Source organism: Amycolatopsis sp. (assembly GCF_036008905.1).
Classification (GTDB): domain Bacteria; phylum Actinomycetota; class Actinomycetes; order Mycobacteriales; family Pseudonocardiaceae; genus Amycolatopsis.
The window spans coordinates 1-57,671 of the sequence record NZ_DASYMU010000142.1 but is presented as its reverse complement, the minus strand read 5'-3'; the positions used below and the strand labels follow the sequence as shown (position 1 = coordinate 57,671).

At 67.7% G+C, this 57,671-nt stretch carries 52 protein-coding genes and 1 pseudogene (1 of these 53 running past the window's edge); 13 read left to right on the top strand and 40 right to left on the bottom strand.

What is annotated here, in order from left to right; all coding sequences use genetic code 11:
• Positions 1-970 carry the 3' portion of a DHA2 family efflux MFS transporter permease subunit gene (locus VGP60_RS24740; RefSeq protein WP_327550467.1) on the top strand. It extends 494 nt beyond the left edge of the window, so the window shows 970 of its 1,464 coding nt (coding positions 495-1,464); its start codon lies off the left edge, out of view; it ends in the stop codon at positions 968-970.
• Positions 971-1,371: 401 nt separating this feature from the next.
• Here VGP60_RS24740 and VGP60_RS24735 read toward each other — a convergent pair whose 3' ends face one another.
• Positions 1,372-1,935, bottom strand: coding sequence for a phosphodiester glycosidase family protein (locus VGP60_RS24735; RefSeq protein ID WP_327550466.1), 564 nt, complete (start codon positions 1,933-1,935; stop codon positions 1,372-1,374).
• A gap of 296 nt (positions 1,936-2,231) precedes the next feature.
• Here VGP60_RS24735 and VGP60_RS24730 point away from each other — a divergent pair, with 296 nt between their 5' ends.
• Positions 2,232-2,537 carry a hypothetical protein gene (locus VGP60_RS24730; RefSeq protein ID WP_327550465.1) on the top strand — a complete coding sequence of 102 codons (306 nt, stop codon included), beginning with the start codon at positions 2,232-2,234 and terminating at the stop codon, positions 2,535-2,537.
• Between the two features lie 132 nt (positions 2,538-2,669).
• Positions 2,670-3,347, top strand: coding sequence for a response regulator transcription factor (locus tag VGP60_RS24725; RefSeq protein WP_327550464.1), 678 nt, complete (start codon positions 2,670-2,672; stop codon positions 3,345-3,347).
• Between the two features lie 21 nt (positions 3,348-3,368).
• On the opposite strand, the gene VGP60_RS24720 is transcribed toward VGP60_RS24725, so the two are convergent.
• Positions 3,369-4,754: a HAMP domain-containing sensor histidine kinase gene (locus VGP60_RS24720; RefSeq protein ID WP_327550463.1), complete on the bottom strand. Its 1,386-nt coding sequence runs from the start codon at positions 4,752-4,754 to the stop codon at positions 3,369-3,371.
• Between the two features lie 413 nt (positions 4,755-5,167).
• Here VGP60_RS24720 and VGP60_RS24715 point away from each other — a divergent pair, with 413 nt between their 5' ends.
• Positions 5,168-6,826: a DolP-mannose mannosyltransferase gene (locus VGP60_RS24715; protein ID WP_327550462.1), complete on the top strand. Its 1,659-nt coding sequence runs from the start codon at positions 5,168-5,170 to the stop codon at positions 6,824-6,826.
• A gap of 529 nt (positions 6,827-7,355) precedes the next feature.
• Here the strand turns inward: VGP60_RS24715 and VGP60_RS24710 are convergent.
• From VGP60_RS24710 to VGP60_RS24645, 14 genes are all read right to left on the bottom strand, one after another.
• Positions 7,356-7,997 carry a sigma-70 family RNA polymerase sigma factor gene (locus tag VGP60_RS24710; protein ID WP_327550461.1) on the bottom strand — a complete coding sequence of 214 codons (642 nt, stop codon included), beginning with the start codon at positions 7,995-7,997 and terminating at the stop codon, positions 7,356-7,358.
• A 30-nt stretch (positions 7,998-8,027) separates the two neighbouring features.
• A complete protein-coding gene (locus VGP60_RS24705) occupies positions 8,028-8,195 on the bottom strand; it encodes a hypothetical protein (RefSeq protein ID WP_327550460.1) in 168 nt (55 codons plus the stop codon).
• Positions 8,196-8,223: 28 nt separating this feature from the next.
• Entirely contained in the window at positions 8,224-8,430 is a 207-nt protein-coding gene (locus tag VGP60_RS24700; RefSeq protein WP_327550459.1) for a hypothetical protein, read from the bottom strand.
• The gene (locus VGP60_RS24695) at positions 8,427-9,494 is read right to left on the bottom strand and encodes a peptidylprolyl isomerase (RefSeq protein WP_327550458.1); all 1,068 of its coding nucleotides are present in this window, start codon (positions 9,492-9,494) and stop codon (positions 8,427-8,429) included. Before VGP60_RS24695 ends, VGP60_RS24700 begins: the two co-directional genes overlap by 4 nt.
• The gene (locus VGP60_RS24690) at positions 9,491-11,845 is read right to left on the bottom strand and encodes an RND transporter (protein ID WP_327550457.1); all 2,355 of its coding nucleotides are present in this window, start codon (positions 11,843-11,845) and stop codon (positions 9,491-9,493) included. Before VGP60_RS24690 ends, VGP60_RS24695 begins: the two co-directional genes overlap by 4 nt.
• Before the next feature lie 7 nt (positions 11,846-11,852).
• Complete coding sequence (locus VGP60_RS24685) at positions 11,853-13,160, bottom strand: MlaD family protein (RefSeq protein ID WP_327550456.1); 1,308 nt, start codon at positions 13,158-13,160, stop codon at positions 11,853-11,855.
• Positions 13,157-14,446 (bottom strand): MlaD family protein, encoded by a 1,290-nt coding sequence (locus tag VGP60_RS24680; RefSeq protein WP_327550455.1) that lies wholly within the window; start codon positions 14,444-14,446, stop codon positions 13,157-13,159. Before VGP60_RS24680 ends, VGP60_RS24685 begins: the two co-directional genes overlap by 4 nt.
• Positions 14,443-15,759 (bottom strand): MlaD family protein, encoded by a 1,317-nt coding sequence (locus VGP60_RS24675; protein WP_327550454.1) that lies wholly within the window; start codon positions 15,757-15,759, stop codon positions 14,443-14,445. The genes VGP60_RS24680 and VGP60_RS24675 overlap by 4 nt, the downstream gene beginning before the upstream one ends.
• On the bottom strand, positions 15,756-17,027 hold the full coding sequence (locus tag VGP60_RS24670) for an MlaD family protein (RefSeq protein ID WP_327550453.1): 1,272 nt from the start codon (positions 17,025-17,027) through the stop codon (positions 15,756-15,758). Before VGP60_RS24670 ends, VGP60_RS24675 begins: the two co-directional genes overlap by 4 nt.
• A complete protein-coding gene (locus VGP60_RS24665; protein ID WP_327550452.1) occupies positions 17,027-18,448 on the bottom strand; it encodes an MlaD family protein in 1,422 nt (473 codons plus the stop codon). The genes VGP60_RS24670 and VGP60_RS24665 overlap by 1 nt, the downstream gene beginning before the upstream one ends.
• Positions 18,445-19,683, bottom strand: coding sequence for an MlaD family protein (locus tag VGP60_RS24660; protein WP_327550451.1), 1,239 nt, complete (start codon positions 19,681-19,683; stop codon positions 18,445-18,447). The genes VGP60_RS24665 and VGP60_RS24660 overlap by 4 nt, the downstream gene beginning before the upstream one ends.
• 3 nt (positions 19,684-19,686) lie before the next feature.
• A complete protein-coding gene (locus tag VGP60_RS24655) occupies positions 19,687-20,460 on the bottom strand; it encodes an ABC transporter ATP-binding protein (RefSeq protein WP_327550474.1) in 774 nt (257 codons plus the stop codon).
• A 100-nt stretch (positions 20,461-20,560) separates the two neighbouring features.
• Positions 20,561-21,397, bottom strand: a complete 837-nt coding sequence (locus tag VGP60_RS24650; RefSeq protein ID WP_327550450.1) for an ABC transporter permease — start codon at positions 21,395-21,397, stop codon at positions 20,561-20,563.
• A gap of 12 nt (positions 21,398-21,409) precedes the next feature.
• Positions 21,410-22,306: an MlaE family ABC transporter permease gene (locus tag VGP60_RS24645; protein ID WP_327550449.1), complete on the bottom strand. Its 897-nt coding sequence runs from the start codon at positions 22,304-22,306 to the stop codon at positions 21,410-21,412.
• Between the two features lie 280 nt (positions 22,307-22,586).
• On the opposite strand from VGP60_RS24645, the gene VGP60_RS24640 reads away from it, so the two are divergent.
• On the top strand, positions 22,587-23,099 hold the full coding sequence (locus tag VGP60_RS24640; RefSeq protein WP_327550448.1) for a hypothetical protein: 513 nt from the start codon (positions 22,587-22,589) through the stop codon (positions 23,097-23,099).
• A 67-nt stretch (positions 23,100-23,166) separates the two neighbouring features.
• Here VGP60_RS24640 and VGP60_RS24635 read toward each other — a convergent pair whose 3' ends face one another.
• The 5 genes from VGP60_RS24635 to VGP60_RS24615 are packed head-to-tail and all read right to left on the bottom strand — an operon-like array spanning position 23,167 to position 28,483.
• Positions 23,167-24,324, bottom strand: coding sequence for an acyl-CoA dehydrogenase family protein (locus tag VGP60_RS24635; RefSeq protein ID WP_327550447.1), 1,158 nt, complete (start codon positions 24,322-24,324; stop codon positions 23,167-23,169).
• A 30-nt stretch (positions 24,325-24,354) separates the two neighbouring features.
• Positions 24,355-25,122 (bottom strand): crotonase/enoyl-CoA hydratase family protein, encoded by a 768-nt coding sequence (locus tag VGP60_RS24630; protein WP_327550446.1) that lies wholly within the window; start codon positions 25,120-25,122, stop codon positions 24,355-24,357.
• Positions 25,119-25,886 (bottom strand): SDR family NAD(P)-dependent oxidoreductase, encoded by a 768-nt coding sequence (locus VGP60_RS24625; protein ID WP_327550445.1) that lies wholly within the window; start codon positions 25,884-25,886, stop codon positions 25,119-25,121. Before VGP60_RS24625 ends, VGP60_RS24630 begins: the two co-directional genes overlap by 4 nt.
• 12 nt (positions 25,887-25,898) lie before the next feature.
• Entirely contained in the window at positions 25,899-27,089 is a 1,191-nt protein-coding gene (locus VGP60_RS24620; RefSeq protein WP_327550444.1) for a thiolase family protein, read from the bottom strand.
• Between the two features lie 47 nt (positions 27,090-27,136).
• On the bottom strand, positions 27,137-28,483 hold the full coding sequence (locus VGP60_RS24615) for an FAD-dependent oxidoreductase (protein ID WP_327550443.1): 1,347 nt from the start codon (positions 28,481-28,483) through the stop codon (positions 27,137-27,139).
• Between the two features lie 211 nt (positions 28,484-28,694).
• On the opposite strand from VGP60_RS24615, the gene VGP60_RS24610 reads away from it, so the two are divergent.
• Positions 28,695-30,353 carry a class I adenylate-forming enzyme family protein gene (locus VGP60_RS24610; RefSeq protein ID WP_327550442.1) on the top strand — a complete coding sequence of 553 codons (1,659 nt, stop codon included), beginning with the start codon at positions 28,695-28,697 and terminating at the stop codon, positions 30,351-30,353.
• A 53-nt stretch (positions 30,354-30,406) separates the two neighbouring features.
• Here the strand turns inward: VGP60_RS24610 and VGP60_RS24605 are convergent, their stop codons facing one another.
• Positions 30,407-30,841 (bottom strand): organic hydroperoxide resistance protein, encoded by a 435-nt coding sequence (locus VGP60_RS24605; RefSeq protein WP_327550441.1) that lies wholly within the window; start codon positions 30,839-30,841, stop codon positions 30,407-30,409.
• 147 nt (positions 30,842-30,988) lie between these two features.
• Here VGP60_RS24605 and VGP60_RS24600 point away from each other — a divergent pair, with 147 nt between their 5' ends.
• Positions 30,989-31,435, top strand: a complete 447-nt coding sequence (locus tag VGP60_RS24600; RefSeq protein WP_327550440.1) for a hotdog fold thioesterase — start codon at positions 30,989-30,991, stop codon at positions 31,433-31,435.
• Positions 31,436-31,560: 125 nt separating this feature from the next.
• On the opposite strand, the gene VGP60_RS24595 is transcribed toward VGP60_RS24600, so the two are convergent.
• From VGP60_RS24595 to VGP60_RS24555, 9 genes are all read right to left on the bottom strand, one after another.
• Positions 31,561-33,060 carry a GMC family oxidoreductase gene (locus VGP60_RS24595; RefSeq protein ID WP_327550439.1) on the bottom strand — a complete coding sequence of 500 codons (1,500 nt, stop codon included), beginning with the start codon at positions 33,058-33,060 and terminating at the stop codon, positions 31,561-31,563.
• A complete protein-coding gene (locus VGP60_RS24590) occupies positions 33,057-34,259 on the bottom strand; it encodes an acyl-CoA dehydrogenase family protein (RefSeq protein ID WP_327550438.1) in 1,203 nt (400 codons plus the stop codon). The genes VGP60_RS24595 and VGP60_RS24590 overlap by 4 nt, the downstream gene beginning before the upstream one ends.
• A 24-nt stretch (positions 34,260-34,283) precedes the next feature.
• Positions 34,284-35,411, bottom strand: a complete 1,128-nt coding sequence (locus VGP60_RS24585) for an acyl-CoA dehydrogenase family protein (protein WP_327550437.1) — start codon at positions 35,409-35,411, stop codon at positions 34,284-34,286.
• A gap of 117 nt (positions 35,412-35,528) precedes the next feature.
• Entirely contained in the window at positions 35,529-36,311 is a 783-nt protein-coding gene (locus tag VGP60_RS24580; protein ID WP_327550436.1) for an SDR family NAD(P)-dependent oxidoreductase, read from the bottom strand.
• 8 nt (positions 36,312-36,319) lie between these two features.
• Positions 36,320-36,835: an aromatic-ring-hydroxylating dioxygenase subunit beta gene (locus VGP60_RS24575; RefSeq protein ID WP_327550435.1), complete on the bottom strand. Its 516-nt coding sequence runs from the start codon at positions 36,833-36,835 to the stop codon at positions 36,320-36,322.
• Positions 36,832-38,115 (bottom strand): aromatic ring-hydroxylating dioxygenase subunit alpha, encoded by a 1,284-nt coding sequence (locus VGP60_RS24570; protein ID WP_327550434.1) that lies wholly within the window; start codon positions 38,113-38,115, stop codon positions 36,832-36,834. The genes VGP60_RS24575 and VGP60_RS24570 overlap by 4 nt, the downstream gene beginning before the upstream one ends.
• A gap of 8 nt (positions 38,116-38,123) precedes the next feature.
• Positions 38,124-38,969 carry an alpha/beta hydrolase gene (locus VGP60_RS24565; protein ID WP_327550433.1) on the bottom strand — a complete coding sequence of 282 codons (846 nt, stop codon included), beginning with the start codon at positions 38,967-38,969 and terminating at the stop codon, positions 38,124-38,126.
• Entirely contained in the window at positions 38,969-40,045 is a 1,077-nt protein-coding gene (locus VGP60_RS24560) for an extradiol ring-cleavage dioxygenase (RefSeq protein WP_327550432.1), read from the bottom strand. The genes VGP60_RS24565 and VGP60_RS24560 overlap by 1 nt, the downstream gene beginning before the upstream one ends.
• Positions 40,046-40,056: 11 nt before the next feature.
• A complete protein-coding gene (locus VGP60_RS24555; protein ID WP_327550431.1) occupies positions 40,057-41,127 on the bottom strand; it encodes an amidohydrolase family protein in 1,071 nt (356 codons plus the stop codon).
• Between the two features lie 200 nt (positions 41,128-41,327).
• On the opposite strand from VGP60_RS24555, the gene VGP60_RS24550 reads away from it, so the two are divergent.
• Complete coding sequence (locus tag VGP60_RS24550; RefSeq protein ID WP_327550430.1) at positions 41,328-42,053, top strand: FadR/GntR family transcriptional regulator; 726 nt, start codon at positions 41,328-41,330, stop codon at positions 42,051-42,053.
• Between the two features lie 62 nt (positions 42,054-42,115).
• On the opposite strand, the gene VGP60_RS24545 is transcribed toward VGP60_RS24550, so the two are convergent.
• From VGP60_RS24545 to VGP60_RS24525, 5 genes are all read right to left on the bottom strand, one after another.
• Positions 42,116-43,558: an aldehyde dehydrogenase family protein gene (locus tag VGP60_RS24545; RefSeq protein WP_327550429.1), complete on the bottom strand. Its 1,443-nt coding sequence runs from the start codon at positions 43,556-43,558 to the stop codon at positions 42,116-42,118.
• Positions 43,558-44,658 carry a zinc-binding dehydrogenase gene (locus VGP60_RS24540; protein WP_327550428.1) on the bottom strand — a complete coding sequence of 367 codons (1,101 nt, stop codon included), beginning with the start codon at positions 44,656-44,658 and terminating at the stop codon, positions 43,558-43,560. Before VGP60_RS24540 ends, VGP60_RS24545 begins: the two co-directional genes overlap by 1 nt.
• Positions 44,659-44,664: 6 nt before the next feature.
• Positions 44,665-45,084, bottom strand: coding sequence for an SCP2 sterol-binding domain-containing protein (locus tag VGP60_RS24535; RefSeq protein WP_327550427.1), 420 nt, complete (start codon positions 45,082-45,084; stop codon positions 44,665-44,667).
• A gap of 37 nt (positions 45,085-45,121) precedes the next feature.
• On the bottom strand, positions 45,122-46,330 hold the full coding sequence (locus VGP60_RS24530) for a cytochrome P450 (RefSeq protein WP_327550426.1): 1,209 nt from the start codon (positions 46,328-46,330) through the stop codon (positions 45,122-45,124).
• A 160-nt stretch (positions 46,331-46,490) separates the two neighbouring features.
• Positions 46,491-48,071, bottom strand: a complete 1,581-nt coding sequence (locus tag VGP60_RS24525; RefSeq protein WP_327550473.1) for an AMP-binding protein — start codon at positions 48,069-48,071, stop codon at positions 46,491-46,493.
• A gap of 372 nt (positions 48,072-48,443) precedes the next feature.
• On the opposite strand from VGP60_RS24525, the gene VGP60_RS24520 reads away from it, so the two are divergent.
• Complete coding sequence (locus tag VGP60_RS24520) at positions 48,444-49,307, top strand: IclR family transcriptional regulator (RefSeq protein ID WP_327550425.1); 864 nt, start codon at positions 48,444-48,446, stop codon at positions 49,305-49,307.
• A 40-nt stretch (positions 49,308-49,347) separates the two neighbouring features.
• Positions 49,348-50,457, top strand: coding sequence for an NAD(P)-dependent alcohol dehydrogenase (locus VGP60_RS24515; protein ID WP_327550424.1), 1,110 nt, complete (start codon positions 49,348-49,350; stop codon positions 50,455-50,457).
• A 115-nt stretch (positions 50,458-50,572) separates the two neighbouring features.
• On the opposite strand, the gene VGP60_RS24510 is transcribed toward VGP60_RS24515, so the two are convergent.
• On the bottom strand, positions 50,573-52,015 hold the full coding sequence (locus VGP60_RS24510) for an aldehyde dehydrogenase (protein WP_327550423.1): 1,443 nt from the start codon (positions 52,013-52,015) through the stop codon (positions 50,573-50,575).
• Positions 52,016-52,061: 46 nt separating this feature from the next.
• Positions 52,062-53,150, bottom strand: a complete 1,089-nt coding sequence (locus tag VGP60_RS24505) for an MBL fold metallo-hydrolase (protein ID WP_327550422.1) — start codon at positions 53,148-53,150, stop codon at positions 52,062-52,064.
• 116 nt (positions 53,151-53,266) lie between these two features.
• Here VGP60_RS24505 and fdxA point away from each other — a divergent pair, with 116 nt between their 5' ends.
• Complete coding sequence (gene fdxA, locus VGP60_RS24500) at positions 53,267-53,584, top strand: ferredoxin (protein WP_327550421.1); 318 nt, start codon at positions 53,267-53,269, stop codon at positions 53,582-53,584.
• 777 nt (positions 53,585-54,361) lie between these two features.
• Complete coding sequence (locus tag VGP60_RS24495; RefSeq protein ID WP_327550420.1) at positions 54,362-54,670, top strand: hypothetical protein; 309 nt, start codon at positions 54,362-54,364, stop codon at positions 54,668-54,670.
• 179 nt (positions 54,671-54,849) lie between these two features.
• Here the strand turns inward: VGP60_RS24495 and VGP60_RS24490 are convergent.
• A pseudogene (locus tag VGP60_RS24490) lies at positions 54,850-55,231 on the bottom strand (VOC family protein).
• 938 nt (positions 55,232-56,169) lie between these two features.
• Between VGP60_RS24490 and VGP60_RS24485 the strand changes: the two are divergent.
• Positions 56,170-56,916 (top strand): aminoglycoside phosphotransferase family protein, encoded by a 747-nt coding sequence (locus VGP60_RS24485; RefSeq protein WP_327550419.1) that lies wholly within the window; start codon positions 56,170-56,172, stop codon positions 56,914-56,916.
• A 342-nt stretch (positions 56,917-57,258) separates the two neighbouring features.
• Here VGP60_RS24485 and VGP60_RS24480 read toward each other — a convergent pair whose 3' ends face one another.
• The gene (locus tag VGP60_RS24480) at positions 57,259-57,405 is read right to left on the bottom strand and encodes a hypothetical protein (protein ID WP_327550418.1); all 147 of its coding nucleotides are present in this window, start codon (positions 57,403-57,405) and stop codon (positions 57,259-57,261) included.
• Positions 57,406-57,671: the final 266 nt, after the last annotated feature.

The window sequence follows — 57,671 nt, the reverse complement described above, 5'->3', positions numbered from 1 at the left end:
CGGCGGGGCAGTGCTCTCCTCCCTGGACTGGCGCTGGATGTTCTGGATCGTCCTGCCACTGTCGGTGGCCGCGCTCATCGTCGGAGCTGTCTGGCTGCGCCTCGACAGCACGGTGCGGAAGGTACGACTGGACCTGATGTCGGTATTGCTTTCGGCCGTGGGATTCGGCGGACTGCTCTACGGCCTGTCCGCCTTCGGGGAGTCCGGGGCCGCGCAGACATCCTTGCCGGCGTGGGTTCCCGTGGCCGTCGGCGCCGCCGCGCTGGTGGTCTTCGTGTGGCGCCAAACCCGACTGCAGCGCCAGGACCGCGCGCTGCTGGACCTGCGCCCGTTCGGGTACCGCAGCTTCGTGGTCGCCCTCATCCTGACCGCCCTGCTGTTCGTGTGCCTGCTGGGCATCTCGGCGATTCTGCTGCCGCTCTACCTGCAGACCGTCCTGCACACCAGCACCTTCGTCAGCGGTCTGGCGGTCCTGCCCGGAGGCCTGGCTCTCGGCCTGCTCGGACGCCCCGTCGGCGTGCTGTTCGACCGCGTCGGTGCGCGACCGCTGGTGATCCCCGGCGCACTCGCCATGGCCCTGTCGCTGTGGCTGTTCGCCATTCTGGGCGCAGGTTCGTCGCTGTTGGCGGTCATCGGCATCCACGTCCTGCTCATGGTGGGATTCGGTCTGATGATGACCCCCTTGATGACGGAGTCACTCGGCGTCCTGCCCGACCACCTTCATTCGCACGGCAGCGCCATCCTCTCCACCCTCCAGCAGGTCGCCGGCGCGTTCGGCACCGCCGTGTTCGTCACCGTCACCGCACTGGCCAGCTCCGCCCCATCCGGCGCCCCCGACGTCACGGGACTGCGTGCCGCGTTCGTCGTCTCAGGGTGCATCGGGGTGCTCGCCGTTATCACGGCCTTCTTCGTCCGCCGCACCGAGCCCACACCATCGTCACGTACCGACGCGCGACCATCACTTCACTGAACAAGGAAAGGAGTCGACGTGGTTCTGACCCGGATGGAAACCGGGCGGCTGATCTTCATCGGCGAAAACCAGACAGCCACGTCCACCGGGCTCCGGACCACAGCCCCCATAATCAGCTCAGCACCCGCTCTCCGCGATAAAGCCATCTCCGCTGTGGCCAACGAAAGTACAAGCGCCGCAACGTCATCGTGAAGAAGCTGAGCAGCGGCCGGCCGCGAAACCGCCTTGTTCAGCAGTCTCCTAGAGCCCCGCCAGCTGCGGCACGGCCGGGGCCATTCCCTCGATCCAGGAGGCCGGCGAACCCCGTGGTCGGCGTGATGATAGCCGTCTGGACACCGAGCCGCGGGCGATGGCGTGTAGGAGTATGTCCAGGGAACGGGCGGCAGCGGCCGTTTCCCGCGTCAGCCTTCAAGAATGGCGGCCTTTGCTTCACACCACTGCGCGAATGCGCCGAGCTCGCGTATCCCTAAGGTGCCGACGTGACTCCTGACCGAAGTGGGCGTCAAAGCGACCACGCCGGTGTGGACGTCGAGTTCCATCCCGCGCACGATCCCGGCTCGCGCCATCACGTCGGCGAGCGTGGTGAGCGTCAACTGTGCGCCACCCACGTAGATCAGGTGCCCTGCCGAGTCGGTGCCGATACCGGATCGCCAGGTGAACTGGAACTGGTTGCTGGCACTGCCCCACTGCCCGGCTGGGTTGCCCGCCAGGCCCGGCACCGGCTTTCCGTTGTCGACCACCAGTCCGAGGTTCTGCCGGGACGCGGCGATGTTCGGACCCATCGTCGCGTCCCGGCCCCACTGTGCCATCGAGACCGTTCCGTTGCGGCCGATCACGAGAGACGCGATCCCGTCCTGCAACGGCCTCGCCACGCGCCCGCCGAGGTAGAACCCGCCACTGGTGTCGGCGAGCTTGAAGCCGGAGTTGAAGGTCGCGAGCAGGCTCGACCGCAGCGATTGCGGCACGTGGGCGCTTCCCGGCCACCCCGTCCGCGCGCCCGGAACCCAGACCCCCTCGCCCGGCAACGCGGTCCCCGGCGAACTCCGGTTTGCTCGTCATATCCGACGGTAAAGCCCGCGAGGTGGGCGGCCGGGAAATCGAAAGTTAGCGGCTGGCCAATGTTCGACGGGCTACCGCGACAAGCCTATGTCACATCGGTTTTCTCAGCGTGCTCTCATCTGTTCTCACGATCTTGCCAGTGCTGCGGAGGCAACCTCGGTCCTACCGGTGACCGACACCGGGATTGTGATCAGGAGGATTTGTGCAAGCCAAGAAGAAGCTCGTCGTAGCCGCTCTCGCCGCGCTCGCCATCGGCGGTGTCGGCACCGGCACGGCTCTCGCCAGCACGAACCAGGCCGCCCCCGCGGCCCCCGCCCCGGTCGCGGTTCAGCCCGCCGTGGCAGCCGTGCCGGATGCGCCGGAGCCCGGTGACACCGCCGACGCCCCCGGTGCCGCCGCCGAGGTTCCCGATGCCGCGGAAGCTCCCGGCGCGCCGGAGACCGACAACATCCAGCACGAGGCCACCGGCGACGAAGGCAACCACGCAGACACCCCGACCGGTAAGTAGGTACCGGTTCTGCTCTTGACCGGTCGTCCCTGAGACCGGGTGCGGGCCCGCCTTCCTGGCGGGCCCGCACTCAGCGCGCTCTCAGGCACCACGAGGACCCTGGAGTCGGACACGGTAAGGAGGACGGGGGCGATGCGCGTATTGCTCGTGGAGGACCAGCCGCTGCTGGCCGACGCGGTACGCCGCGGGCTGCTCGCCGAGCATGTCGCGGTCGACGTCGAGGCGGACGGGATTTCGGGGCTGCGCATGGCTTCCGGCGGACGCTACGACGTTGTGCTGCTGGACATCATGCTGCCCGGGCTTTCGGGCTACCGTGTGCTGGAGGAATTACGCCGCAGGCAAGTGTGGACGCCGGTGCTCATGCTGACCGCGAAGGACGGCGAGTACGACGAGGCGGATGCGTTCGAACTCGGCGCGGACGACTACCTGACCAAGCCGTTCTCCATGGTGGTGCTGCTCGCCCGGATGCGGGCGCTCGTCCGCCGTGCCACCCCGCAGCGACCGCCGGTGCTCACCGCCGGTGATCTCCTGCTCGACCCGGCGACCCGCCGCGTCAGGCGCGGCGACGTCACGATCGAACTGACACCACGGGAGTTCGGCCTGCTGGAGTTCCTGTTGCGCCGCGCCGGGGACGTGCTGACTCGTACCGAGATCCTGCACGGGGTTTGGGACGCTCACTACGACGGTGACTCCAATGTCGTCGAGGTCTACGTGCGCTATCTGCGGCACAAGATCGACAAGCCGTTCGGGCGGCACGGCATCGAAACCGTCCGCGGTGTCGGCTACCGGCTGGCCGGCGACGGCGGCTAGGGCGGATACCGCGAACAAGACCTAGCTCTCCGCTGTCTCAGCGATGATCACCGCGGGGAGTTCGACCACCAGCAGGGCACCGGTCCCGTCCGGTCCCTCGCCCACCCGGACCGATCCCCCGTACGCGGCGGCGATCTCGGTGACGATGGCCAGGCCGAGGCCGCCGCTTCCGCTCGAGCGAGCGTCGTCCAGCCGTACGAACCTGTGGAACACCCGCTCCCGCTCTTGCTCCGGTATTCCGGGGCCGTCGTCCGACACCTCGAGGATCGCCTTGGCGCCGTCGACCCTGAGCACGAGCCGCACGGAGCTTTTCGCGTACCGCGCCGCGTTGTCGGTCAGGTTGCGTACCATCCGCGTCAGCTGGGCACGATCGCCCATGACCTTGACCGGAGCGATGCTCGCCGGCACCTGAAGATCCGTGGTCTGCCCAAGCCTCACCCGCTCCGCGTCCAGCACGTCGTCAAGATCCACCTCTCGCAGTGAGAAGGAGAGCCCGCGCTCGTCGGCCCTGGCGAGCAGCAACATGTCGTCGACCAGCCCGGAGAGCCTGGTGAGCTCACTCGACATCGCGCCGGAAGCGACATCGTCGAGCCGGCCGCCGGTCACGGACGCGAGATCCAGGTGCGTACGCAGGGTGGCGAGTGGGCTTCGGAGCTCGTGGCTGGCATCGGCGACAAATTGGCGCTGGGACCGCTGAGCGCGTTGCAGGCGTTCGAGCATGGCGTTCATGGTCCTGGCCAACCGGGCGATCTCGTCCTGGCCACGCGGCTCCGGGACGCGGTGCGACAGGTCGGCCTGCTGGACCGCGGAGACCTCCGCCCGGATCGCTTCGACCGGCGCCAGTGCGCGGCCGACCAGGCGGTAGACCGTCACGCCGACCACCAGCAACAGCAACGGAAAGCCCACGCCGAGCACAATCGACACGACCTCGATGGTGTCGCGTACCGAACCCAGTGTCTGTGCCGCGAGCACGACGTAGTCCTGCCCCGACACCCGCACGCCGATCGCGGCCACCGACGCCGCGTCGTTCTCGCCCGAGAGCACGGTGTCACGCAACTCGGCCTGCTGGCCAGGTGGGGGCCGCAACGAACTCATCGGTGTGAAGCCTGCGCTCACGCTATGGGCGACCACCGTCCCATCAGGACCGATCACCTGCGTGACGCCGGATGCGTCCGGAGCCACATCCAGTACGCCGGCCAATTCGGCCGGTCCCTCCTTCGTGAGCTGTGCCGCGACCTCGGACGCGCGCTGGTGCACCTGCTGCAGCACCGTCGTGGTCGCCGTGGCGCGCAAGGACAAGAGCAAGACCAGGGCGGCGCCACCCAGCGCGACCGCGGTGACGACGACGGCCGCGAAGGTGGAACGCCACCGCACGCTGCCCGTAAAGCGGGCGATGGCTGATCTCACCGGTCTTCACCCCATCGTCGATTGAAACGCTACTTCCCTGATCATCCCCCGACCGGCCCCGGCACCCGGGTAGCGGGTGGCGGCGTTCATGGTCAGATCACTGGCGAGCACCGCGGCGCAAGCTACGGACGGGGCCCCGACCCATCGTGGGCATCATCGCTGCGACAGCAGCACGACGTTACGTATGTGGCCCGCCACAATCTGCGACACACCTCACACCGACCACACATTGCCTTTGCCTCCCGCAAGTCGGACAACCACCGACCTTCGGCGCGCATCGCAGGGGATGCGACTGGCGTCGAAGGCGTCCGCGACGACGGTTACTCTGCGCTGGGGCGCAGCCAAAGATCACTCTTCAACCAATCCGGTAGAGCCTGTCAGCATCGAGCGGGAAGTGATCCACGGTGGGACTCATGCGCGTTGCCGACGAAACCCAGTCCGGCACCCTGGACTTCGATCCCGCTCCCCCTCGGCGAGTGACGTGGCGGGCTTGGCTGCTGGCAGCCACGGCGATCATCCCGGTCGCCTTGGCCGGTATGGCCGCCGCACGCGCGCCGCGGGTCCACGTCCTGCTGGACTACTGGCACGTTCTCGCGAAGATCACCGACGACGACGGCTCGCTGATTCCCGGTCAGCTGTTCACCTATCACCTGGATCAGCCGTTCGTCGTGCCGTCGCTGCTGTTCTGGGCCGACGCCGCGTGGTTCGGCGGCGACAACCGGGTGCTGACCCTGCTGACCGTTCTCCTGGCTGTCGCCGTGGTGGCACTGCTCGTCAGCATGCTTCCGACCACCCTCACGCCGATCAAGAAAGCCGCACTGGGCGCGGGGTTCTCCTTTCTGGTCCTGTCCTCGCACGCGATGGAGCTCTGGGTTCAGGCCACCAACGGGATCAGCTGGTTACCCGCGGTGTTCTTCAGCGTGCTGGCCATCGCCCTCGCCCACCGCGGGCAACCCGTGTTGTCCTACCTCGCCGCGGCACTGGGTTGCTTGTGCTTCGGAGCAGCGTTCCCGGTCTGGTTCGCTCTCGCCGTCGTCCTGTGGTTACGCCGCGCACCACGTCTCACCGTCGCGATGCCTGCCGCGATCGGGGTGCTGGTGCTCGGATTCTGGTTCGCGACCAAGCCATCCGGAGAGCACTCCCTCGCCAGCACCGCGTTCGACCCCGACGGCCGACTGTCCACCATGGCCGCGGCGGTCGGCGGACTCTGGTCGGCCGAACTCGCCCTCCCCGCCGTCATCGCCGGCGGACTGACCATCACCGCCCTCGCGCTGCTCGCCACGACGACCATCCAACGCAGTACCGCACAAGGAACAGCTGCCTCCGCCGAAGCAGGCTGGATCGGACTCGGCACCTACGCCCTCGCCCTGGCCGTCATGCTCGCCCTCGGGCGCACCTCCAGCAGCGTCCCCGGCGGCAACGTCGGCCTCATCAGCCGCTACGTCATCGTCGCCGCACTCGCCACCTGCGCGGTACTCGTCCTGATCACCCTGCACCGACCCGCGTGGCCCACCCGGTACATCGTCGCCATGACCATGACCCTCGCACTCGTGACCCACGCCATCGGCGGCGCGAAAGCCGCCGCCGTCCAACGCGACTACGCCCCGCTGCGACTCGCCGCGATCGCCCTGCGCGTCAACGCACCCAACGCGCTGAACACACTCCACATCCAGCCCTCCGCCATCCCCGCCGCCACCGCGCTGCGCGCCTACCCGTTCACCGACGACTTCACCCTCGGCTGCGACGGACACGAACTCGGCGGGCAACTCCCCCTCGCCACCACCCCACTCCCCGCACCATCCACACCCGGCACCGACCACGGCGCCATCGACACCCCACTCGCGCCCGACACCATTCTCTCCGGCTGGGCATCGATATCAGGCACCGCGGCCGACTGCGTCCTCGTCACCGACGGAACCGGCACCATCGTCGGCGGCGGGATCACCGGCCTCGACCACCCCAGCGCCGCCGCCACCGGATGGCACGCCGTCGCACCCCCAGGCACCACCGACCTCCACATCATCGTCACAGCACACGGACAGACCTACCACCTACCGCCGACAACGAAATAGACGAGCAGGCCAACACCCACCGACTCCCGGTCTCCGGAGCGTTCCCCGCACCGAATGATTCGAAATCCGGCGCATGCGCGATAGGACGAAGAACCAGCGCGGAACCAATAGAGTAATCGATAACCAAACGCAGAACATTGCAGGCTCCGGTTCGCGCGTAAATAGACGCCACTATCGAGGCATCTGGTCCGAACAGGAACCGTCAGACAATACGATCGTCACAGTGCAGCTGCCTCCGCCATATGACCCCCAGTCGGCAAACCCGGGTCGTGGACGGCCCCGTTTTGACCAATACGGTCACGCCCCAGAAGCGCCCCTGATGACCATCCATATAGGACTTTCCCGGGCTCCGTTGCCGAAACATTGCCCGACACACCATGACACTCGACGACACGAGAATACGAGCTAGGATACAGAAACATCAGTCAGATCGCGACATAAACCCGTGTCCATACACTCCAATCCAAAACTCCTGACTTTAATCCGCGGGTCAGCGCATGACCGACAGAGCAATCAACGTTGGCGTTGATCACTGGCGTGCCAGCCGTTTGGAGCCGCCCGAATCCGCGCAGTAGAGATCACGAAGGCGGCGGACCGCACGCATCTGCAGCACGCGGACGGCCACGTCTCGTCGCCGCATGATCCGTGCCACCTCCTCGACCGGCAAGTGCTCGAAGAAGCGCAAGTGGAGGCACTCCCGCTGGTCGGGGGTGAGCCACTGCATGCAGTCACGAATCGCAGCCGCCTCGGCACGTGCGCAGAGTTGCGCGGCCGGGTCGGCGGTGTCCGAAGGCGCGTCGAAGCCTTCGGGCAAGAAGACTTCGTAGCGTCGGCGGGCCGACTTGGCGTCGTCGATGACGAGATTTCTGGCGATGGTCATCACCCAAGCCCGGAACGAGGTGCCGTGGTAGCTCAGTGAGTCGAGCCGCCGGAATGCCTTGAGGAAGGTTTCACTCGTGATCTCCTCGGTGAGACTCCTGTCCTTGGTGCGCACCAGCACGTAGCCGAACACCGAATCGAAGTGTTGCTCGTACAACATCGAGAAAGCGAACTGGTCGCCTTGGCGCGCACGATCGACCAGGCACCACACATCCTCTGTGGACATACCGTCCGTCGCCCGCTGCGCTGGAACGAATGCCGCTCTCGGGCAAGCCTCGATGGCGATGGTCATCTGTGCCTCCACTCCGTTGTCGTGCTGAGCTCATTCGTCCGGTTCGTCGTCCTTGCCGTTGCTGGTGAAGAACACGAGTACATCGACGACCACGCCTGGGACGGTGAGCAGAAGCACGAACACGAACACTGCTCCTGAGGACCAGGAGTGCTGGGCCAGTACGAGACTGAGCCCGACCGCGAGGAGGAGCAGGGTCATGGGTGTCCCCGCTCCCCTGCCTCGTCTCTTACCGGATCACCACGATGACGGCGCCCGCCACGAAGACCGCGGCGAAAGCCAGGCAGACCGTGGCGCCTCGACGCAGGCTGCGAACTCGCTGGACGCGCGTGTCGGGGTCGACCGCGGCCGGCACCAAGTCGGCCGCGCGCCGTCTGCCCCACAGGCCTATCCCCAGCAGGGCCGCCGCGATGACCACCGCGATGACGGGGTTCATCGCGGGGTCAGATCGGCCGGCGGGGAATCCGGGTCCGCCGGACGATAGTTGTCGGCGTATTCGACCGCGGCGCCCTTGATCCGGTCGGTCAGCCACGAGCGCCACACACCCAGCTTGGCGGAAAGCTGCATCTCGGACTTGAGCTGGTCGTGCACCTCGGCCAGCGTTCTCGGTTCGGCCGGGGTGATCTCGAGGACCTGCCCGACATTCCAGCCGAACTGCGTCTGCACGGGTCCGAACAGACCGCCCTGCGGGACGCCGAACGCGGCAGACGCGTAGCCGGACTCCAGCTGCACGGCGGACACCGAGCCGAGGTCGCCGCCCTTGTCCCTGGTGCTCTGGTCGAGTGACTTCTGGGTGGCCAGCTGCCCGAGGTCGGCGCCCGCCTTGGCCTGTTTGAAGACGTCCTGGGCCGCGGCCTGGTCAGCGACGACGACGTTACGGATGTGCCGTGCCTCCGGCATCGCCATGTCGGCCGTGTGGGTGCCGTAGTACTGCTGGATTTCCTGGTCGGTCGTGGCGGGCACTTTGCCGGTGATCTGGTCGAAGAGCTGCGAGCTCGCGATCGTCCGCTTGACCTCGGCGAGCACGTCCCCCTGGGAGAGCCCCAGGGTCCCGAGCTGGGACACGAAGGCGTCGCGGCCGCCGGGGCTCTGCTGGATCACAGTGTCGAGCTGGTCTTGCGCGGCCTTGTCGGCGACGGCGACGTTGCGTTCCTTCGCGGCCGCGTCGACCAAGTCGGTCACGGCGATGGCTTTCGCCGCGTCGCGGTTGAACTTGTCCTTCGCTGTCTGGTCCTGGGGAACCTGTACGCCGTACATCGCACTCAGCAAGTGGAGGCGGTTATCGAACACCTTGGTGGTCATCACCTCGCCGCTCGTCCGGTAGACCGCGTCGGACGGCAAAGCGGTAACCCTGTCGATGACGATGTTCGCCGTCGAGCCGGCCGCCAACACCGCCAGGGCGGCGACGCTGATCCGCTGTGACCACGAGCCGGCCGGAGGCAGCGACAGGAACCTCGTCGCCAGCCGGACAGCCGCGTCGCGGTAGGGAGCGATCTTCATACCCTTACCTCCTCGTTCTTGGTAGGAGTGGAAACGCCAGGGACCGTCTCCCGCACTCGTGGGGGAAGCAGCCAGACAATGAGCAGGGCGGCCAGGTAGGACAGGACAACGGAGACGGCAAGGAGCAGGCCGAAGTCACGGAGCACGGTCAGGCCTGAGGCGGTGAGAACGAGGTAGCCGACCGTGGAGTTGGCGCACGCTGTCGCGACGCCCCACAAGAGCGCGCGGCTTCTGGTCCGGCGGGCCTCGGCGAGCAGGACGAAGAACTCGCATCCGACGGCGGTGGTGAGGGCTCCCAGCGTCACTGTGAGCGGGGTCAGCGTTCCTCCGGCCGCCCAGAGCAGCGCCAGCCCCCAGCCGGTGGCCAGCGCTCCGGCGAGCACCGCGCGCCAGGCGTCCGAGCGCCGGCGCAGGCCGATGAGCAGCACGGCGCCCGCGGCGACAATCCCGCTCAGTGTGGCGAGTAACCGGCTGTCGGCGACGACGTCGTACGCGCGGGCGGTCACGACCGGCACTCCGACGACATCGGCCTTGAGCCCGGCCGGAGGCTTCGGCAGAGCCGACCTGATCTCGTCGAGCACCGAGCGCTGCGCGACGACGTCGTCGACACGCATGCCGAACACCATCAACGCCTCAGTGCGGTCCGAACGGATCACCGAGGACGTCAGGTAGCGCGGCACCAGATCCATCGCGGCCGAGACCTGCGCGGGCGTCGGGTCGGCGCCGAGGAAGCGCAGGAGGTCCGCGGGGCTGATGACCGGCTGGACGCGGTCGCCGAAGCCGGTAACCATGGCGCTGCTGGTCTGCTGCATCCAGGTCAGGGCCTGCGGGCTCAGCAGGTTCTGACCGCTGACGACCACGTTCAGCTCGGACGACGAGCCGAGCACCTCCTGGACGTGAGTGGCGTCGTCGATCGCCGAGAGCCCCGCGGCGAGCCGCTGCGGGTCCGCGTCGATGCCGATCCGCGGCAGCAAGGTCCAGCCGGCACCCGCGACTACGGCAGTGACAAGCAGCAGGAGTGCGGCAACGGATCGGCGCGGGCGCGTCCATGCCGGGCTGAGCGGGTCAGCCGGCCCCGTGTGCGGCCCGGGTGCCCACGGGCCGAGCACAAGGCCCAGCGCGATGACGAGCAGGATCCCGCCGGCCAGCGCGAGCCCCAGCTGCCGCACGATCGGGAGTGGACAAAGGCACAGGCACGCGGCCGCGCCCGCACTGGCGAGACCGGAGACCACTACTCGATGCCGGTGCGCGCCCTGGGCCAGGTAGAGCGGGAAGTCGCTGCCGACACCGAGCAGGATCGGCAGCAACGCGAGCACACCGAGCGAGATCGGCACGCCGAGCCAGCCGAACACCGCGAGCGTGATCGCCGCCGCGGACGCCATCACGGCCAGTGGCCAGAGCCTGGCGCGCCGACTGCCGTACCGCGGGATCGTCAGCAGGACCAGAGAACAGCCGACAAGCGCGAGACCGACGAGCAGCGGCAGCTCGGACCAGATCTCGTCGGCGAGCGCGGTGGCGACGACCGGGACGCCGCTGATAGTGACCCGGCTGGTCACCAGCCCGGCCGCGGAGACCGCCGAGCGGACGCCATCGGTCAGCGCGCGGGCGCCGTTCTCGTCGAGTCCTTCGCGGGGGCGCACCAGGATGGCCACCGAATTCTGCGACGGCACGACGAACCGCCACTGCGGCTTGGGGGCGCCAGGGCCGTCGAAGATCGCCGTCTGCACGAAGGCCGGGTTGTAGAGCGTCGGCAGGCCGGCGGGCAGGCCGCGCGCGATGAACTGTCCATATCGGACGTCGAAGTCCCGCAGCGCCTTCTCCCCCGCCGCGGTCGCTTCGGCGGCTGTCTTGTGCTGATCGCGAGCCTGTTGCTCGGCGAGTTGAGCGACGACCTGGCGTCGCCCGCCGATGGCCGCGAGTACGTCCTTCGCCCCGCCCGCGATCTGGTTGAGCACTGTCCCGGGACCGTAGACGACCGCGGCGTCCGGCAGGCGCGACAGCTGTCCCTCCAAGCCCACCAGGCGGGGCAGCTGCCCGTTGTCGATGAGCAACCGCCGCGGCTGGTCTGTCTCCAGCACCACGACGATCGGGTCGCCGCCGAAGCCCCGCGCCTTGTCGTCGATCGCCTGCATCACGGGGTCGCCCTGGGGCAGCAGCGACGACACGGTCGTGTCGAGCTGGAGGCGAAGCAGGCCGCCGCCGATCGCGCCGAGGCACCCGAGCGCCAGTACCGCGGCGACGACCTGGCGCCCGCTCGGCCGTCGAACCGATCGCGGCCGGGTGACCAGTCGCTTCAGGAACCGAGCCGGTCGGCGAAGCGGCACTGTCACGGACCGCACGAAGTTTCGCATCGTCAGTTCACCCCGGGTCCTTCACGAGGCGCGGGTAGTTTCCGGAGAACGGCGTGCGGGTCGCCTGCTGGCCGGGCGCCGGATAGGCGTTCGTACCGACGGTGAGACCGCCGCCCAGGTTCACCGGATTGCCCCGGACGCTTTCCTCGTTCGCGACGGCGAACAGCGCGAGAACGTTCTTTCCGTCGGTGGTCTTGTGCGCGAACGAGGCTCGGAAGTTCGCCAGGAACGCACCGATGTCCCGCCCGTACGGTGACAGGTAGGCCGCCATCGGGTTCAGGTCCCGCAACCGTTCGCGCAGTTGCGGGATGAGCGCGCCGGCATCGCCGACCAGGGTGGGAACACGGTTGAGGGTCGCGGGAGCGCCGTCGAGAACGCCGTTGAGCGACGGCAGCATCGCCCGCAGGTCCTTGGTGGCCGACGGAAGCTGGTTCAGCGCGTCGGTCAGTGCGGGCGCGGCCGTGTTGAGGTTCGCCGCGATCGGGGCCAGCGAACCGGAGAGCTCGCGCAGCTTGCCGGTCGCCGTCCGGACGCTGGTCAGCGTGCCGGGGAGCTCTTTCATGCTGTTCGCGAGCGCGTCGTGCTGCCCCGCGGTCGCGCTCGCCAGCTGGTTGCCCGCATCGACGAGCCGCCCGAGGTCGCCTTGGCCGGAGTTCAACGAGTCGAGAACGGTGCTGAGCTGGCGGGCGAACTCCTGGAGGTCCTGGGACTGCGCGGCGATCGCGTCGAGCGCGGTGTGCCCATTGCTGCCGAGTTTGCCCAGGCCGTCCATGACCTGTGAGACGTTGACGCTGGTGCCCTGGGTGCCGGCGCCGAGCGAGCGCAGCGTCGAGCCGAGCGCGTCCTTGGTCTTCGGGTCCAGGCCGGCGAGAACGTCGTGGAGCTGAACGCTGGGTTTGACCGCGGACGCGGGGAGCTGTGTCCCGGACGGGATCTCCGGTCCCTGGCCGTCGACCACACGCACGACCGGCTGGCCTACCAGTGACTTCTCGCTGACCTGCACGGTCGTGCCCTCGTGCAGCGGCACGATCGAGGGGTCCAGCCGCAGGGTGATCCGCACGGTCTTGCCAACCGGGGTGAGCTCGGTGACCTTGCCGAGGCTGATCCCGGCGACGTTGACATCGGTGTAGGGCACCAGGTTGTCCACGTCGTCGACATTGGCCGACACGGTGTACGCCTGGTCAGAGGTGATCCCGGGAAGGGAGCCACCGGCCTGCGTCCAGAGGTAGCCGACGAAGCCGGCACAGGCGGTCAGGAAGGTGATCACGGTGGCGAGCCGGATCGTGTTCGTCCTGCGCGACGATGTTGCGCTCACCGCAGACCTCCGGGAAGACAGGGCAGGTAGTTGGGCAGCGGTGCGCAACCCTGGGGTTCGACGCCGAACGGCCGCATCAGATTGAACTCGAGCTGGCCTCGCACCATCGTCCCGTTGACATCGCTCGCGGCGGTGAGGGAACTGGTGTTGTAGACGAACGCCGAGACGCCCTGCAGCTGCTGGACCAGCTTGCCGGTCGCCACATCGAGCCGCTGCGTCACCGGCTGTAGATCGATGAGTGCCCCTTGCAGGTCGGACACGACCGGACGGAAGTTCGCGACGAGGGGCCGCGCCTTCTCCACGACCGGCGACACTTTCGGCACTGTGTCCTTGACCTGGTCGGCGAAGTCGCTCAAGCTCTTGAGCGAGCCCGGAAGCTTCGCAGACGCGGATTTCACGTTGTCCAGCAAGGGATTCAGGTCCTTGGTCAGGCCCGAAGTCTTCTCCATCGCCGCGCGCAGATCGTCGGTGACGCCGGGAAGCTGCTTGACCGCGTCGGCGAGCGGGCCCTGCTGCTGGGACAGCACACCCAGGGTCTGTTCGGTCGAGTCGACCAGGTGCGACAGCCGTTCGTCGTTGTTGCCGACCGCGGTGGAGATCTGCGACAGGCTGGTGACGAGGGTCTGGATCTTGTCACGGCGAGCCTGCAGCGCGGTGACCACCGGCTGGAGGTTCTTCAGCGTTTCGTCGGTCGCTTGGAGTCCGGCGGGGAGGTTCTTCGCGGCGCCGTTGAACGCGACGTTCGATTCGGCGAGGAGGTTTGTGAGCGCGTTCTGCGTGCGGGTGTCGAGGTGCGACAGGATCTCGTCCACCTGGGTGGGCCGATCTGTCTGCGAGAGCGGGATCGGCGTGCCCCCGGCGAGCGGTTTCGCCGGGGGACCACCGGGATCGAGGTCGACGTACATCTCGTTCAGGGGGTTCACCGGGCGCAGCCGGGCGTGGGCGTTGTCGTAGACGACGTTGCCCTTGTCGATGTCCATCGAAATGATCGACGTGCCGCGGCCGGTCGCCTCGGCCCCGGTGATCAAGCCCACCGGGACACCGGCGATCCGCACCTGCTGGCTCTTGGTCGGGTTGACCGCGACGGCGTCGCTGAACTCGGCCTTGACGGTGATCTGGCCGGAGTCCCATGGCAGCCGCCCGACCTGCTGCTTGACGATGATCCCGGTGGCAATGAGGCCGAGGAGCACCACCACACCGACCGCGACCACGTCACGGCCGAGCCCTGGAACGGTCCGCATGCGCTGCCAGGTGCGCCGGAAACGCCCTTTCTTGGCGCCGCTCATTTCGGAGCACCCCCGATCTTGGTGAGGTCGAGCAGGAAACGGTCCAGGCCGGGGATGCCGGCGAGCGTGTTGGTGCCGACCCCCGCCTGCAGGTTCGCGAACGCGCCGTTCTGGTCGTAGTGCTTCGACAGGTTGTCGAAGCGGGCGGCGAGGATCCCGAGTTCCTGGTAGACGGTGTGGCCGTTGGCACCACCGCCGGCGAATGGACCGGTGCCTCGCCACTGGGTGTTGAGCTGGGCGATGATCGGGCCGTTGAGCCGGTCGAGCGCCGGGCCTCGCACATCGTCGAGCACGCTGGTGGCAAGCTGGCTGGTCGGCACGAGCTCGTCGACCAGCGGCCGTGCTTCCGCCAGCAGCGGCCGGAGATCGGCGACAACGGGCCGGGCCGCGGCGAGAGCCGGGTCGAGGTGGTCCAGCGCCTCGTTCAGCGACTGGACACCGGGACGCGCGCCAGGGGACACGGCCTTGAGCTTGTCGAGCGTTCCCCCGAGATCGGTCATCCCGGCCCGGCTGGCACGCAACGTTTCGGGCAGGTCGGCGACAGCGGCACCGAGTTGCTTGCTGCCCGCGTTGATCGCCGAGGTAGTCCCGTGCAGTTTCTCCAGGACGGAGGCGAGCTGGCCGTCCTGGCGAGTCAAGACGTTCGCCAGCTGGTCGAGGTTCCCGACGAGCTGCGGCAGGTCAGCGCCGGGGTTGTTGCCCAGCGCGGACTTCAGCACGTCGCCGGTTGGGCTGAGGGTTCCTGGCGCGTCCTGCAGCAACGAGCGCAGGGCGTCGGAGCCGCCGGCGCTGAGGGCGCCGTCGAGGTCGCCCACGGTCTTCCGCAGGCCCTGCCTGGCGGAGGGCTGCAGCGCGGAGAACACCTCCGGGAGCTCGACCGGAGCGGTGGTGCGCGCCAACGGGATGAGGTCGCCGCGGTACTCCCCGCCGCCACCTCCTGGCGACAGCGCGATGTAGTACCGCCCGCCGAGGACGGTCACCGGACGGATCGCCCCGCCAGGGTCGGTGCCGAGCTTCGCCCGCGTGCCGTTGTCGACCTTCATCGACACGACCGTGATCGAGTCCGTGGTGGTCTCGACACTGCTGACGGTGCCGACGCGGGTGCCGGCGATCTTGACGTCGCTACCGCCGACCTGGAGTTCGAGGTTGCGCGGGAATTGCGCGGTGATGGTCTCGCCGGGGGTGAAGAACGTTGCCAGGGAAGACTTGTCGAGCACCACCACCGCGGCGAGGGCGATCACCGCGAACAGGACCAGGCCGAGTCTGAAGTGCCTGCGAGACGTTCGCGCGGCGCCGGTCATCGTGCGGGTCACCGGCCTCCTCCGTTCGGGTTGCGGGCTCCGTCGTTCACGGCGGTACCGGGCGCCGGGTACGGGTTGTAGCCCTGGGGAAAGAGGCCGAGCACGGACCCGGGCGCGATGACCGGGAGGATGCGGACGGCGCCGAACACCGTGCCCTGGGAGTCGTAGACGCTGTCGTTGGTGAACCCGGCCCCGCCGTCGGCCAAACCGGGGATGTCGACCGAGTACGGCGCGAGCGCGGTGAGGAACGGGTGCAGGTCGGCGAGGGCCTTGTCCAGCCGCGGTATCAGTGGCCGCGCGTCGCTGAACGTCTTGGTGAGGCCGGTGACCGCCGGATCGGCCGAACCGGCCACGCCCGGGATCTTGTGCAGGGGGTCGATGCCCTCACGGAGGACTCCGCGCAGGTCGGGTGTTGCCGAGCCCAGTGACTTCGCGCCTGGTCCCAGCTTCGCCATCGCGGACTGAGTATCGGCAAGCGGCTGCTTCAGCGAGTCGTGCACCGCGCGGACGCTGGTCAACGTGTCGGGCAGGGCGACGACGACGTCACGCAGCGGCGTGCCCCCATCGACGTTGACAGCGTCCAAGGTGCTCGTCATGTTCTTCAGCAGCTCCTTGAGCTGGTCGGTGCGTCCGGCCAGTTGCCCCGTGAGCCGCTGGGCGTTGCCGAGCAGACCGGGCAGGTTGGCCTTGTCCGATGCCAGGGATCCCGACACGGTCCCGACGTCGCCGAGCAAGCCGGGCGCCGCGGTGAGGAAGGCGTGCAGGTCCTTGCTGTGCCCGGCGACGCCGGTGCCCAGCTCGCGCACCGCGGAACCGGTGGCGGCGCGGGTCTGCGGGTCAAGGACGTCGAGCAGCTGGTCGATGTCCATGGCCGAGGCTGTCTGCGCACGCGGGACCACGCGGTCGCCGAGCGGCCCGGCGGCCGGTGTGCCCCGGTCGAGCTCGACGAACTTCTGCCCGAGCGCGGACTGGTCCCACATCGCGGCCTTGGCGTCGGCGTAGACCGTCTCGTTGCTCTCCAGGTCCATTGTGACGATCGCCTCCGCGTTGGAGTAGTCGATCGCGCCGACCTGTCCGATGCGGACGCTGTTCTGCCGGACATCGTCGCCCGTGCTGAGCTGTCCGACGTCGCTGAACGCGGCTTTGACCTGGATGTGCTGCGTGAGCGGCGGGCCGCCCTTGGCTGTCAGAGCCACGTAGGCCGCTAACGCGACGACGGCGAGCAACGCGACACCGACCAGGAACGATCGGCCTTGGACCGTCGAAACCGGGGTACTCATCAGAGCCCCCCGAAGAGCAGGCTCTGTAGCAGGCCCTCTTGAGACTGGGTGAGCCCGGTCGCGCTCCCGGGGTCATTGGGCGCGGCCGGTGCCGCGGTGTTGCCCGGTAGCGGCAGTACCGGTAGTCCCAACGACGGCACCGAGGGCAACCCCGGTAATGGCGGCGGTGCGGTCGCCTGCTCCTGGGCCTGTTGCTGCGGTGTGCTCGGGGTCGAGCGTTCGGGCGACAGGCTGCCGAGCAGTTCCGGCGGAACCAGATCGGGTGCGATCTTCTTGATCGTGTTGGAATCGATCGGCACCGAAGCACGGAAGAAATGGCCGATCGCGTCGTAGCCCGCCGTCGCCATCGCCCAGCCGGTAACAAACTTCAGCAGGTTGTCCAGGTTGTCGACGGCGGTCGTGCCCAGCGGCCGGGCACCGGCCGCGACTCCGCGCAGGTCTCCACTCCCGGCCCGGAGATCGGCCACCACGGGGCCGGCTTGGTCCAATAGCTGGTTCGCGTGGTCGAGGACCGGCTGCAGCGAGCTCAGCGCCGGGCCGCCGGCTGCGGTGAAGGCCGCCAGCTCGTCGCTGATCGCGCTCAGGTTGTCCGTGACCGGTTTCGCGGAGTTGAGCGCCGGGGTGGTCGCGTCGGCGACGCCGCTCAGCTCCTGCAGCGTCTCGCGGGTGTCCCGCAGCGTCTTCGGGAGCTGCGCGAGAGCCGAGTCGAGCTGCTGGCGGTGGTCCGCCACCGTGCCGAGCGTCTGGTCGGCGACCTGCACGAGCTGGTCGACGGTGCTCCCGTCGTCGGCGGCGACCGAGGAGGCGACCGGTGCGGCCTGGTCGATCAGCTTGGCCAGCAGCGCGTTCTGCTGGTTGAGCACGCTAGCCAGCTCGCCGGTCTGGCTCATCGCCGGGCCGAGGGCCTTGATGGCCCCGGCAATGTTCGCGCCGTTACCCTGCGTACCCTCCCCCATCGTCGCGAGCAACGCGCCCAGCGCGGTGGACGTCGGGGTGTCCAGGGTGTTGAGGACATCGTCGAGCCCGACCGAGGCACTGGTGCGTTCGATCGGGATGGCCTGCGGCGCGGGCATCACCGGCGCCGTCGGTGAGCCGCTGTCGATGCTGATGAAGCGCTCCCCCAGCAGGCTCACCGGGCGGATCTTGGCGCTGGCGTCCGCGCGCAGCGGCAACAACTTCGGGTCGAGCCGCATGTCGACCCGCGCCCGGCCATTATCCAGTGCCACGCCGGCGACCGTCCCGACCTCGACCCCGTTCGCCCGCACGGTGTTGCCGGGGATCAGCGAGTCGGCGTCGGCGAAGTAGGCAGACACGACGCCTTCCCTGCTGCTGGCCTGGTCCGAAACCACGAACGCCCCGGCCGCGACGGCGACCACCGCGGCGGCCGTCCACGGCAGCCACTTCCTTCCACGTGTCCTCATCGGATCGGCTCCCTGTTGGCGTCGGTCCACGGCTGCCCGGCGGCGCTGCCGGGTGCGGTGTTGGGGTCGAAGTTCAGGAACGGCGGTTTGACGCCGGGGTTGTTGTGGAAACCGGTCGCCGAGACCGTCAGCAGAAGATGCCCGTAGTGCCCCTGCGAGTTGAATCCGCCGAAGACCCCAGCCCAGTTGCTGAGCCAGCCGACCAGGTCGGGGGTATAAGGACGCAGGAAGTCCAGCGCGGGAGCGAGCCCGTTGAGCGCTTGGGTGGTGCCGGGCAGCACAGCGTGTGCGCTGTCCAGCAGACCGGGCGTCTGGTGCAGAAGGGTGTCCGCGGACTTGAGGGTGGGCACGAGCTCGGCGACCGCAGGTCGCAGGTCGGCCAGCAGCGGACTGAGATTGCCCGCCACCGACGGGAGCTTCTCCGAAACCGGCTTGAGATCCTTCAGCAGCGGGCCGGCCGCGTCCACCGCGCCACCGACCTTGTCGAGGTTCGAATGCGCCGCCTGCAACGTCGACGGTAGCTCACCGAGCGCCTCGGTAAGCTTCTTCTGTTGTGCAGCAACATCCTGCGTGATACCCGACAACTCCGACACCGCCGACGACAGGTCAGTACGCCGTGCTGCCACCGCGGACGTCATCTGGGACAGCTTCGTGACAAGCTCACGGATCGAAGGTCCGTCCTGCCCGACCGCGGCAAGCACCTGACCGAGAGCTTGCACGGTGGGGCCGGCTGTGTTCAGGGTCGACTGCAGGTCCTGCTCGCGCCCGCTCAGGGTCGAACTCGTCTGGGCGAGCAGGGATTTGAGACGGTCACGAGTGGGTGGGTCGAGCGCTTCGAGCACGTCCTCGACCTGGACCTGGGACCAATCCGTCGCGACCACGCTGCCGCTCGGCAGCGCCGGGTTCGTCTTCGGCCCAGGCGCCAGCTGCAGGTAGCTCTCACCGACGAGCGCCCGGTAGGTGATGACCGGTTTGGTGCCCGTGTGCAGCGGGGCGGTACCGTCGTCGATCCGAACGTCGACGACCGCCTTCCCGTCCTGCGTCGTCAGCCCGGTGACCTCACCGACACCGACATTGTTGATCCGGACCGGGAGGCCCTCAACGATTCCGGCGGCCTCGGGCATCACCAGTTTGAGCCGGTAGCCCGTACCGCCCGACGGGACGAACACGTACAGCGCCGCCGCGACGGCCACCACCGCGATCGCCCCTGCGATCAGAATTCTCTTGCGTCCCATGGGTCAGTCCATTCCCAGCGGACCGGCGGACGCGCCGGCGAGGAATTGCCGGACGAACTGGTCTTCGGACTCGAACGCCTCCTCCGTCGGTCCATAGTGGACGAGTTTGCCCTGCCAGACGGCGGCGACGTAGTCGCTGACCGAGCGGGCGGTCGGGATGTTGTGGGTGACCAGGATGTAGGTGCCGCCGTGTTCGGCGTGCATCTGCAGGATGAGGTCGTTGAGCAGGCTCGTGCGCACCGGGTCCAGCCCGGAGTCGGGCTCGTCGAACATCACGATGTCGGGGTTCATCACGAGCGCGCGGGCGAAACCGGCGCGCTTGCGCATACCGCCGGAGAGTGAACCCGGCTCCTTGAACGCCGCCTTTTCCAGGCCGACCTCACTCAGGCGCAGCATCACGATGTCGCGGATCTCCGCCTCCGACTTGTCCGTGTGCTTGCGGAGGGGAAACGCGACATTGTCGTAGACGTTCATCGAACCGAACAGCGCACCGTCCTGGAACAACACCCCGAAACGACGCCGTAGCACGTAACGTTCGTCCTCGGACAGTGCCCAGATGTCGCGGCCGAAGACCGATACTTCGCCGCGGTCGGGTTCCAACAGACCGACGATGTGCTTGAGCAGCACGCTCTTACCTGTGCCGGACGGGCCGAGCACTGTCGTGATGGCGTTGTCCACGAAGTTCAGGTTCAGGCCGCGCAGGACGTCGAAGTCGCCGAACGACTTGTGCAGGTCGCGGACCTCGATCGAATGCTCGGCCGCTCCCTGGGCGTACACCTGGGGAAAGACCTCGGTGGGTGCTTCGGAAACCTGCGTCAGCGGATTCACGATTCAAAACCTCTTCTGGGAGTGCGGGTTTCGGGGGAGCTCGGCGGCGCTAGTTGGCGATAGGCGAATTGGGGAATCCACCCCAGAAGAACTGCTCGAACATCATGCCGATCACGCTGATCAGGATCATGTTCACGATCATGGATTTGGCGGTGTTCTTCCCGACCCCGACGGGGCCGCCCTTGGCGGTGTATCCGTAGTAGCAGGAGACCAGCACGATGATGGTGCCGAGCACCATGGCCCAGACCAGGGAGAAGAAGAGATCGAGCGGGCTTTGGAACGCCCAGAATGTGTGACCGTAACCGCCGGCGGACGCGGTACCCATCACGTCGACGATGACGATCCATGCCGAGAGATAGCCAAGGCCGAGCCCGACCAGATACAGGAACGGCATCGCGATCCACGCGGCCACCAGCCGGGTGCCGACCAGGTAGGGCCGTGGGCGGACGCCCATCACCTGCATGGCGTCTATCTCCTCGTTGATCCGCATCGACCCGATCTCGGCCACCAGGCCGCAGCCGACCTTCGCCGCCAGGATCCAGCCCCACATCTCCGGCGCCGTGCCGCGCAAGCCGACGAGCACGTTGACGCTCCCGACGTAGCTGCGCACACCGAACTGGGTGGTCAGGTAGTGAACGTTGATGGAGACCACGGCGAACAGGGTGATCTGCATGAACCAGACCACCAGGCCGCTGGACAGGACGAGGATCCCGGCCTGGCGAAGGACTTCGGAGAAGTACAGCCGCACCTTGCCGAGCGACCCGAACGTCTTCAGGACGAAGTCGACCATGTCACCGGCGTTGGTGAGCGCAGACCGGAAAGCGGACCGGCCCGGGACAGGCGCCCGTCGCCGCACCGGATGCACAATGTCCGTGCTCGTACTCATCTGGCTTGTCCCCTATCGAGCGGTGTTGAGGCTCGGCGCCCAGCCGAGCATCGTCGCGGTGAAGAAGAAGTCGATGATGAAGATGACGGCGAAGGACAGCACCACGGCCTGGTTGACCGCGCGCCCGACGCCGATCGCGCCGCCCCGCGAGGTGATTCCCTTGTACGAGCAGATGACCCCGATCGCCACGCCGAACAACGCGCTCTTGAGAAGGGCGTATCCGAGTTCGATGGTCGTGAGGTTCGAGAACAGGGTGCTGAAGTAGATCGCCGGCGCCACCTGTCCGAAGTAGACGACCCCGACCAGGCCGGCGACGATTCCGACCACCACGGACACCAGATTCAGCAGGCAGGTCATGACGGCCGCGGTGATGATGCGCGGGAGAACCAGCTCGCGGACCGGGTCGATGCCCAGCACCATGAACGCGTCGAGCTCCTCACGGATCTTGCGGGCGCCGAGGTCGGCCGTCATCGCGGCGCCGACGACACCCGCGACCACCATCGCGTTGATCCACGGGGAAAACGCGCGCAGGTTGAAAATAAGGAAGTACTGCCCGTAACGGTTGCTCGCGCCGATCAGGATCAGGAACGTCAGTGCGAGGATCGCGAACAGCAGACAGAACGTGAACGCCGAAAGGATCAGCGGGAACCAGCACAGCCGCAGGACGTTGTAGACCTCGTCCTTCACCGCGCGCCAGTAGCCGGTGGGGTGCCGGAGGGCACTCCAGCACACGCGGCCGAGGAGCTGCACCATCGCGCCGGCCTCGGCGAGCGGCCCGAAAACGGGGCCGGGCACGTGACTGACGACGAGCGCGGGCTTTGATCGCAAGGGCGGCAGGGTCGCGGTCGCACCCGGCCTGCCGGGCGGCTCGTCAGGATCCGCCCCGTTACGGGCCACTGGATCGTTCATCGGCATCCTCACGGTCGGCTCGGGAGCGCACAGAAGGTGCGTATTCCGCGACGTGACGGGCCCGGATACCGATCCCCGGGATGCCACGTCAATGTCGGCTGGAGCACAATGCGCTCCGCCGGATGGCCGACACAACTCGATGTTCCGCACGATGCAACGCGAGGTTGGTTGTTCACCGCGGACACTGCAATCTGGGTCACACACCGAACGCGTGGCACCCGATGCGCGCGGAGGAGCCGCTCGACCGGTCCTGCTCAAGAGCAGGCCGAGAGGGAGAACCATGGTCATTCTCGTACTGGTGCTGGCCGCCGCGGGCTCGCTGGCCGCTAGCCTGGTCACCCGTCAGGTCTGGCCGGCCTGGCTTGCACTGGCGTTGTGTCTGCTCGGCCTGGCACTAACCGTCGGCAAGGGCGTGCACAAGCGACGGCTCGCCAGGAAACACCAGGTCGACGACGACGTCGACCAACCTGACGAAGCCGGCGACCTGATGGAAACCGCAGTCGGTGAGACAGCGGACGACGTCGACGACCGTGACGAGCCTGCATCCGAAGTGGACCCGGAACGGGAACCGGTAGTCGTCGCAGCCGAGGAGTCCGTGTCCGAAATGGACGAGCTTGTCAGGGTTGTCAAGGGACGTCGACGGTTCCACACGCCGGGCTGCCGGGTACTCGCCGCGCATCCGTTCGACGAATTGACCCGCGACGAAGCCGTCGAGGAAGGTTTCACCCCCTGCACGGTCTGTGAGGCCAGCGTCGCCGGCCGGACGCTGAACGGCAACGTAGTGCCGGTGTAGTGAAAGGACTCGTGAGTGTTCAGCCCGGCTCTGGCGTCGGCCAGCCGCAACACTCACGAGTCCTTCCTCAAGCGCGCTGGTCGAAGCGCCTTCCGAGATACTCCGAGGCGATGCGGATCCGCTGGATACTCGGCGTGCCGCCCGCGATCGCCCAGCCGTGTGCGTCGCGGTGCATCCGCTCGACGTCGTACTCGCTCGAGTAGCCGTACCCGCCGTGCAGCTGAATGGCGAGGTCGGAAACCTTTTTCGCCATCTCATTGGAGAAGCACTTCGCGATCGACGCCTCGATGGCCACCGGCGCCCCGGTCCCGGCGTTCTTGGCGGCCCGGTACACCAGCAGACGCGCCGCTTCGACCTGCACCACCATGTCCGCCAGCGCCCCCTGCACCAGTTGGAAGTCGGCGATGTCCTTGCCGAACTGCTTGCGCTCCTGGACGTAGCGAGCGGTCCGGTCGAGCGCCGCCTGACCGATCGCGAGAGACATCGTCGAGTTGCCGAGCCGCTCGATCGAGAACGCGGTGAACAGCTTGCCGAACCCGCCCTTGGGGATGACGAGGTCGTCGATCGGCACCCGCACATCGGCGAAGTACATGTCCGCCGACCCGACTCCGCGGTGCCCCATCAGCTGTTCCTGCGGGCCGAAGGTCAGCCCGGCCGCCTCGCGATCGACGAGCACGGCCCCCATGCCCTTGCCACCGGGCTCGGACCCGAGCCGGACGTAGACAAGGTACTTCTCGGCGTGACCGGCTCCGGAGCACCAGCGCTTCGCCCCATTGATCACGACCTCGTCGCCTTCGATGCGCGCGGTGGTCGTGACGTCCGTGGCCGCGGAGCCCGCGTCGGGCTCGGAGATCGTGATCGCGATGATGATCTCCCCGCTGATGACCCGGGGCAGGTAACGCTTGCGCTGCTCCTCGGTGCCGAACAGGTGGATGACCCGTGCGGGCCCGGCCGAGGCCTCGAACACCGGCCACGCGGCCAATGGGGAGACCTTCGCGAACTCCTCCTGAACGATCAGGGCGTCGAGCAGCGGGCGGCCACCTCCGCCGTACTCCTCCGGCAAGGTCAGGCCGAGCAGGCCCAGTTCGCCGAGCCGTCGGCGCTCCGCGACCGGGAACGGTGTCCGCTCCCGGTCCCACTCCTGGGTGTGCGGGGCGTAGAGGTCGGCGGCGAGCTTGGCGGCGAGGTTTTTCAAGTCCCGCTGCTCGTCGGTCAGGTCGATCACGCTGTACTCCTCATCACTAGTGCCACGGGGTCAGGTGCCGGTCCACGCCGGCGCTCGCTTCTCCGCGAAGGCCCGTGCGCCTTCGGCGGCGTCCGCCGACTTCCGGCACACGTCCACATGCGACTCTTGCCGGGCGAAGGCTTCGTCTGCGGGCCAATGCGCGCCCGCGTCGATCAGGAACTTGGCCGTCCGCACGGCCAGCGGCGCGTTGACCGCGATCCGCGCGGCCAGAACCCGGGCTTCGTCGACCGCTCGCCCGTCGCTGACGACGTGGTTGACCAGACCCCAGCGATGCGCTGTCGTGGCGTCGATCGGATTGCCCGTCAGGACGAGTTCCATCGCGACGTTGCGCGGTATTCGGCTGGGCAGCCGCAGGACCCCGCCCGCGGCGGCCACCAGGCCACGCTTCACCTCGGGGAGGCCGAACAACGCGCTCCGCGAAGCGACGATGAGGTCACAAGCCAAAGCGATCTCGAATCCGCCACCGAGGGCGCGCCCTTCCACCGCGGCGATCAGCGGCTTGACCGGTGGACGTTCGACGATGCCGAACGCGCCCCGATCAGGCACGACAGGACGTTCGCCGGTCGCGGCAAACGCCTTGAGATCCATCCCCGCGCTGAACACCGGGCCGTTGGCCGCGAAAACTCCAGCCAACACGTCGTCGCGAGCGTCGAACTCGTCGAGTGCGGCGGCGATCGCCTTCGCGGTCGCCAGGTCGACGGCGTTGCGGACTTCGGGCCGGTCGAGGGTGATGGTCGCGACGCCGTCCATCACTTCGAAACGCACCAGCGCGCTCACCGCGGCGCCATCCGAATGGCGCCATCAAGGCGGATGGTCTCGCCGTTGAGCATTCCGTTGTCCACAATGGCCAGTGCGAGTTTCGCGTACTCGTCCGCTTCACCCAACCTGCTGGGGTGCGGGACCGATGCGGCCAGGGAGGCGCGGACCTCGTCGGACAGCCTGGACAGCAGCGGGGTGTCGAAGGTGCCGGGGGCGATCGTGGTGACACGGATCTTTTTGCTCGCTAAATCGCGGGCGGCGACGATCGTCATGCCCACGATGCCCGCTTTCGAAGACGCATAAGGGATCTGGCCGATCTGCCCTTCGAACGCGGCGACCGACGCGGTGAGGATGCAGACACCGCGGTCGCCGTCGAGCGGCTTGTTGGCGGCCATGCGCGCGGCGGACAGTCGCAGCACGTTGAACGTGCCGATCAGGTTGATCCCGATGATCTCGGTGTAGGTCTCCAGCGAGCCCGGCGTGCCGTCGCGGTTGACCAGTCGTACCGGTCCGCCGCGGCCGGCGCAGTGCACGACGACCCGTAACGGTCCTTGTTTCCCGGCGACGTCGAGAGCGGCGTTGATCTCGTCCTCGTTGCGCACGTCCGCGCTGACGAAATGGACCTGCTCGCCCAGTTCCTTCGCCACCGTGTCACCGTCCGATGTGGACAGGTCCACGATCACGACCGACGCGGCGCCCGCCGCCACCAGCCGTCGTACCGTCGCCAGCCCCAATCCCGATGCGCCTCCGGTGACCAGAGCGGAGACCCCGTTGACATCCATTCCTGTTCCTTCCTACAGCCGCTCGATGATGGTGGCGTTGGCCATTCCGCCTGCCTCGCACATCGTCTGCAGGCCGTACCGGCCGCCGGTGCTTTCCAGGCCGTGCAGCATGGTGGTCATCAGCCGCAGGCCGGACGCGCCGAGCGGATGCCCGAGCGCGATCGCACCGCCACGCGGATTCAGCTTCCGCGGGTCCGCGGCGAAGTGCGCCTGCCAGGCCAGCGGCACCGGCGCGAACGCCTCGTTGACCTCGTAGTGGTCGAGGTCCCCGATCGACAGGCCGCTGCGCACGAGAACCTTCTCGGTTGCCGGGATCGGCCCGGTCAGCATCGTGATCGGATCGTCCGAGGCGACCGCGAACGAGTGGAACCGGGCCCGCGGCCGCAACCCCAGGGCGTAGGCCCGTTCTTCACTCATGATCAGGACCGCCGCCGCGCCGTCGGTGAGCTGGGACGAGTTGCCGGCGGTGATATGCCAGGACAGCTCCGGGAAGCGGCGGGCGAGTTCGTCGCTGTGGAACACCGGCCGCAGCTGCCCGAGTCCCTCGACTGTCGTACCCTGCCGGATCGTCTCGTCGGCGTCGACCACCGTGCCGTCGGGTGTGGTGATCGGGACGATCTCAGGCGTGAGGTCCGCGGCATATGCCCTGGCGTGCGAACGGGCCGAATACTCGTCGAGCTCGTCGCGGCCGAGCTTCCACCTGGTCGCGACGAGCTCCGCGGACACGCCCTGCGGGACGAGCCCAGGCGCATACCGCTCGGCCACCGACGGGCCGTAGGGATCCATCCCGATCCGGGCGCTGAGCATCGGGATCCGGCTCATCGACTCGATCCCGGACGCGATGACGATGTCGTAGGCGCCCGCGATGACGCCCTGTGCGGCGAAGTCCGCCGCCTGCTGGCTGGACCCACAGGCGCGGTTCACCGAGGTCGACGGCACGTGCTCGGGCAACCCGGCCGCGAGCCAGGCCCAGCGGCCGACTGTGCCGGTCTGCTCACCCACCTGGCTGACACACCCGGTGATGACGTCCTCCACCGAGCCGGGATCGATGCCGGTGCGCTCGACGAGCTGTCCGAGCACCTGACCGAGCAGCTCGACCGGATGCACGGAAGACAGGGCACCGCCTGGGCGCCCCTCCTGGGCGGCGCGGCCCTTGGCCATGGGTGAGCGGACGGCATCCACGATCACTGCGCTCCGGGTCATCCTCGGGTCTCCTCTGTGTGCGGACGTCGTGAGTGCCGGGTCTCGGGTCATCGCAGCACCAGACCGGCCGCGGCGAGCAGGTGCCGGGGATCGGCGATCTTGATCCGGGCACGGCCGGCGCGTTCGCCGAGCGCCCGCTCGGCTGCGTCGATCGCTTGCCAGCCCTCCCAGGTGACCACGGAAACGTCACGCGCGGCGAGCAGGTCGCGCAGGTCCTTCGGTTCGCGATCGCGCCGACCGGCCGCGCGGTCCAAGTGCTCGGCCATCTCGCCGACGGTCTCCTTCGCGTCCAGCTTGTTGGTGCCGATCACCCCGGACGGTCCTCGCTTGATCCAGCCGACGACGTATTCGCGGTCCGAGACCGACCCGTCGCGCCGGACACGGCCCCGCTCGTGGGGGATCGTGCCGGTCTGCTCGTCGAAGGGGACACCCGGCAACGGCAGGCCCCGGTAGCCGATCGAGCGCAGCAGGAGTTGGGCGTGGATCGTCGTCGTCTCCCCCGTTCCGCGAACGCCGCCCGCACCGTCCGGGGCGTTGCGCTCCAGCTCGACGGCGGTGACGCCGTCGGCCCCGATCACCCTGCGCGGCGAAAGCAGGAAGCGGAGATGGACCCGGCGTGAGCGGCCCTCCGGTGGGCGCTCCGACCATTCCCGCAGGATGCCGTAGTTGCGTTCCAGCGTCGCGTCCTCGGCGACGGCCTTCCGGCCGATGTCGTCGAGTTCGAGTTCGGCCGGATCCACGACGATGTCCGCGTTCGCCAGTTCGCCGAGCTCCCGTAGTTCCTTGGTGGTGAACTTCGCCTGCGCTGGGCCGCGCCGCCCGACCAGGTGCACGTCGGTGACCGCACTGTGGTCGAGGACGTCGAGGACGTGGTCGGACATGTCGGTGGCACGCAGTTCCTCGGAGTCCTTCGCCAGCACGCGCACCACGTCGATGGCCACGTTGCCGTTCCCCACGACGACGGCGGAGTTCGCGTCGAGGGTGAACTTGTCGACCTGCGAGTCGGGATGACCGCAGTACCAGCTGACGAACTCGGTCGCGGAGAAGCTGCCGGGGAGATCTTCACCCGGGATTCCCAGCTTCCGGTCGACCGAGGCGCCCGTGGCATAGACGATCGCGTCGTAGTGTTCCGCGAGTTCGGGCACCGTGATCGCGTCGCCGAGCCGGATCCCGCCGAGGAAGCGGACTGTCGGCCGTTCCAGGATCTTGCGGAGGGTGGTCTCGAGGGACTTCATCTTGAGGTGGTCGGGCGCCACCCCGTAGCGCAGCAAGCCGTAGGGACAGGCCAAGCGATCGATGATGTCCACTTCGTGCCCAAGCTTCCTCAGTTCATCGGCGGTGTAGAGACCCGAGGGACCGGCGCCGATCACCACTACCCGCGCTTGGTCGGACAACCTGGCCTCCTCTGATCGGCATCTGTGGGTTCGTGGCGACTGTCCGCCGCGGGCCGCCGATCCACAACCGCCGGTTCCGGGTGACAGAACCGGCGAGATGTGACTCATCCGGTGTCGCACGGTGGAATCCGGCATCCCGTCACCGCCACCCATCCGCAGACTCCGGAGATCGGCCAGAAGCACGGACGCCGTTCACCAAAGGAGGACCATCGTGGATGAGGCACCCGACCGGCCGTCGACCCCGGCCGGACAGCGGAGCATGTCCGGCCGGCGCCTCGACTACCCGCGCGCGCCGGTGTGGGCGATCCTCGCCGGAGCCGCGTGGCGGTGGCCTCGCCGGGTCGCGCTGCGCCAGAACGGCTACTCGGTCACCTGGTCGGAGCTGTGGTCGCGGAGCCGATCCACGGCCACGGCGCTGCGGGCCGCTGGGCTCGCCCCCGGCGACGTCGTGGTCATTCGCCTGCCCAACGGCATCGAGTTCGCCCAGATGTACTGGGCGGCGCAACTGTGCGGGCTGACGACCAGTCCGGTGAATCCCCGCCAGCCACCGGCGGAAGCGCAGCACCAGATCGAGGACTGTGGAGCCCGGCTCGTCATCACCGTGCCTGATGACGACTTCCCCGCACCGGACGGCGTCAACGTTGTGACACCGGACGACCTGCGCCCGCAGGGGGCCCCGCTGGACGGCTGGGTGCCCCACCATCCAGCGGACCTGGCGACGGCGGTCGCGCACATCTCGTACACCGGCGGAACTACCGGGGTACCGAAGGGCGTGCTGGTCAGCCAGCGGAGCGTCGTCTGCAACGCCCTCCAGTTCTCCTACTGGGCCACGGGATCACTACCGGGTATCGGGCCTGGTGGGGGTGTCGTGCTGGACCAGATCGGCGGCGCAGCCGACTGGCCGGTGCGGCTCGGGACCGGCACAGTGATCGCCGTTGCGCCGTGGTTCCACGCGATGGGGCTGATCGGCGGGGTCGTCCTGCCCGCACTGCAGGGCTCCACTTCCCTGATACCTGAACGCTTCGATCCCGAGAGCTTCATCGCCACCGTGGAAGCCGCACGGGTGAGTTCCATCAGCGGGGCACCGGCGCTGCTCGCGGCGCTGGCAGCACGTCTGGAGAGCGGTTCCCACGACGTGGCGTCGGTGCGACTTGTCTCCTGCGGCGGCGGACCGCTGGCCCCGGTGCTCGCCGATCGCCTGTCGGCGGTGTTTCCGGAGGCGGTGATCACTCAGGCATACGGACTCACCGAGGTGACCATGGCCGCTGTCGGCAACCCGACCGGGCGAGGTGAACAGCGCCGACGTGGCAGTGTCGGGGTTCCCATGCCGGACACCGAGATCCGGCTGCTTCCGCCTGCCGACGACGCCGAGGAAACCGAGGACGGGCGGGGCGAGATCGTAGTCCGCGGCCCTCAGATCATGCTCGGCTACCACGGCCGTCCGGACGCGACCGAGGAGATCCTGCGGGACGGCTGGCTGCACACCGGCGACATCGGCGTGCTCGACGAGGACGGCTACCTGTCCATTGTGGATCGTCAGAAGGACATGCTCATCTACAAGGGCTACAACGTATATCCGAGTGAGCTGGAAGCGTTGCTGCGCGAGCACCCCGGCGTCCGGGACGCGGCGGTCGTCGGGGCGCCGGATCCCGACGTCGGTGATGTGCCGGTGGCGTTCGTGGTACCTGCGAGCCCGGAGGCACTGGATCCCGGCCGGCTCGCCGATGCGGTGAACGCCCAGGTGGTGCACTACAAGAAGCTGCGCGAAGTTGTGGTGGTGCAATCATTACCGACCTCGGCCGTTGGCAAGGTGGTCAAGGGACCGCTGCGTGCCGAGGCAGCGCGGCGAGCAGGCAGGCGGACCGGATGATGGTGCCCGGTGCCGGTGCGGAGCGCCTGCGCTTCCGCACCGGCACCGGTGGCTCAACCGACGGAGGCGGTGGCGCCGACGCGAATATCGACGGTCACGTTCCCGCGGACGGCGTTCGAGTACGGGCAGATACGGTCGGCGGTCTCGATGAGCCCGCGCAGCGCCTCCTCTGGCAGGCCGGGCACGCCGACTTCCAGCACGACCGCGAGCCCGAACCCACCGTCACCGTTCGCGCCGATGGTCACGTCCGCGCCCACGGTGGAGCCCTCGATGTCCTGCTTCGCCTTTTTCGCGACGAGTCGCAGCGCGTTGTGGAAGCAGGACGCGTAACCGGCCGCGAAAAGCAGTTCGGGATTCGGCGCACCACCAGCCCCACCCATTTCCTTGGGCAGCGCGAGATCGAAGTCCACGAGGCCGTCCGGAGAGGCGACCCGGCCGTTGCGGCCGTCACCGGTCGCGAGAGCGTGTGCGATGTAGAGCGGTTTCATGGCGTTTCCTCCGAGGTCGGTACAAGAGCGCAGCGGACACGTTAATCGCGCGAACTGGTTGTCCCATGCCGAATTCCAGCTGCCAGAACGACTATCGCCACAGTTTTTCGGCTGTCAACCGGAGAAATCGGCCGATACAATTATCCGATGACCGTGCAGAGCAACCAGGAATCAGCCGCCGACGTCGAGCGGCTCAACAGCCGCAGCGGGGAGTTGGCGTCCCGGCTCGGGATCGTGGTTACGGAAGCCTCCGCAAAGCGGATAGTGGCGACGATGCCGGTCGAGGGAAATCGTCAGCCGTACGGCCTGCTCCATGGAGGCGCGAGCGTGGTGCTGGCGGAGACGATCGGGTCCGCGCTCGCGGTTCTCGCGACCGGCTTCGTCAAGACCGCCGTCGGCGTAGAGATCAACGCCACGCATCACCGGTCCGCGAAGGCGGGACTGGTGACGGGCACGGCCACCGTATTGGCGATCACCAAGTCAATGGCGAGCATCGCCATCGTGGTCGAGGACGAGGAGGGAAAGCCGGTCTGCACAAGCCGGCTGAGCTGCCTACTCCGCGACCGGCCTCCAGTATTGCTGCCGGAGCAATAGTGCGGCCATTTGTCAGCTGACCGACAACGAGACTTTCACAGCCAAGGCGCCACAATGGCGAGCCACTTTCGCGAGAAAGTGTATTCGCGCTGAGGGTGCCACCACGGTGGCACCTCAGAACCGGACTAAACGCCGCCGCCCATCATCTCGGCGACCCGCTCCGCCATCATCACGCAGGTCAAATAGGTGTTCCCGGCCGGGATCGTCGGCATCGACGAAGCGTCGACGACCCGGAGCCCCTCGATCCCCCGAACGCGGCACGCCGTGTCGAGCACGGCCAGCCGGTCGGAGTCCGGGCCCATCGCGCACGAGCCCGTGAGGTGCGCATAGCTGGCCAGGCCCGAACGTGACGCGGCTGCCGCGGCTCCTGGCCGAGCCAGGCTTCCCGTGTCACCGATCCGAAAAAGCGAGACCTCCTTGGCCACTGTGCTGTTCTCCCAGGCAGCCAGGACGTCGAACGCCTGCTGCTGCGCCTCGATTTCGCGGGCACCTGGGTGCGGAAGCCGGATGAGCGGGCGCCGGTCCGGCTGGTTCGGGCGCAGCATCACGCTGCCGGTGTTCTCCGGCCGCAGCGAGAAGACCAGCACGGCGAAGGTCTTCGTGTCGGCGGTGCCGTCCTCCGTGGGCAGCAGGACAGGGAAGACGTGGATGTTCGGATCGGCCCACACTGTCTGTGCGGGGCCACCCTTACCCGCTCCGTCGCCGCGGACGCGGTAAAGCAGCGCGGGACCGAGGTGGTCCTGCAGGTTGCGGCCCACTCCTGGCAGGTCGGATACCGGCTCGACACCAGCCGCACGCAGGTCGGCGGCCGGGCCGATGCCGGAACGCAGGAGGAGGGCCGGGGATTGCACCGCACCGCAGGACACGACGATCTCCCCCGCGGTCAGCACTTCGCCGTCGCCGGTGACCACCCCGGTCGCCCGGCGGCCGTCGACCTGGATCCGGGCGATGCGGGCACCAGTCCGGATCCGCAGGTTGGGGCGCCCCCGGACCTCCGCGTCAAGGTAGGCCCGGCTCACGGTGAGCCGGGCGCCGCTGACCGGCTCGACGCTCGCGGGGAACGGGCCGACGCCAGGAAGCTGACCGACGTCATTCAGGTCGGCCACCGCCGGCACTCCGACCTCGGTCAGGCCGTGCTGGAAGGCAGCGTGGGCCGGGGCGAAGGTGGCATCCGACCAGCGACGGACCGTGAGCGGCCCGGAATCACCGTGCAGCGAGCTGCCAGGGAAGTCGAGGTCGTGCTCGGCGCGCCGGAACGCGGGAAGTACGTCGTTCCAGGACCATCCCGGGTTTCCCCTGGCCGCCCAGCCGTCGTAATCGCCCGGCCTGCCACGCACCGTGGCCATGTAGTTCACCGCCGATGTCCCGCCCAGCACCCGGCCGCGGGCGAGGGACACCTTCGCGTCGTCGACGTCCAGCCGCAGTCCCTCGGCGAACTTCTGTTGCCGGGACACGGTCTGAGCGTATGCCGGGCTGGTGACGGTTCGGTCGTAGTCGGCGTCGTCGGGTCCTTCCTCGATCAGCAGAACCGACCTGGAGGGATCCTCGCTGAGGCGAGCGGCCAGGACGCAGCCACTCGTCCCGCCGCCGACGACGATGACGTCGGGCGCGTCCGGTGCCGTCACGCCGGCAGGAATCCGGTGGTGCCCAGCGCCCTCGAGATGACGATCCGCTGGATGTTTCCGGTGCCCTCCCAGATGTCCTGGATCTTGAGGTCCCGATGCCATTTCTCGACGAGATACTCCTCGGAGTAGCCGTCCGGTCCCATCAGCTGGAGAACGCGCGCCGCGACGCGTTCGGCGACCTGGGGTCCGTAGGCTTTCGCCATCGAAGCCTGGCTCGTGTGCGGAAGACCTTGGTCGATCCTCCAGGCGACGCGGCGGGCGAGGTAGCGGCTGGTCATCAGCGCGGAGTTCATCCGCTCGAGCTCGTCGGCGAAACGGGCGGCGCGGCCGACGCTGAAGCTGGTGCGGTTCTTCACCAGGTAGGACGCGGCCTGGTCGACCGCGGCCTGGGCCAGGCCGGTCGCCATTGCCCCGACCGAGCCGCGCGTGGAGTTCAGCGTCTCCATCGCCTTCACGAAGCCCGCGGCGTCCGGGTCGGGCCAGCCCAGCATGTTCTCAGCCGGGATCACGGCGTTCTCGAAGCTGAGCTCGCTGGTGGAGAAGACCCGGCTGCCCAGCTTGGATTCGTTGGCACGGATGACATTGAACCCCGGGGTGCCCTTCGGGACGACGAAACCACGGATACCGCGGGAGCCTTGCGATGGGTCCACTGTCGCGAACACGACGACGAAGTCGGAGATCGAGCCGCCGGTGCAGAACTGCTTGTGCCCGTTGATGACGTAGTTGTCACCGTCGCGGACCGCGGTCGTGCGCAGCGCGGCGGCGTCGGATCCGCAGTGCGGCTCGGTGAGCGCGAACCCGGAGTAGTGGAACTCGCCCCGGTCGAGGCCGCCCGCCCAGCGTTCCTTCTGCTCGTCGTTGCCCATCAAGCTGACGACCTTGCCGCCGATGCCGTTGCCCTTGGTGATGACCAGCGCCAGGACGTCGCCGTACACCATCTCCTCGGCGACCGCATAGGACAACACGTAGGTCCCGTCGGCCTCACTGGCCACAAAGGACGGTTCGTTGCGCCGCGGGTACTCGACCCGCCCGCCGAACGGGCTGGTCTGCATCGGGCACGTTTCCAGCGCCTTGACGGCGCCTTCCGGGATCGAGTGCGTACGGTCGGCCTCCCTGGCGAACGGCCGCAGTTCACTCATCGACCATTCGCGCAGTTCGCCGAGCAGCTTGTTCGTCTCCGGGGAGAGACTCAGGTCCATGTGCGTACTCCAGTCTCTAGGGGCCTAGATAACGTCGGAATCCAGTGCCAGCGGGTCGAAGTCGACGGCCGAAAGCGTCGTGGCCGCGCGGTACCACCGTTCGACGGGATGGTCGGAGAGGTAGCCGTGCCCGCCCAGACTGTTGACACCGATTCGGGTGGTGTCCAGCGCCGTGCGGGCGGTGCGCTGCACGACGAGTGTGGTGCGCCGCTCGATCTCAGCGGCGTTGTCGAGATGCTCCAGGTCCGCGACCAACGCGATGACATCGAGCCTCGCGGCATCCAGCGTCATCGCCGAGTCGGCAAGCGGGAACGCCACGCCCTGGTACTTGATGACCGGCTTGCCGAAGGCGATCCGCTCCGAGGTGTACGCGTGGGCGTAATCGAGGCTCGCCGTGCCCACGCCCAGCGCCAGCGCGGCGATCTGCAGACGGAACAACGCGACGGCTCGGCTGAGCGCGAGCGGGTGCTCCGCGACGAGCCGCTGGGATTCGGGCACCGTCACTCCTGGCAACTCGGCGATGCCGGTGCGTGCGGCGCGAAGTCCGAGTTTCCCGGTCACTTGGTCATCACGGGCGACGGTCAGCCGGGTGAGCTGCTCGGGCTCGAGAACGAACGCGGTGAGTTCGCCGGTGTCGGTCCTGGCCACGAGCACCGACAGGTCGGCATCACCGAGCCGGACGACAGTGGTCTTGAGACCGCTCACTGTCCAGTCCGTGCCGGACTTCACAGCCCGGGTCTCCAGCTCGGACGGGCCGCGGCCGAAGCCCTCGTAGTACAAGACGTTGGCGACCAGCCCCGGTTCCACGGCAAATCGCGAAAGGTAACGACGGCGCTGCTCGGCGTTCCCCGTCGCGGCGATGAGCGCGGCGGCCTGGTTGGAGCTCAGCAGCTCGAGCGCGATCCCCGCGTCACCGTAAGCCAGCCGTTCGGCGATGAACAGGGAATCCACCGCGCCGGGAACTCCCTGTCCGCCGAACTCCTCCGCGATCGCGGGTGCGACGCCCATCTCGTGGAGCTCGGACGCGAGCCCCAGCGGAGTCGCGGTCGCGTCCTCGGCCTCGGCCGCTCGTGCTCGGACACGCGAGCGGGCGAAGTCGCGGACGACGGTGAGCAGTTCTTCGGTGCCGTCCTGCACGGCCAGACTGACCATGAATCCTCCTGCTGATCCCGGCAAAAGCCGCACTCAGTTGTTCGACTAGGTAGTTGTCCCACACGGCCGTCGAGCCGGCAGGCTCGATTTCCCTGGGCGGAACTCGCGGGCGAATCCTCACCCCATGCTGCTGCCGCCGTTCACTCCGATCACCTGGCCGGTGACGAACCCGGCATCGGGGCGCACGAGAAAAGCAACGGCGGCGGCGACCTCGTCGACCTCGCCGGGCCGCCCCATCGGAATGAGGTTGACCGCCTGCTCCAGCACGAGTTTCACGCTTTCGGGCAAAGTCCCCGCGGCCACCGCTTCGGCCGCCTGGGACGTTCTGACGTAGGACGGCGCGACCACGTTGACCGTGATCCCGTCGGGCGCGAACTCTCGCGCCAGCCCGGTCGTGAGACCGTGCACCCCGCCCTTGGCAGCGTTGTAGACCGCGTGGTCGAGCAGCCCGTTGCGGACCGACTCGGCGCCGATGTTGACGATCCGCCCGCCGCCACGCCCCCGCATGTGCGGCAGCACCGCGAGACAACACCGGAGCGTGGTCCACAGGTTGTTGTTGATGGTCGCCTGCAGTGACCGCTCGGTGTGCTCGAGTGTCGGCCGGATGACCCCGCCGCCGGCGTTGTTGACGAGGATGTCCACGCCGCCGAGCGCCGTGACCGCGGCCTCCAGGAGGTCGTCCCCCGCGTCGGGTTGCGACAGGTCGCCGACGAAGCCGTGGGCGTCCTGCCCGCCTGGGAGGTCGGTCAACGCGACCAGGCCCGCGTCGAGTTCGTCCTTCGAGCGCGCGGCGACCAAGAGTCGCGCGCCGTCGTCGACGAGCCGACGGGAGATCGCCAGCCCGATCCCGGTGGCCCCGCCGGTGACGATGGCGGTCTTGCCCTGCAAGGGAAGTGTCATCGCCGCGCTCACAGGATGATCGCGACGTCGCCGGCGGACCGCAGCGTCGTCATCGCGAGGACGGGGCGCTTGGAGCGAATCTTCAGCTCACCACCCACGAGGACCAGCAGCATCTCGTAGTGGCCGATGTAGCGGTCTTCGCGGCCATTGCGGAAACGCCAGACCACGAACTCCGCCTTGACCGGGAGTAGCCCGCCGGAGACCGGCCGGAGCCGGACGTTGGTGATCTGGTGGCTGGTATTGGAATGCGGATACTCACGGTGTGCCTTGCGGCTGTTGAGCCGTTCGACCCTGGCCTCCATCCGGACGCGGTTGTCGTCGATCAGCACCAGATCCCGCTCGGGTCGCCCGCTGGGCAGGTCATTCGACGGGACGACATACGACGCGTCGTCTGTGTAGAGGGTGAGCCATTCGTCGAGCTTCCAGCGGTCCAGCAGCTCGGCCTCCCGGTAGAGGAGGTCTTCGACCTGTTCGCGGCCGACCAGCTGCAGATTGTCGAGCGTGGGCTCGACCGAGGCGCTCATCGGTTCCCTCCGTCCAGGTAGGACTGCCACCGGCGCCAGAACGCGCGGATCTGCTCCTCGTCGTCGTGTTTGGCGCGACGCCCCATCCCGCGGGAGATGTCACTCCATTCGACGCCCCCGCTGCGGAACCCCTGCTGGCACGATTCGAGCGCCTCCAGGTCGTCCGGGGTGGCGAAGCCGCCCGGTCCGAGGAAGGTCAGGAAGCTGTCCAGCCGCTGGGCGCGGACTTCGGGCAGCTCGTTGCGGGGCGCGAGCTCCCAGGCGTTGACCTCGACGTGGTCGGGTGCGGTGGGCATGAAGGTGCGCACGGTGACGGCCATGATGTCGTTGAGCACGAGGTTCGGGAAGATCAGCAGGTTGCGGTTCGTGTGGGTCATCTTGCGCGCCCGTTCCGCACCGAAACGGGCCGTAAGCCCGGCGGCTGCCCGCTCCATCTCCGGCGCGGCGTCCTTGCCGAATAGCGGGTCCCACTTGGCGATCGGCCGTCCCCACGGCGCGCCGTACTCGATGACGCCGTGCCCGTTGCCGAGGTCGATGCCGGCGTTACCCGCTCCGGCTCCGCTCTTGAGATCGGTGCCCTGCGAGATCAGGTACTTGACGTAGGTGTCGTGCGTCGAAGGGCCGTGGTAGCCGTCGATGCTGTTCTCGACCAGCAGCTTCCAGTTCGCGTCGATGCTGTACTGGTTGCTGCCCCTGACGATCTCCGGTTCGTCCATGGCGTCGACGACGAGGTCGAGATACTCCTTGGCACCCCCGAGGTAGGTGGCCAGGTCGACGGTGTCCGGGTCGTAGCAGGCGAAGACGAACCCGCGGTACTCCTCGGTGCGAGCAACTTCGCGCAGCGACAGGCCCTCGAAGTCGGGACCTCCCTCGTAGGCGTCGCGGCCGGGCATACCGGTCAGCTTGCCTTCGGTGTTGAAGGTCCAGGCGTGGTAGAAGCACTGGAAGACCTTGGTATTGCCGGCGTCGGCCCGGCACACCACCGCGCCCCGGTGCGGACAGGTGTTGTGAAAAACCTTGATCTCGCCACTCTTCTGGCCACGGACCATGAAGATCGGCCGCCCGCCGACGGACCTTCGGACGTAGTCGCCGGGGCTGGTGACCTCCGAGGTGTGTCCGACGTAGAGCCAGCACCGCTCGAAGACTTCCTTCAGCTCGCGCTGCAGGATCTCCGGCGACGTCATGGACGAACGGTGTACCCGGAAGCGTTGCTTCTCCAGGTCCTCGTCCACGACGCCCACACCGGGCTGGACGGCGACGTGATCGTCGAGAAGGCTCACGATGGCTCCTAACCGCAGGACTTCTGATCGGTGCTGGCGAAAAAGTCGCCCACGAGCCGGTTGAACTCGCCGGATCGTTCGAGCTGGGCCCAGTGTCCACAATCGTGGAAGACGTGCAGATCCGCGCGCGGAAGCAGCCGGACCATGTTCCAGCTGATGTCGACCGAGAGCACCTGGTCGTCCCGGCCGTGCACCAGCAGTGTCGGGGTTTCGATCTTCCGGACGACCTCTTCGTTGAGCGGCGGATTGTCCCGAGAGGACTGTCCTTTGTGGATCGCGCGGTAGTTCTCGTGTTCGTCGGCCATCGCGCTGGCCTCGTAGCGCCGCTGGATGAGCTCGTCCGTCGCGATCGCCGGATCGTAGGCGAAATGCGTGCGCAGCAGGTCTCGCATGCCTTCGAGAGAAGGCTCGTAGGCGCGCAGGGCCTTGAGGCCCTCCGTCATCTGCAGGCCGACGCCGGGCGCGCCCATGAGCACCATGCGCTTCACTCGTTCGGGATGCTCCAGCGCGATGAAGATACTGACCATGCCACCGAGCGAATTACCCACGAAGTTGGCATTGCTGAGATTGAGCGCGTCCAGGAAGGACACGACATGGTTCACCCAGGTCGACGTCCGGTAGTGCAGCTCGGGAGCCCGGCCCGAGGTGCCGAAGCCGATCATCTCGGGGGCCAGGACCCGGTAGCGCTCCGCCAGCGCGGGGATCGTCTCCGACCAGTTGGACTCAGCGGTGACCCCAGGTCCGGCGCCGTGCAGGAGCAGGACCGGCTCGCCGGAACCTGCTTCCAGGTAGTGGGTCTTGACTCCGCCGGCGTCGACGAACTTGCTCTCGACGCCGTTGATGGTCTGGGTCATCACGCGCCACCCTCACCGTAGATCGCGAAGCACTTGTCGGAGTTGAAGATGTACGTCTCGACCAGCGAAGACCATGACAGCTCCGCCCCGATCTCGGTCATTGCGCCGAGCAGGCAGAACCAGTTGAGCATCTCCTGCTGACCGGCGCCGACGAGATCGGCGGTGGTGACCTTGAGCCAGGTGTCGACGTCGCCCTTGACGAGGGCGTCGTAGAGGTTCCGATCCGACTCCAGATCCGGCCGCAGGTGCCACGCCTTGTCGTTGAGGAACGCGTGGGACCAGCTCGACGACGCGACGATCGCGACCCGGTGCGGACCGGCCCTGAGCGTCTTCGCCAGCGCACGGCCCAGCTCGAAACAGCGAGAGGGCGAGGGACCGGGCGGGTCCAGATCCTCCCCCTTCGCGATGTCAGCGAACTTCGCCATCCCGCCCTTGCGGGCGATGACGTGTTCGCCGTAGCAGTTCACCAGTACGGGCAAGATCGGGTAGTCGAACTTGGTGCCGGCGTTCTCGTAGTCGAGGTACAGCTGCGTGTTCGCGATGGCGTGGGGGAAGTGGATGTCTTCCCGTGGCCGATAGGAGTAGGCCATATCGAAGCCGGACTCGATGAGGCCGCGTGCCACGGACTTGGCCAGTTCCGGCTTCGTGCGCATGGTGAACGACGTGTCCTCCGGCAGGCCCCACGCGTTCGGCAGCTTGAGCTCGTGCATCGGCGCGAACGGCTCGATCGTGGTGTCAGGGTAGGCCAGCACGCAGAACGGCGGGATGATCTCTTCTCGGAAGTTCTCGTACTGGTCGTCGCCGAACACGATGAGCGCGTCGGGCTTGAACTCGTCCACGGCTTGCTTGCAGCGTTCGAGACCGGCACGCAGTTGTGCGCGGTGCTCGGCGGCCGCCGCCAGCCCCCTGTCGTCGGACCACTCGGCCCGCATGCGTTCGGGCCACGACGCGGGATCCTTCTCCGCATCCGGGATACCGGGATCGCGCTTGGTCTTCCGTAGCAGTGAGGACATGTACTCGTCCTTCACCGCGAGGAGCGGATAGTGCGTCAGCCCGAGGCCGAGGATCTCTCCCATGGCGTTCCTTTCTAGGTGGATGTCGAGCGAGCTGTCGCAAGGTCTTCGACGAGCCGGAACGCGTTGTCCCGGCCGATCGCCGCGACCACGTCTTCGGGCAGCCGGTCCGCGGCCGCTTCGAGGCCCGCGCCGGCCGGTCGTTCACGAGCGATGAAGGGGTAGTCGGTGCCCAGCAGGACCTGTGTGGCGCCGAACCTCCGGACGGCCAGTGCGAGCCCGTCCGGGTCATAGGTCAGGGAATCGCAGTACAGGGAGCGAGCCCGGTCGCCGGTGACCTCGGCAACTTCGCGATCCCGGAGCCGCTCCCCCTTGTCGATCCGGGGCAACAGACTGGGCAGGGTGCCTCCCCCGTGGGCGAGGCACAGCCGTACGGCGGGGCGCCGCTGCGCGACCTCCGGTGTGAGCAGGCCGGCGGCCGCGAGCCCGGTCTCGCTGGGCATCCCGACCCCGAATCCGAGCCCCAGCGGACCGAGCCGCGGATCGACGTCGGCGTCGACCGGGTGGATGAAGATCAGCGCCCCGGTCTCGGCGGCGGCTCGGAAGAACGGGTCCAGTGCTTCGTCGGCAAGTTCGAGCCCGGCGACCCTGGTGCCGATCTCGACGCCGAGGAATCCGAGCTCGCCGACACAGCGCGCCAACTCCTTCGCGGCGGCTTCCGGAGCTTGCAGGGGCACCGCGCCAAGTGCGAGCAGGCGGTCGGGCGCCTTCGAAACGAGCGTAGCGAGGAAATCGTTCTGCGCGCGCGACAACTCGGCGGCACCGGCCGCATCCGCTGAGTGGAGAAGCGTCGCGGGCATCGGCGACAGCACCTGCACGGCGACGCCTTCGGCATCCATGTCACGAAGCCTGCGCTCGACGGACCAGCACCGCTCGTCGACGTCGCGGTACCGGACGCCGCCGATCCTGACCCGCGCCCGGCCGTCCGGAAGACGCTCCACCGATGGCCACGCGCCGGGATACCTGCCTGTCAGATCCGGAATGTCCGGGTCGATCGCGTGCGTGTGAATGTCGACGAGACCGCCCGGCGCCGCGATGCCCGTCAGACGGCCCATCGCGTCGTCAGCTGGAATCCGGGGGATCATCGAGCACTCGTCCAATCACCGCAGCGGCCGCTTACCTACTTGGTGAAGTAAGTCAAATGTTCATGGACAATGCAAGAAGTTGTGCCGCCAGTTGGAACGGTGACCCACATTTCGCCTTGTCAAGCTCCATGACTGCAGAAAGTCAGCTACGATAGATTCGTACTAATAGTGGGAAATACTCGAGGATCAAGGAGCCGTGGATGGCTGCTCGAAAGGTGCGGGAGTCCCGGGCCGAGCAAGTCGCGGCGGCCATCGAGACCGGGGTGTACAAAGCCAGCGCGCCGGTCGGCACGTTCCTCGGCAGGCGCGCCGAGTTGATCGAAAAGCACGAAGTAAGCCCGTCGGTCCTGAACGAGGCCCTGCAACTGCTGCGCGACCGTGGTTTGGTGACCGTTCGCCCCGGGCCGAAGGGCGGCGTCTTCGTGGCGAGCCAGGCGCCGCAGATCCGCCTCGGCGCACTCGACCTCTGGTTCCAGGGTTTGGCGACCGAGCCGGTCAAGATCTTCGAAACGCGGATGTACCTCGAGAACCTGTTCTCGGAGGTGGCGCTCGCGCGGGCCACCCCGAACGACATCGCGGACATGGAATGGGCGCTCGAAGAGATGCGCCGGGCCGAATCCCCGCGTGCGTTCCTCGATTCGAACATGCGGTTGCATCTGGCCATTGGCCGCGCCTCCCGGATCGACATGCTCGTGAGCCTGTACGAAACGATCGTCGTGGTGCTCACGTCCACCCTCGTCCGGGTGGAAGCGGTCTACAACTGGGACCGGGTCCACCGCCACAGCGTCGAGGTCCACGCGAACATGATCGCCGCGATCCGGGACCGTGACCGGCACGCGCTGATGAAGGTCATCGAGGTGCACGGGCGGGACATGGTGCGCACCACGGACTCATCCCGGTCTCCCCAGATCGTCGCCCCGATCTGACCCGAAACCCATGAAAGGTGGCCCCGGCGGATGATCCGCCGGGGCCACCTTTCATGAGCTGGTCAAACCGTGCGGGTGTTGACGATCCGGGGTTCCGTGAAGGCGTGCAAGCCTTCGAGCCCCATCTCCCGGCCCAGCCCGCTCTGCTTGACCCCGCCGAAGCACACCCGGGGGTCCATCGAGAACAGACCGTGGCTGTTGACGTGCACTGTGCCGGCTTCGACGCGTTTCGCGACCTTCGTTGCGCGCGCCACGTCGGCGCTCCAGACCGACGAAGTCAAGCCGTACTCGGAGGCGTTGATCATCGCGATCGCGTGGTCCTCGTCGTCGTACGGCTGGACGGGCAGCGCAGGCCCGAACTGCTCGTCCTGCACCAGCGGATGGTCCTCCGGCGTGCCGGTCACGATCGCCGGCCGCAGGAAGTAGCCGCGTTCGGTCGCCGCGCCCAGCTCGCCGCAGAAACGCACTGTGGCCCCGGCTGACTCCGCGCCGCTGACCAACGCGGTGACGATCTTCCGCTGCCGTTCGGTCGTGAGCGGCCCCATCGTGGACTCCGGGTCGAGCCCGTTGCCGACGACAGTGCCGGCAAGCGCCGCCGCCAGTCCTTCGGCCAGCTCGGCGACCCGGTGCCGGGGTGCGTAGACCCGCTTGATCGCGACGCAGACCTGCCCCGACGTGGTGAAGGCGCCGGTGACGAGCGAACCGCACAGGTCGTCGTCGATCACGGCGTCGTCGAGGATCAGCGCGGCGTCGTTACCGCCGAGCTCGAGCGTCACGTTCTTCAGCGACGCCGCAGAGGCCGCGACCGCGATCCGGCCGGTCGGTGTGGAACCGGTCAGCGTGATCTTCCTGACCAGCGGGTGCGCGAGCAGCGGCGCCGACACCTGCCGGTCGTCACCGGTCACCACGGACACGATCCCGCGCGGGAAGTGGTCGGCCAGCGCGGCCAGTGACTCCAATGTGGACAGTGGGGTGACCGGAGACGGCTTCACCACCACAGCGCAGCCCGCGATGAGCGCTGGGACGACCTTCATCGCCATCAACCCGAGCGGGTAGTTCCACGGGGTGACGGCCGCGACCACGCCGACCGGGCGGCGGAAGCAGACCGTGTCGCCGAGAGCGTCCGACAATACGGTTTCGCCGTTGTCGAGGCCGCCGGCCATGCCCGCGTAGGCGTCGGCCAAGGCCTCGTAGTAGCCGAGCTCGAACGACGCTTCCCAGCCGACCTTGCCCTGTTCGCGGATGAGGGTCTCGTCGAGCCCTTTGAGCGCGTTGACCTTCTCCGCGCTCTCCAGCACCACCTTCGCCCGCTCGGCAGCCGAGACATCCGCCCAGCTCACCTGCGCGCGGCGGGCGGCCTCGACGGCGCGGTCGACGTCGGCCGTCTCCAACAGTGGGTAGGTCCCGACGACCTCGTCGGTGTCGGCGGGATTGCGGATCTCGCCGCGGCGGGTTCCTTCGACCAGTTCACCGTCGATCAGGCAACGGCCGTATACCTCAGTCATCACGCAACTCCTTCGAAGGACACCACGGCTCGGCCGGGCGGCAAGGTGAACTCAGGGTCGAGCAGCCGGGGGACGTCCTCGAGCCGATAGGTCTCGGACACGAGCGCGTCGAGCGGCAACCGCCCGTCCACGAACAGCTCGAGCGCGGCCGGAATGTCGATCTGCGGGATGAGCGAACCGGCGAACGTGCCAGTGACCCGCTTCTGCATCAGCAGGCTGTACAGGTCGATCTCGACCTCGTTGGTGGCGTCCTCGATACCGATCGCCACCACGTCGCCGCCGGGCCGGACACACTGGAACGCCAACTCGACGGTGCCCTTCGTGCCGACCGCGTCGAACCCGAAGTCAGCACCGCGCTTCGTCAGCGTGTTCACCTCACGGAGCACCCGGTCCTTGGTGGGATCGAACGCGTGCGTGGCACCGACTTTCTGGGCCAGTTCACGCGCGACCGGGTTGGGGTCGACGGCGACGATCGTGGTCGCGCCGCGGACCCTGGCCCCCATGATCGCGGCGAGGCCCACCCCGCCACAGCCGACGACGACCACGCTCGAACCAAGGGACACCGGTGCGCGGCGGACCGCGGCCCCGTATCCGGTGCCCGCCCCACAGGCGAGCAGAGACGCGACGGTCATGGGGATGTCCTTGCGGATCGGGACGGCCGACCGGGCGGACACGACGGCGTATTCGGCCAGGGAGGACTGTCCGAGCAGCGAGAAGAGCTCCTCGTCGCCCTTGGTCAGGCGGGTCGTCCCGTCGAGCATGAGACCACCCGGAGACATGAGCGACCCGACCTCGCAGATCGACAAGTTCCCGAGCCCGCATTGGTAACAAGCCCCGCAGGACACCACGATGCTCAGCACGACGTGGTCCCCGACGCCGACAGAGTCGACGCCGGGACCCACCGCTTCCACGACGCCGGCGCCTTCGTGACCGAGAACGAGCGGCACAGCCGCCGGTATTCCGCCGCTCACCATGCTTTTGTCGGTGTGGCAGATGCCGGTCGCGGCCAGCTTGACCAGCACCTCGCCCATCTTCGGAACCGGGCGGTCGATCTCCTCGATCGCGACCGACCCGATCTCCCGCAGTACCGCGGCACGCACAGCCGATCAGCCCTTCTCGATCAGGTCGGTCCGGCCGTTGTCCAGCAAAAGCTTCTCGTAGGCGGCGAACAGCGGCTTGGTCAGCGGGAGCAGCTTGAGCGCCTTGGCCGTCGAGCCCTCCATCTTGACCTTCTTGCGGGCCATGGCGACGGGGAAGTTGAGTTTGCCCAGCCAGAAGGAGTGGGCGTCGTCGCAGGTCATGTAGAGGTCGACGGTGGCATTGGTGGCACTGGCCGCCTCTTCGCCGTAGCTGACGCTCTGGCCGGGGAAGTCGATCAGCAGCACGGTGTCCGGGCCGGTGTAGTTGAGCCGGACGACCAGCCCTGAGCCTTCGGTGGCTTTGACGAACTCGGGCTGGCCGACCACGCTCTCGAACATCTTGCCGATGTAGGCGTTCGCTTCGGCGGTGTCAGTGAAGACGGGCATCGTGTTCTCCTTGGTAGAAACGGGTTTCTGAAGTTGTTCAGGAGGCCCGCGCGGGGTCCCAGACGACGGGCAGGCTGGCCACCATGCGGTTCTGGCCGCCACTGAAGACGACCTCTCCCCCGTCTTCGACGTGGTAGTCCGGCATGCGCGCGAGGATCTTTTCCATGACGATGCGCATCTCGAGCTGGGCGAGTGGAGCGCCGACGCAGCGGTGGATGCCATCGCCGAAACCGAGGTGCCGGTTGGACTTGCGGTCCACGTCGAAGGACTCCGGTTCCGGGAACTGGCCGGGATCCCGGTTCCCGGCGGCCCACAGCAGCCAGACCTTGTCGCCCTCACGCATCTGCTGCCCGTGCAGGCAGACGTCCTTCGTGAGCGTGCGGGCGATGCCCTGGATCGGCGCTTCGACCCGCAGCGCCTCTTCGACAGCCTTCGGGATGAGCGCGGGGTCGGCGATGAGCCGTTCCTTGAGCCCGGGAGTGCGCGCCACGTGCAGCAGCATCGAGCTGATCCCGCCGACGGTCGTCTCGTGACCCGCGACCACGGTCAGCAGGGTCAGCCCAAGGGCCTCGTCTTCGGTGATCGGCCGCTCACCGATCTCCGCCTCGACGACGCGGGTGAGCATGTCGTCGCGCGGCTCACGGCGCCGGTCGTCGAGCGCGTTCGCCAGGTAGGTGCAGAACTCCAGCGCGGCGCCGATGTTGGCTTCGAGGTCACCCGACTTGGCCGTCTCGAGCAGCTGTTCGGTGTAGCCGCGGAAGAAGTTCCAGTCGTCGGAGGGGAACCCCAGCAGCTGGGCGATGACGATCGACGGCAGCGGAGAACACAGCTCGACAGCCAGGTCAACGGAGCCCTTTTCGACGAACTTGTCGATGAGCTCGTCGGTGAGGGCTGCGATAGCCTCCTCGAAGGCGGCCATCCGAGACCTGGTGAACTCCCGCTGCAGCAGTTTCCGGAACGCCATGTGCATGGGCGGGTCGGCCTCGATCGGCACCATCGGCACCGGCGAGCCGAAGTCCGGGATGGTCACCCCAGCGGCACTGGAGAAGGTCTGCGGATCGCGGGCCGCGGCAATGAGATCGTCGTACCGGCTGAGTACCCAGAAGCCGTCGAACTTCGTCGAACGGGCAACCGGGCACTGCTCCCGCAGGGTCTGGAACATCTCGTACGGGTTCTGCATGAACTCGCGATCGGTGTGATCGAAATCGATCTCCGCCGACGAGGAAGCAAGCGGCTCCACTGGCATTGGACCTCCAAATGTTGACTCATGCTCATCCGGGCGTGCGTCGGCCTCGGTCAGCCACCACCGCGAAGGGCCTTCAGCCGACCCGATCCGGTCAGGCTGGCAGAGCGCGGGGGGTCACCGGGCCCGCTGTTCCACGGGCCGAAACCGGATATGACCGCGGTCACTCGTCGGTGCTGAGGGCGGGCTCCAGCGTCCGCAGGCCCCTCGACGTGACACGCATCCGCCCATCGGCCTCGGCGTCCCACGTTCGCTCCGAGTTGCCCCGCTCGCGCAGGAGGAACTTCTGCACCTTCATAGACGGGTTCTTCGGGAGCTTGTCGATGAACTCGAAGTAGCGCGGGACCATGAAGTGCGGCAGGACGTCGACGAGGTGGCGTACGAGCTCGCCGAGGTCGATCTCGGCTCCGTCGCGCCGCACGATCCAGGCTTTCAGTTCGTCGTCGATGCCCGTGTGGGACGGCACCGCGACACACGCCGCTTCGCCGACGCCGGGGAACGTCAGCACGGCCCGCTCGACCTCGAAACAGGACACGTTCTCCCCTCGCCGGCGGATCGCGTCCTTCGCCCGGTCGACGAAGTAGAAGTCGCCCGCCTCGTCCTGACGGAACAGATCGCCGGTGTGGAACCACCCGTTGCGCCACACCCGCGCCGTGCCCTCGGGATCACCGACGTACTCGGTGCACAGCGCCCACGGGATCTCGTGACGGATGATCAGCTCGCCCGCGTGCCCCTGCTCGACCGGGATGTCGTTCTCGTCGACGATCCGCACCTCGTAACCGCTACGCAGCTGGCCGCAGGTCTGCGGCTTCACCGGTACGCCCAACGGCGAGGTCATGGCTGTGGACACCTCGGTGCCGCCGTAAGCGGCCACGAGCTCGGGGATGCCGAACCGCTCCATGAAAGCGTCCGAATCCGCGCTGATCGGTATGGAGATGAGGAAGCGCAACCGGTGGTCCCGATCGGCCGCGCTCGGTTCCTGCGACATCAGGAAGCCGACCATCGAGCTGAGGATGACCGCGATGGTCGCGTCGGTCTCCTTCATCGTGGCCCAGTAGTTTCGCAGGTTGGGCGCCGACCGCACGCTGATCGGCGTTCGCGTCACCAGGCAGCCGCCGATCATGCCGAGCGCCGCGGTGTGGAACAGGGGGAGGTCGATGAGGAACACGTCGTCCTCGCCGAGGTTGCGGTCGACCGTTCCGTAGAGACCCAAGTTGTGGAAGTGCAGGTGAGAGCAACGGGCGGCCTTGGACGGGCCGGTCGTGCCCCCGGTGAGCATGACGTGGTGCGTGTCCCACAGCTCGATGTCACGCTCGCGGGGCGGCGCTTCGTCCCTACCGGTCGCCAGTACCGCGACGTCGAGGATGGACGCCCCGCCGACCTCGGCGACGTTGCGGGCCAGCGGGCCGCTGGTGACGACCTTGACGGGCTGCGTTGTCCGCAGCAGGTGCTCCAGCATCACGCCTTTGAACGCGAGGTTCACCGGCACGATCGCCGCGCCCAGTGACATGATCCCGAGCCACGCCGCAAGGAAGTCCGGCCCGTTGGGCAGCAACACCGCCACCAGGTCGCCCTGACGGACCCCCTCGTCGTGGAGGGCGTTGGCGGACCGGCGCGCGGCGGACAGCATGTCACTGAATGTCCACGCCGTGCCGTCCTCGAACGTCGCGGCCCTGCCATCCGGGCGCTCCACCGCGTTGCGCTCCAGCAGGTACGGCGTGACGACCTCTTCCCTGTCGGGCATGTCCACTTTGACCTCCACAGACGCAGCAGTGTCGAGCGGCCGGGCAGGGCAGCGACGGCTGCGCGACCACCGACCGGCGGTGTCGGGAAGCCGAGTCTGCGAGATCACTCCCCCGAACACAACAGGTCGTTCCATCCGACAAAACCAGCTCCCTTCGGAGTGGAGACCAAGCCGAGTGCCCATTGCGATCTCACTGCTCCATCTGGGCTAATAATCTTCAATCATTACCTCGGTTACAGAGCACCTTAATCGAGCTGACCTGCAATTACTCTAACGATGGGTTTCAAGATCATTACCCGCCTGTTGCATTGTTCATGCACAAAAGCTAGCGTCGGCCGTCCTGAGGTCAACGACGCCCAGCAGGAGGATCTGATGACGACGACGGACTGGCCGAGCGACGGCCTTGCTCCAGCGGTCGACGAACTGGGCACGGACATGGCAGGCACCTTGGCGAAGCTCGAAGAGCAAGTCGAACGTGCCGCCAACGGATCGACAGCGGTCGGCAAGGCACTCAGCCTGCTGGACGCGCTGGGATCCGGGCGCGCCGCGGAACCGCTGTCCGCGCTCGCGGCCCGCACCGGCATGCCGAAGAGCACGGCCTGCCGGATCCTCAAAATGATGGAGGGGCTTGGCTTCGTCGGGCGCAAGGATTCCCTCTACTGCCTGGGACCGCGCGTTCGCGAACTTGGCAAGCAGGCCAACGTCTCCAGCCATAACGAGCTCCGCAACGCGAGCCTCGGTGTACTGGAACGGCTTTACGACGAGGTCCGGACGACGGTCCATCTGGCCGTACTGGCCGGATCCGACGTGCTCTACCTAGAGAAGATCACCGCCCCCGGCGGCAGCAGGATCCCGACCCGGGTCGGCCTGACCGTACCTGCCATGTGCACTGCGCTGGGCAAGGCGCAGCTCGCTTTTTCGTCGGGGCCGTCGATCGAGGCCGTGGTGCGCGGCCCGATCGCCCGGCTGACCGGGAACTCCGCGCGCAGCCCGCAGGAGCTGCTCGAGAAGCTCGCCGTAGTCCGGAAGACCGGCTTCGCGGTAGACCGAGAAGAGTTCCGCGCAGGACTTTCCTGCGTCGCGGCACCGATCATGGTGCGCGGCCGGGTAATCGCGGCGATCTCGGCCAGCAGCATGAACGGAGCGGCCTACAGCTCGCAGCGGATGCTCTTCGTCCGTGACGCCGCCCGCCGCCTAGGCGCCCAACTGGAGCGCGCCCAGCGGCTGAGCTCCTAGTTTTCTCCCTGACCGACTCGCGCCAGCAGGAGATCGCTCGATGAACCAGCCGACCACTGTGCGCGCCGCGGTGCTTCGCGCCCCCGCCGCACCGTTCACGCTCGAGACGTTGACCTTGCCCCGGCCGGGTCCCGGCGAGGCACTCGTCCGCATTGCCGGGGCAGGCGTGTGCCACACCGACCTCCTGCCGCGAACAGGCGGCCGCTGGGGGAGGCCCCCGATCGTGCTGGGACACGAATCGGCGGGCGTGGTGGAGGAAGTCGGCCAAGACGCCGGCGACATCGTGCCCGGTGATCACGTCGTGGCGTCCTTCGCCGCCTGTGGACAATGCCGCAACTGCCTCGCGGGACGGCCGCCTTACTGTGACCAGTTTTGGCCACTCAACTTCAGTGGCGCACCAGCAGGCCGCCCACTGGCCCAAGACGCTGGCGGACAGCCGGTTTCAAGCCGATGGTTCGGCCAATCCTCGTTCGCCACCCGGTCGATCATCGCCGTGGCGTCCCTTGTCCGCGTTGATCCCGCTCTCCCACTGGCGACTCTGGCGCCGCTGGGCTGCGGCGTGCTCACCGGCGCGGCGTCGATCCTCAAAGGACTCGACGTCCAGGCGGGCTCGACCGTCGTCGTGGTCGGCACCGGCTCCGTCGGCCTGTCCGCGATCATGGCCGCACGGCTGGCCGGCGCCCGGCACATCACTGCTGTCGACCTGCACAAGGACCGGCTGGACCTGGCCGCCGAATTGGGTGCCGAACACCAGGTCCAACCAAGAGAAGAAGCGTCGCTCACCTCGCAGCTCCGCGAGCTGGTCCCCGGGGGCTTCGACTACTGCTTCGACACCACCGGGCTCCCCGAGGTGATCGGCGATACCGTCGAGGCTCTCACGTCGACCGGTGTCTGCGGACTGGTCGGCGCGCCCCGTGGCCCGCTTCAGCTTCCCGCGGCCGCGCTGGCCGCCGGGCGGACGATCCGAGGCCTTCTGTTCGGCGACGCCGATCCCCACGTTTGGATCCCCCGGCTCGTCCGGCACTGGCAGGACGGCGACTTCCCCTTCGACCGCCTCATCACGACCTACCCGCTCGACGCGATCAACGAGGCGGAGCGCGACAGCAAGACCGGCGGCGCGATCAAGCCGGTGCTCATCCCGAACGACTGAGCAGACATTCTCGGCCCGGTCGCGGCCGCGGTCATGAAACCTTTGCCTGCCAAGCATTCCATTGGGACCACGTGGCGTCCCACAGCCGGCGACTCCAGCCACTGGGCGTCGCCATTCAGCGCAGGTAGATCGACTTGGTCTGCTGGTATGCGGCCAAACCCTCCGGACCAAGCTCACGGCCGAGCCCGCTGGCCTTGACACCACCGAACGGCGAAGCCGGGTCGATCAGGTAACCGTTGATCCCCACGCTGCCGCTCTGCACCCGACGCGCCACGCCGAGAGCGCGCTCGGCGTCGGCGGACCAGACAGTTCCCCCCAGCCCGTATGGGGAATCGTTCGCGATCCGCACCGCGTCGTCGACGTCCTCATACGGGATCACCGCCAGCACCGGCCCGAAGATCTCCTCCTGGGCGAGCACCGAGGAGTTGTCGACGTCGGCGAAGACCGTCGGCTCGACGAACCAGCCGCGGTCGAGGCCGGCAGGCCGCTTCCCTCCCGCCACGAGCCGGGCTCCCTGCGCCAGTGCGCCGTCGATGGCGTCCTCGATCCGGTCCCGCTGTGCCCGGCTCACGACCGGGCCGATCTGAGTGCTCTTTTCCAGTGGGTCGCCCACCACGAGCGACCGCGCCAGGCCCGCGACGCTGTCGACCACCTCGTCGTAGCGCGAGCGAGGGGCGAGGATCCGGGTGCTGATATAGCAGGTCTGGCCGTTGTTCACCAAGCAGGCGCCGAACAGTTGAGCGGTGTGTGCGGTGAGCTCGGCGTCATCGAGCACGATCGCGGCGGACTTGCCACCGAGTTCGAGGGTGACCGGGCGGAGCAAACGGCCACACACCTCGGCGATCCGGCGTCCCGCACCCGTCGACCCGGTGAAGGCCACCTTGTCGACGCCGGGATGCTCGACCAGGTAAGCGCCGATGTCACGCCTGCCCGGCACGATGTTGACTACTCCCGGCGGCAAACCGGCTTCGATGACCGCGTCGGCCAGCAGGTAGGCGTCGAGCACCGTCTCCGGCGCAGGCTTGATGACCACCGAACAGCCCGCGGCCAAGGCCGGCGCCAGCTTGAAGAACGTCAGCGATTGCGGATAGTTCCACGGGACGATCGCGGCCACGACGCCGATCGGCTCCCGGCGGACCAGCGTGCTGCCGCCCGCGAGGGATTCTCGCTCCTTTTCGACCGGGTCTCGCAGAATCATGGCGGCGTAGTAGCGCAGCAGCGTCGCCGGAATGGCCGCTTCGCTGCGCCTGCCGATGGTCACCGGCATGCCGTTCTGGCTGCTTACCGCGTCCACCATCGGTTTCGCGCGGCTTTCCAGCGCCGACGCCAGCAGCTCCAGCGCGTCCGCCCGGCGCGCGGGATCCCAAGAACTCCAGCCTTGCGGGTCGTCGAAGGCCGACCGTGCGGCGGCGACCGCGGCGTCGACGTCGCGAGGGCTCGCTTCGGGCACCGAGCCGATGACGTCCTCCGTCATCGGTGACACCACCGGGATACGGCGGCGGTTCGCGGGGCGACACCACTCACCGCCAAGGAACAGCGAAACGTGCTCCACCAACATGTCCACTCCTGTCCGGGCCTTGGTGACCCTGTGAATCGGCCGGGGTTCAGCGAGTCCGCGCGTAGCGTCGGATACCGCGGGAATCGTCGGAGAACGTGAGCCGGCCGCGGTCGGCGAGCAGGTCGAGATGAGCTCCGACCTCGATCACAGCAAGTCCTTTGTGGACTGGCTCGAGTTCGTCGAGCGAACGGTTCCGGCGCGTCCACGGAAGTTTCACGGCGACGGCGTAGGCGGTGTCCGCGTCATTGTCGACGCCTGCCAGGGAGTCGGCCAGCCTGTCCCGGTGATGAGCCAGCAACTCGTCGGCACGGGCGTGCGCGCTGGCAGTGATCGGACCGTGAGCGGGCAGCACCGCCGCGTCGGGAAGGTCCCGGATCAACTGAAGCGAGCGGAGAAAACTACGCACGGGCAAGGGCTCGGGCACTCGTTCGAACCCGATCGACGGCGTGATTCTCGGCAGGATGTGATCACCGGAGAACAGGAGACCGCTTTCCGCCGCGTGCAGCACCACGTGGCCGCGAGTGTGCCCAGGTGTCCCGATCACCTCCAAGGTATGGCGGCCGATCTCGATCCGCTGGCCGTGGACGAGCCAGTCGTCCGGCTCCGACCAGCGCAGGACGTCCGCGGGCAGTTCCTGCTGACGAAGCAGGTCGACGAAGGGGCCGGCGAGTTCAGGCGCTCCGCAGCGATGGAGCAACGGTCCTTGCACCACAGACGTTTCCGGGTGCAGCCCGGCGACGACGGTATGACGCTCCTCGCTGCCGAGCAGCACGCGGCAGCCGAACTGCTCTCGCAGGGACAGCGCCAGCGAGTAGTGATCGTAGTGCGCGTGGGTGACGAAGATCTGCCGGATATCCGCCGGTGTATGGGAAAGCTGCCGCAGTCCGTCAATGAGCGCGCGCTGTCCCGCCGGTCCCACCCAACCGCCGTCGACCATCGAGAGCCCGTCGTCCCCTTCGACGACATAAACATTGACCGCGCGCAGGCCTTCGTCCGGTATCGGCAGTGGGATTCGATGGATACCCGGCACCACCAGGTGAGCGCCCGGCTCCGTCCACTCTTCCGGCTGCCCGCGCGTCGTCAGGTGCACAAGTCCCTCGCTTTCGTCGACGTCTCGCTCGTGCGAGTCGACCACGGCGGACGGTGACCGCGCAGGTCCGGTTCCACCCAACGGCATCGCGGCTGTGAGACGTGGTCCCGGATCGCGACGATGCGGGGAACACCTGCAACCCGAAGCCGGAAGGAGCCCCCGTGAGCTACATCATTGCCGAACCGTGCATCGACATCCTCGACAAGGCGTGCATCGAAGAATGCCCTGTGGACTGCATCTACGAGGGCGAACGGATGATGTATATCCACCCCGACGAGTGCATCGACTGCGGCGCCTGCGAATCGGCCTGCCCACAGGAAGCGATCTTCTACGACGAGGACCTTCCGTCGAAGTGGTCCGCCTTCGCTGAGTCGGGCAAGGACTTCTTCACCGAACTCGGCTCGCCGGGCGGCAGCGAGAACCTCGGCAAGGTCGGCAGCGACACCCCAATGGTGGCCGCACTGCCGCCCACCGGCTGACTCCCGCCAAATCCGTGAAAGGCCGTTGACACCATCAGGGCTGGATGGACGCTCCCAACTTGACCAAAATCAGGCGGCTGTGCGCGTCACTGATCTGACCGGGTTCTGATCAATTCACCCTGTCGCCTGGTCAGTGCGTTGCGGGTGACGGGGCGTCGCGGTGAGAAGTACTGGGTGACGAGCGAAACAAGCTCGTCGGCGATAATAGCCATGTTTATGCAGCTGAGGATAGATCGGTAAACTCGTTGGTGCCGTTGCGGATGGGTGTCCGGGCGTTCGCGATCCTGGGCTACTCCTACGTGAGAGTGACCATGTATGACGCACAAGAAACGACGTGATGCCCACTCTAATGCCTGCCTCTGAGGGGGAAATCAATCCAAGCCATGATCAGTAGCGCCTCGACCACTTGAGAATACTATAATGACGAAATTTCTTTCACAGGAATTGCGGGGAGATACAGAACGTCGAGTTCTTCGGCCCAACGTCAGTGCACTCGCGACGAAGGACGCCCCCCAATCGCCTTGGATGGCACTGAGGAATTTCACAGAGCGCCATCATCTCCTGCGTGCGACTTTTCATCCCATCAGCGAGCCCGGTCGCGCACTTGCACGCCGACGGCCCGCGATACGGAAACCAGGGCAAGAACCGCGGTGACGAACGAGAAGAGCACCAGAGCATACCGCCACGCTCGCCCCCGATCTGCAAAACGATCTGGCTTGCGGGTGCCGGGTTGGAGTTCGTCGGGGATCCACCCTGGCACCGCCGGTGCCGAGGTGGGTGCTCACGTCGTCGGACGCGAAGATCGCGGCCACGGAGGTGATGACGAACCTGCAGGACTACACCGCCGTGGTCCTGGCCGAGGTCACCACGCGCGTCCCGGCCTACGGCCTGCTCCCGACCGAGCAACGCCCCAACGCTGCGCAACCACGTCCGGGCGGCGCACTGCCGCACTACGTGAATACCCGATGGAAACTCATCAACGCCAATTCCTCCGGCCACTACGTCGCGGTGCGCGACCGTCTTGCGGCATACGCTGACAAGATCATCACCAGGGTCGACCACGGCCGATTCAACCCCAGCCCATAGCATCACCGGCCACAGCATCACCGAGTACAATTTTTGGGGCCAGCGCGGGTCGATGTCAGCTGCAGGCTTCAGTTGAGCCGTCAGCGGGTGACTGCGACCCCCAGCTATTGATGGCGGTTCCCAGATCTTGTTGGCGGCTGTGGGGTGGCGACTGCATCGATTCGTTTGGGCAAGGGCCGTCAGAGTGGGGCGAGGCGGCGCTTGAGCAGGCAGAACTCGTTGCCTTCTGGATCGGCGAGGACGTGCCAGGACGCCTCCGCGGGCTGACCGATGTCGACGAGTTTGGCCCCCGGCGGCCAGGAGGCGATCGAGCTCGGCGTCCTGATCGCGGTCGGTGGGGTTGACGTCGATGTGCAGCCGGACATGCCCGTTCTTCGGCTCGTCGTTGCGGATGAGGAAGATCGTCGGCTGCGGGCCGCCGAACCCTTCGCGCGGACCTATCTCGATGCAGCCCTCCTCTTCGCGATCGAGCTCAATGAAGTCCAGGACCTCGCACCAGAACCGCGCCAGCACCTCGGGGTCGTGGCACTTGAGCACGAGCTCACTGATACGGCATGCCATTGACGAAACCTACTCTCAGCTTGGGAACTGCCGGGGTGGCCGCACGCGGATCTCATGGGCTCCCTGCAGTGAGAACAAGCTCGCGACCATACCGGGCGAGGCGAGCGGGGTCGAATTGATTTCAGGCCCTCGCCTGGCCGGGTCGCCAGGCGAGGGCCGTAGGTCGCCGTTAGCGGGAACCCTCCAGCGCACAGATGGATGCTTACGCATACCGTTTAGCAGCGCACCCTTTTGCCTGTGCGCCTAGAAAGGAGCCCCGCACACAACCACAAGGACTGAACCGATGACGACTGACGTCTACTACCAAAGGACAAGCTACAGCGCGAAACGCGCCGAGTTCCTCGTGCGTTTCGACGGCGACCCCACCGTGTATCCCCTGCGACAGAAGGAGAACTCCACGGTCCTCCAAGCGCGCCGGGACGTAATTGCGCAACTGGTGCACAACGCCTCTACGAGTACGTCCAGCGGCTTCGCTTTCTGCGGAGCTCGTTGGGACAACGACCGACTGTGACTTCATCGACGCGGTGGACCATCTCATAATGTCCATGACCGTCCTCCCTGGAACGCCCAGAATCAGCAGGACCGTGGCCGCAGTGTGCCGGGCCACCGGTTGACGGTCGTGAGCAAGGCGCCCGGCGAATAGCGCGGCCGCGGCGGTCAGGCCGAGCAGGGAAATTGCGGCAACCAGCGGGAATCTGGCGGCATACTCACCAATGGGAATGGCGAAATTGAGGAGGGGAGCGTCTGCGCGGCTTTGGCACCGCCGCCACCGAGAGCGCACTACCCAGCGCGCTGAGCGTGTCCCCGGTCCAGAACAGCGCGAAGCGGCGATGTCCCCAGACCCCCGTCCGCACCCGCCAAGCCAAACAGAACCGGCGGCGTCCCACCACCCGCAAAATCCGGCGACATCGGCGGCCATCCTCGCCAGGATGGCCGGTATGAAAGAGGTTGAAGTCGTCGTCGCCCACAGCCAGCGCGCGACGCTGCGCGTCGGCGACGTGTACCTGAAGGTCGACGGCGACCCGGCGCACGCCGACGCCGAGGTGCGGGCGATGGCCATGGCGCCGATACCGACCCCGGCGATCCTCTGGCGCGAGCCGCCCGTGCTCGCGATCGCCGCCGTGCCCGGCAAGGCGCTCGGCCTCCTCGGCGAACCGTCGGCCGCGTCGACGGCGGCGTGGGCCGCGGCGGGTGCCGCCATACGGAGGCTGCACGATGCGCCGTTGCCGCCGTGGCCGGGGCCCAGGCTCGACGACGTGGCGGCGGAGCTCGACAGCGAGTGCGCGTGGCTGCTCGCCAACGCCGTTCTGCCCGCCGAGGTGATCCGGCACAACCGCGAGATCGCCGAGGCCGCGCTCCGGCCGTGGAAACCGGTGTTCATCCACGGCGACCTGCAGATCACCCACGTGTTCGTCGACGGCGACGAGGTCACCGGCGTCATCGACTGGTCCGAGGCCGCCCCCGGCGACGCCATGTTCGACCTCGCCACCTTGACGCTCGGGCACGAGGAACGCCTGGACGACCTGCTTGCCGGCTACGGCGCCGGCGCGGACCGGGACGTGATCCGCGCCTGGTGGTCACTGCGCAGCCTGGTGGCGTCGCACTGGCTGATCGAGCACGGCTTCGATCCGGACGCGCCGGGGTGCGAATTCGACGTGCTCAGATCCCGGATGCAGGAACCCTAGGGCAGTTGAACGCTCAGGCTCCCGACTCGGCCTGTTTCGCAAGTGAACGCAGCAGCAGTGGGCGCCGGGTATGTACCCGCCACTCTCTGATCTACGCATTGCCCCGCTCTCAAAGCCGCAGCCACGTCCCGGTTCTCCCGAAACCAGCGCAACCCGAACACCGCTCGCCGATAGCAGGTCAACGCGCGGCTGCGGCGTCGGGTACCCCGCGCGCGACGCTCGGTGTTCAGGAGTCGGCTGAGGTACTGGGCAAGTACGTGTGGCACGTCGCGCATGGCTCGCGGCGGGCGGCCATGCGATGGGCGCGGCCAGAGACCTGCGTGGGGCAGCACGGCATGCCGCTTATGCTGCTGGCCAGGCGGGGGCGGCGACGTCGTCCAGCCAGCCGCCGAGGCCGTTGTCCGGGTGGTAGTGCACCACCGGCTCACCGGCGATCAGTGCGAAGGTGACCCCCTCGGCCTCGGCGGCGAGCGGATCGGTGCGCGCCATCGCACCACGATCTCCTCCCGGCCGAGCACGCCGGCGTGTCTGTCCCGACGGGACGGTCGCGGCCCGATCGCGAGATCCGCCCGCCCGGCGGTCACTTCCCCGGCGAGGGGCGTCCGCACTGGACAGTTCGGTCAGTACCAAGTGGACCTCCGGTGCCGACGGTTCCAGACTCGCAGCACGGGCGCGCCAGCAGGCCGACCGTCATGCTTTCCGCGCACGCTATCCGCAGCTGCCCGCCCGCTCCGCGACCGACCGCGCGGGCGCCG

Coding starts and splice junctions, on each gene's coding strand:
- VGP60_RS24725 (WP_327550464.1), top strand. CDS start 2,670: ATGCGCGTATTGCTCGTGGAGGACCAGCCGCTGCTGGCCGACGCGGTA.
- VGP60_RS24715 (WP_327550462.1), top strand. CDS start 5,168: ATGCGCGTTGCCGACGAAACCCAGTCCGGCACCCTGGACTTCGATCCC.
- VGP60_RS24710 (WP_327550461.1), bottom strand. CDS start 7,997: ATGACCATCGCCATCGAGGCTTGCCCGAGAGCGGCATTCGTTCCAGCG.
- VGP60_RS24705 (WP_327550460.1), bottom strand. CDS start 8,195: ATGACCCTGCTCCTCCTCGCGGTCGGGCTCAGTCTCGTACTGGCCCAG.
- VGP60_RS24700 (WP_327550459.1), bottom strand. CDS start 8,430: ATGAACCCCGTCATCGCGGTGGTCATCGCGGCGGCCCTGCTGGGGATA.
- VGP60_RS24695 (WP_327550458.1), bottom strand. CDS start 9,494: ATGAAGATCGCTCCCTACCGCGACGCGGCTGTCCGGCTGGCGACGAGG.
- VGP60_RS24690 (WP_327550457.1), bottom strand. CDS start 11,845: ATGCGAAACTTCGTGCGGTCCGTGACAGTGCCGCTTCGCCGACCGGCT.
- VGP60_RS24680 (WP_327550455.1), bottom strand. CDS start 14,446: ATGAGCGGCGCCAAGAAAGGGCGTTTCCGGCGCACCTGGCAGCGCATG.
- VGP60_RS24670 (WP_327550453.1), bottom strand. CDS start 17,027: ATGAGTACCCCGGTTTCGACGGTCCAAGGCCGATCGTTCCTGGTCGGT.
- VGP60_RS24665 (WP_327550452.1), bottom strand. CDS start 18,448: ATGAGGACACGTGGAAGGAAGTGGCTGCCGTGGACGGCCGCCGCGGTG.
- VGP60_RS24660 (WP_327550451.1), bottom strand. CDS start 19,683: ATGGGACGCAAGAGAATTCTGATCGCAGGGGCGATCGCGGTGGTGGCC.
- VGP60_RS24650 (WP_327550450.1), bottom strand. CDS start 21,397: ATGAGTACGAGCACGGACATTGTGCATCCGGTGCGGCGACGGGCGCCT.
- VGP60_RS24645 (WP_327550449.1), bottom strand. CDS start 22,306: ATGAACGATCCAGTGGCCCGTAACGGGGCGGATCCTGACGAGCCGCCC.
- VGP60_RS24640 (WP_327550448.1), top strand. CDS start 22,587: ATGGTCATTCTCGTACTGGTGCTGGCCGCCGCGGGCTCGCTGGCCGCT.
- VGP60_RS24625 (WP_327550445.1), bottom strand. CDS start 25,886: ATGGATGTCAACGGGGTCTCCGCTCTGGTCACCGGAGGCGCATCGGGA.
- VGP60_RS24620 (WP_327550444.1), bottom strand. CDS start 27,089: ATGACCCGGAGCGCAGTGATCGTGGATGCCGTCCGCTCACCCATGGCC.
- VGP60_RS24605 (WP_327550441.1), bottom strand. CDS start 30,841: ATGAAACCGCTCTACATCGCACACGCTCTCGCGACCGGTGACGGCCGC.
- VGP60_RS24600 (WP_327550440.1), top strand. CDS start 30,989: ATGACCGTGCAGAGCAACCAGGAATCAGCCGCCGACGTCGAGCGGCTC.
- VGP60_RS24590 (WP_327550438.1), bottom strand. CDS start 34,259: ATGGACCTGAGTCTCTCCCCGGAGACGAACAAGCTGCTCGGCGAACTG.
- VGP60_RS24585 (WP_327550437.1), bottom strand. CDS start 35,411: ATGGTCAGTCTGGCCGTGCAGGACGGCACCGAAGAACTGCTCACCGTC.
- VGP60_RS24580 (WP_327550436.1), bottom strand. CDS start 36,311: ATGACACTTCCCTTGCAGGGCAAGACCGCCATCGTCACCGGCGGGGCC.
- VGP60_RS24575 (WP_327550435.1), bottom strand. CDS start 36,835: ATGAGCGCCTCGGTCGAGCCCACGCTCGACAATCTGCAGCTGGTCGGC.
- VGP60_RS24565 (WP_327550433.1), bottom strand. CDS start 38,969: ATGACCCAGACCATCAACGGCGTCGAGAGCAAGTTCGTCGACGCCGGC.
- VGP60_RS24560 (WP_327550432.1), bottom strand. CDS start 40,045: ATGGGAGAGATCCTCGGCCTCGGGCTGACGCACTATCCGCTCCTCGCG.
- VGP60_RS24555 (WP_327550431.1), bottom strand. CDS start 41,127: ATGATCCCCCGGATTCCAGCTGACGACGCGATGGGCCGTCTGACGGGC.
- VGP60_RS24550 (WP_327550430.1), top strand. CDS start 41,328: ATGGCTGCTCGAAAGGTGCGGGAGTCCCGGGCCGAGCAAGTCGCGGCG.
- VGP60_RS24545 (WP_327550429.1), bottom strand. CDS start 43,558: ATGACTGAGGTATACGGCCGTTGCCTGATCGACGGTGAACTGGTCGAA.
- VGP60_RS24535 (WP_327550427.1), bottom strand. CDS start 45,084: ATGCCCGTCTTCACTGACACCGCCGAAGCGAACGCCTACATCGGCAAG.
- VGP60_RS24530 (WP_327550426.1), bottom strand. CDS start 46,330: ATGCCAGTGGAGCCGCTTGCTTCCTCGTCGGCGGAGATCGATTTCGAT.
- VGP60_RS24525 (WP_327550473.1), bottom strand. CDS start 48,071: ATGCCCGACAGGGAAGAGGTCGTCACGCCGTACCTGCTGGAGCGCAAC.
- VGP60_RS24520 (WP_327550425.1), top strand. CDS start 48,444: ATGACGACGACGGACTGGCCGAGCGACGGCCTTGCTCCAGCGGTCGAC.
- VGP60_RS24515 (WP_327550424.1), top strand. CDS start 49,348: ATGAACCAGCCGACCACTGTGCGCGCCGCGGTGCTTCGCGCCCCCGCC.
- VGP60_RS24510 (WP_327550423.1), bottom strand. CDS start 52,015: ATGTTGGTGGAGCACGTTTCGCTGTTCCTTGGCGGTGAGTGGTGTCGC.
- VGP60_RS24485 (WP_327550419.1), top strand. CDS start 56,170: ATGAAAGAGGTTGAAGTCGTCGTCGCCCACAGCCAGCGCGCGACGCTG.
- VGP60_RS24480 (WP_327550418.1), bottom strand. CDS start 57,405: ATGGCGCGCACCGATCCGCTCGCCGCCGAGGCCGAGGGGGTCACCTTC.